The organism is Bacillus atrophaeus, from assembly GCF_039519175.1.
Lineage (GTDB): Bacteria > Bacillota > Bacilli > Bacillales > Bacillaceae > Bacillus > Bacillus atrophaeus.
On sequence record NZ_CP154443.1, the window covers coordinates 3452342 to 3510012 of the forward strand.

At 38.4% G+C, this 57671-nt stretch carries 41 protein-coding genes and 11 pseudogenes (2 of these 52 running past the window's edge); 14 read left to right on the forward strand and 38 right to left on the reverse strand.

Annotation, left to right across the window (positions count from 1 at the left end; translation table 11 throughout):
- The 6 genes and pseudogenes from AAHT65_RS17155 to AAHT65_RS17180 form a co-directional block, all read right to left on the reverse strand.
- Nucleotides 1–6094: the 5' portion of a non-ribosomal peptide synthase/polyketide synthase gene (locus tag AAHT65_RS17155; RefSeq protein WP_343310563.1), read on the reverse strand. The gene continues 9998 nt to the left of window position 1, outside the view; 6094 of the gene's 16092 nt are visible here — the first part of the coding sequence; the start codon lies at nt 6092–6094; its stop codon lies off the left edge, out of view.
- Between the two features lie 50 nt (nt 6095–6144).
- Nucleotides 6145–18081 carry an amino acid adenylation domain-containing protein gene (locus tag AAHT65_RS17160; RefSeq protein WP_343310564.1) on the reverse strand — a complete coding sequence of 3979 codons (11937 nt, stop codon included), beginning with the start codon at nt 18079–18081 and terminating at the stop codon, nt 6145–6147.
- Between the two features lie 20 nt (nt 18082–18101).
- Nucleotides 18102–19304: an ACP S-malonyltransferase gene (gene fabD, locus AAHT65_RS17165; RefSeq protein WP_343310565.1), complete on the reverse strand. Its 1203-nt coding sequence runs from the start codon at nt 19302–19304 to the stop codon at nt 18102–18104.
- Nucleotides 19305–19819: 515 nt separating this feature from the next.
- Nucleotides 19820–20452 carry a type 1 glutamine amidotransferase family protein gene (locus AAHT65_RS17170; RefSeq protein WP_343310566.1) on the reverse strand — a complete coding sequence of 211 codons (633 nt, stop codon included), beginning with the start codon at nt 20450–20452 and terminating at the stop codon, nt 19820–19822.
- Nucleotides 20453–20546: 94 nt separating this feature from the next.
- Nucleotides 20547–20901, reverse strand: a pseudogene (locus AAHT65_RS17175) (hypothetical protein); the annotation flags it as partial.
- A gap of 244 nt (nt 20902–21145) precedes the next feature.
- Entirely contained in the window at nt 21146–21862 is a 717-nt protein-coding gene (locus AAHT65_RS17180) for a 3-ketoacyl-ACP reductase (protein ID WP_003325840.1), read from the reverse strand.
- A gap of 158 nt (nt 21863–22020) precedes the next feature.
- Here AAHT65_RS17180 and AAHT65_RS17185 point away from each other — a divergent pair, with 158 nt between their 5' ends.
- Together AAHT65_RS17185 and AAHT65_RS17190 are read left to right on the forward strand one after the other, a co-directional pair.
- Nucleotides 22021–22326, forward strand: a complete 306-nt coding sequence (locus AAHT65_RS17185; protein ID WP_343310567.1) for a hypothetical protein — start codon at nt 22021–22023, stop codon at nt 22324–22326.
- Nucleotides 22327–22578: 252 nt separating this feature from the next.
- A complete protein-coding gene (locus AAHT65_RS17190; protein ID WP_343310568.1) occupies nt 22579–23085 on the forward strand; it encodes a DinB family protein in 507 nt (168 codons plus the stop codon).
- Nucleotides 23086–23388: 303 nt separating this feature from the next.
- Here the strand turns inward: AAHT65_RS17190 and AAHT65_RS17195 are convergent, their stop codons facing one another.
- The 9 genes and pseudogenes from AAHT65_RS17195 to AAHT65_RS17235 form a co-directional block, all read right to left on the reverse strand.
- Nucleotides 23389–24627, reverse strand: coding sequence for an RbtT/DalT/CsbX family MFS transporter (locus AAHT65_RS17195; RefSeq protein ID WP_063637799.1), 1239 nt, complete (start codon nt 24625–24627; stop codon nt 23389–23391).
- A gap of 101 nt (nt 24628–24728) precedes the next feature.
- A complete protein-coding gene (locus tag AAHT65_RS17200) occupies nt 24729–26249 on the reverse strand; it encodes an FGGY-family carbohydrate kinase (protein WP_343310569.1) in 1521 nt (506 codons plus the stop codon).
- A 580-nt stretch (nt 26250–26829) separates the two neighbouring features.
- The gene (locus AAHT65_RS17205) at nt 26830–27387 is read right to left on the reverse strand and encodes a hypothetical protein (protein ID WP_343310570.1); all 558 of its coding nucleotides are present in this window, start codon (nt 27385–27387) and stop codon (nt 26830–26832) included.
- 55 nt (nt 27388–27442) lie between these two features.
- Nucleotides 27443–28549, reverse strand: a complete 1107-nt coding sequence (locus AAHT65_RS17210; RefSeq protein ID WP_343310571.1) for a DUF5677 domain-containing protein — start codon at nt 28547–28549, stop codon at nt 27443–27445.
- 86 nt (nt 28550–28635) lie between these two features.
- Nucleotides 28636–28800, reverse strand: coding sequence for a hypothetical protein (locus AAHT65_RS17215; protein ID WP_268384236.1), 165 nt, complete (start codon nt 28798–28800; stop codon nt 28636–28638).
- A 71-nt stretch (nt 28801–28871) separates the two neighbouring features.
- Nucleotides 28872–29432, reverse strand: coding sequence for a hypothetical protein (locus AAHT65_RS17220; protein ID WP_343310572.1), 561 nt, complete (start codon nt 29430–29432; stop codon nt 28872–28874).
- A 414-nt stretch (nt 29433–29846) separates the two neighbouring features.
- Complete coding sequence (locus AAHT65_RS17225; protein WP_343310573.1) at nt 29847–29978, reverse strand: hypothetical protein; 132 nt, start codon at nt 29976–29978, stop codon at nt 29847–29849.
- An 11-nt stretch (nt 29979–29989) separates the two neighbouring features.
- Nucleotides 29990–30205, reverse strand: coding sequence for a hypothetical protein (locus AAHT65_RS17230; RefSeq protein ID WP_268384239.1), 216 nt, complete (start codon nt 30203–30205; stop codon nt 29990–29992).
- A 3-nt stretch (nt 30206–30208) separates the two neighbouring features.
- Nucleotides 30209–30459: pseudogene (locus AAHT65_RS17235) on the reverse strand (hypothetical protein).
- Between the two features lie 70 nt (nt 30460–30529).
- On the opposite strand from AAHT65_RS17235, the pseudogene AAHT65_RS17240 reads away from it, so the two are divergent.
- The 3 genes and pseudogenes from AAHT65_RS17240 (at nt 30530) to AAHT65_RS17250 (ending at nt 32614) form a co-directional block, all read left to right on the forward strand.
- Nucleotides 30530–30704 (forward strand): annotated as a pseudogene (locus AAHT65_RS17240) (hypothetical protein).
- A gap of 279 nt (nt 30705–30983) precedes the next feature.
- Nucleotides 30984–31967: a fatty acid desaturase family protein gene (locus AAHT65_RS17245; protein WP_343310574.1), complete on the forward strand. Its 984-nt coding sequence runs from the start codon at nt 30984–30986 to the stop codon at nt 31965–31967.
- 29 nt (nt 31968–31996) lie between these two features.
- Nucleotides 31997–32614, forward strand: a complete 618-nt coding sequence (locus tag AAHT65_RS17250; RefSeq protein ID WP_088117334.1) for a LysE/ArgO family amino acid transporter — start codon at nt 31997–31999, stop codon at nt 32612–32614.
- A gap of 86 nt (nt 32615–32700) precedes the next feature.
- Here AAHT65_RS17250 and AAHT65_RS17255 read toward each other — a convergent pair whose 3' ends face one another.
- The 3 genes from AAHT65_RS17255 to AAHT65_RS17265 all read right to left on the reverse strand — a co-directional run bounded on the left by AAHT65_RS17255 (nt 32701) and on the right by AAHT65_RS17265 (nt 35955).
- Complete coding sequence (locus tag AAHT65_RS17255) at nt 32701–34395, reverse strand: hypothetical protein (RefSeq protein WP_343310575.1); 1695 nt, start codon at nt 34393–34395, stop codon at nt 32701–32703.
- A 198-nt stretch (nt 34396–34593) separates the two neighbouring features.
- Nucleotides 34594–34992 (reverse strand): hypothetical protein, encoded by a 399-nt coding sequence (locus AAHT65_RS17260; protein WP_343310576.1) that lies wholly within the window; start codon nt 34990–34992, stop codon nt 34594–34596.
- A gap of 96 nt (nt 34993–35088) precedes the next feature.
- Nucleotides 35089–35955, reverse strand: coding sequence for a PhzF family phenazine biosynthesis protein (locus tag AAHT65_RS17265; protein WP_343310577.1), 867 nt, complete (start codon nt 35953–35955; stop codon nt 35089–35091).
- A gap of 154 nt (nt 35956–36109) precedes the next feature.
- On the opposite strand from AAHT65_RS17265, the pseudogene AAHT65_RS17270 reads away from it, so the two are divergent.
- A pseudogene (locus tag AAHT65_RS17270) lies at nt 36110–36784 on the forward strand (ATP-dependent DNA ligase); the annotation flags it as partial.
- Nucleotides 36785–36948: 164 nt separating this feature from the next.
- Here AAHT65_RS17270 and AAHT65_RS17275 read toward each other — a convergent pair.
- Complete coding sequence (locus AAHT65_RS17275; protein WP_155729083.1) at nt 36949–37125, reverse strand: hypothetical protein; 177 nt, start codon at nt 37123–37125, stop codon at nt 36949–36951.
- A gap of 780 nt (nt 37126–37905) precedes the next feature.
- On the opposite strand from AAHT65_RS17275, the gene AAHT65_RS17280 reads away from it, so the two are divergent.
- Complete coding sequence (locus AAHT65_RS17280) at nt 37906–38181, forward strand: LCI fold-containing protein (protein ID WP_268536936.1); 276 nt, start codon at nt 37906–37908, stop codon at nt 38179–38181.
- A gap of 450 nt (nt 38182–38631) precedes the next feature.
- Here the strand turns inward: AAHT65_RS17280 and AAHT65_RS17285 are convergent, their stop codons facing one another.
- The gene (locus AAHT65_RS17285; protein ID WP_343310578.1) at nt 38632–39087 is read right to left on the reverse strand and encodes a hypothetical protein; all 456 of its coding nucleotides are present in this window, start codon (nt 39085–39087) and stop codon (nt 38632–38634) included.
- A 121-nt stretch (nt 39088–39208) separates the two neighbouring features.
- Between AAHT65_RS17285 and AAHT65_RS17290 the strand changes: the two are divergent.
- The 4 genes and pseudogenes from AAHT65_RS17290 (at nt 39209) to AAHT65_RS17305 (ending at nt 41119) form a co-directional block, all read left to right on the forward strand.
- A pseudogene (locus AAHT65_RS17290) lies at nt 39209–39567 on the forward strand (YoqO family protein).
- 854 nt (nt 39568–40421) lie between these two features.
- The gene (locus AAHT65_RS17295; RefSeq protein WP_088117338.1) at nt 40422–40625 is read left to right on the forward strand and encodes a phage holin; all 204 of its coding nucleotides are present in this window, start codon (nt 40422–40424) and stop codon (nt 40623–40625) included.
- A 54-nt stretch (nt 40626–40679) separates the two neighbouring features.
- Nucleotides 40680–40967 carry a hypothetical protein gene (locus tag AAHT65_RS17300; RefSeq protein WP_061571661.1) on the forward strand — a complete coding sequence of 96 codons (288 nt, stop codon included), beginning with the start codon at nt 40680–40682 and terminating at the stop codon, nt 40965–40967.
- Complete coding sequence (locus AAHT65_RS17305) at nt 40964–41119, forward strand: hypothetical protein (RefSeq protein WP_343310579.1); 156 nt, start codon at nt 40964–40966, stop codon at nt 41117–41119. Before AAHT65_RS17300 ends, AAHT65_RS17305 begins: the two co-directional genes overlap by 4 nt.
- A 347-nt stretch (nt 41120–41466) precedes the next feature.
- Here AAHT65_RS17305 and AAHT65_RS17310 read toward each other — a convergent pair whose 3' ends face one another.
- The 10 genes and pseudogenes from AAHT65_RS17310 to AAHT65_RS17350 all read right to left on the reverse strand — a co-directional run bounded on the left by AAHT65_RS17310 (nt 41467) and on the right by AAHT65_RS17350 (nt 49501).
- A complete protein-coding gene (locus AAHT65_RS17310; RefSeq protein WP_343310580.1) occupies nt 41467–42228 on the reverse strand; it encodes an adenylate cyclase in 762 nt (253 codons plus the stop codon).
- A 213-nt stretch (nt 42229–42441) separates the two neighbouring features.
- On the reverse strand, nt 42442–42747 hold the full coding sequence (locus AAHT65_RS21705; protein ID WP_425524831.1) for a winged helix-turn-helix domain-containing protein: 306 nt from the start codon (nt 42745–42747) through the stop codon (nt 42442–42444).
- Nucleotides 42748–42783: 36 nt separating this feature from the next.
- Nucleotides 42784–44033 (reverse strand): annotated as a pseudogene (locus AAHT65_RS17315) (DNA polymerase thumb domain-containing protein).
- Nucleotides 44026–44358, reverse strand: coding sequence for a YolD-like family protein (locus AAHT65_RS17320; RefSeq protein ID WP_343310581.1), 333 nt, complete (start codon nt 44356–44358; stop codon nt 44026–44028). Before AAHT65_RS17320 ends, AAHT65_RS17315 begins: the two are co-directional and overlap by 8 nt.
- A gap of 249 nt (nt 44359–44607) precedes the next feature.
- On the reverse strand, nt 44608–44784 hold the full coding sequence (locus AAHT65_RS17325; RefSeq protein ID WP_268495235.1) for a hypothetical protein: 177 nt from the start codon (nt 44782–44784) through the stop codon (nt 44608–44610).
- Nucleotides 44785–44860: 76 nt separating this feature from the next.
- Nucleotides 44861–45592 (reverse strand): hypothetical protein, encoded by a 732-nt coding sequence (locus AAHT65_RS17330; RefSeq protein WP_343310582.1) that lies wholly within the window; start codon nt 45590–45592, stop codon nt 44861–44863.
- A gap of 726 nt (nt 45593–46318) precedes the next feature.
- A complete protein-coding gene (locus AAHT65_RS17335; RefSeq protein WP_258235357.1) occupies nt 46319–46453 on the reverse strand; it encodes a hypothetical protein in 135 nt (44 codons plus the stop codon).
- Nucleotides 46453–47565, reverse strand: coding sequence for a RapH N-terminal domain-containing protein (locus AAHT65_RS17340; RefSeq protein ID WP_088117343.1), 1113 nt, complete (start codon nt 47563–47565; stop codon nt 46453–46455). The genes AAHT65_RS17335 and AAHT65_RS17340 overlap by 1 nt, the downstream gene beginning before the upstream one ends.
- 605 nt (nt 47566–48170) lie before the next feature.
- Nucleotides 48171–49034: an aminoglycoside phosphotransferase family protein gene (locus AAHT65_RS17345; protein WP_343310583.1), complete on the reverse strand. Its 864-nt coding sequence runs from the start codon at nt 49032–49034 to the stop codon at nt 48171–48173.
- Between the two features lie 287 nt (nt 49035–49321).
- A complete protein-coding gene (locus tag AAHT65_RS17350; RefSeq protein ID WP_343310584.1) occupies nt 49322–49501 on the reverse strand; it encodes a hypothetical protein in 180 nt (59 codons plus the stop codon).
- Nucleotides 49502–49756: 255 nt separating this feature from the next.
- Between AAHT65_RS17350 and AAHT65_RS17355 the strand changes: the two genes are divergently transcribed.
- Nucleotides 49757–49840, forward strand: a complete 84-nt coding sequence (locus AAHT65_RS17355) for a putative holin-like toxin (RefSeq protein ID WP_082786706.1) — start codon at nt 49757–49759, stop codon at nt 49838–49840.
- A gap of 288 nt (nt 49841–50128) precedes the next feature.
- Here the strand turns inward: AAHT65_RS17355 and AAHT65_RS17360 are convergent, their stop codons facing one another.
- Nucleotides 50129–50662 carry a GNAT family protein gene (locus tag AAHT65_RS17360; protein ID WP_343310585.1) on the reverse strand — a complete coding sequence of 178 codons (534 nt, stop codon included), beginning with the start codon at nt 50660–50662 and terminating at the stop codon, nt 50129–50131.
- Between the two features lie 35 nt (nt 50663–50697).
- Nucleotides 50698–50826: pseudogene (locus tag AAHT65_RS17365) on the reverse strand (SMI1/KNR4 family protein); the annotation flags it as partial.
- Between the two features lie 268 nt (nt 50827–51094).
- Between AAHT65_RS17365 and AAHT65_RS17370 the strand changes: the two are divergent.
- Nucleotides 51095–51703 carry a tail fiber domain-containing protein gene (locus AAHT65_RS17370; protein ID WP_343310586.1) on the forward strand — a complete coding sequence of 203 codons (609 nt, stop codon included), beginning with the start codon at nt 51095–51097 and terminating at the stop codon, nt 51701–51703.
- Nucleotides 51704–51772: 69 nt separating this feature from the next.
- Here the strand turns inward: AAHT65_RS17370 and AAHT65_RS17375 are convergent.
- The 6 genes and pseudogenes from AAHT65_RS17375 to AAHT65_RS17400 form a co-directional block, all read right to left on the reverse strand.
- Nucleotides 51773–52071, reverse strand: a pseudogene (locus AAHT65_RS17375) (SMI1/KNR4 family protein); the annotation flags it as partial.
- A 37-nt stretch (nt 52072–52108) separates the two neighbouring features.
- Nucleotides 52109–52567, reverse strand: a complete 459-nt coding sequence (locus AAHT65_RS17380; RefSeq protein ID WP_277713477.1) for an SMI1/KNR4 family protein — start codon at nt 52565–52567, stop codon at nt 52109–52111.
- 14 nt (nt 52568–52581) lie between these two features.
- Nucleotides 52582–54381 carry a ribonuclease YeeF family protein gene (locus AAHT65_RS17385; protein ID WP_343310587.1) on the reverse strand — a complete coding sequence of 600 codons (1800 nt, stop codon included), beginning with the start codon at nt 54379–54381 and terminating at the stop codon, nt 52582–52584.
- Between the two features lie 183 nt (nt 54382–54564).
- A pseudogene (locus tag AAHT65_RS17390) lies at nt 54565–54720 on the reverse strand (hypothetical protein); the annotation flags it as partial.
- A pseudogene (locus AAHT65_RS17395) lies at nt 54716–54799 on the reverse strand (phage holin family protein); the annotation flags it as partial. The pseudogenes AAHT65_RS17395 and AAHT65_RS17390, both read right to left, overlap by 5 nt.
- Before the next feature lie 1187 nt (nt 54800–55986).
- Nucleotides 55987–57288: a Kelch repeat-containing protein gene (locus tag AAHT65_RS17400; protein WP_343310588.1), complete on the reverse strand. Its 1302-nt coding sequence runs from the start codon at nt 57286–57288 to the stop codon at nt 55987–55989.
- A gap of 253 nt (nt 57289–57541) precedes the next feature.
- Between AAHT65_RS17400 and AAHT65_RS17405 the strand changes: the two are divergent.
- Nucleotides 57542–57671: pseudogene (locus tag AAHT65_RS17405) on the forward strand (T7SS effector LXG polymorphic toxin) (its annotated part continues 182 nt past the right edge of the window); the annotation flags it as partial.

Genomic DNA, 57671 nt, shown 5'->3' on the forward strand with positions numbered 1-57671 from the left:
CAATCATTTTTCGGATAGCTGTTTTATTGTCGATATTCATTGCTTTCAAAACCTGCAAATGGGCCGGGGTCAATTTAATGATATCTACCCTCGGGTCCTGCACAATCGATGCAAGTAAAACTGTTTTGTCCTCTCCGTCGTAGACGATGATCGTATTACCTGTGACCAACGGTGTGAAAATGGAAGTCACCGTTAGATCAAAAGAGATCGACGAGTACAACGGGAAGTTGGTTTTCTCGCCTTTTACATAAACCTCTCTCGCCCACCAAATATAATTGGTCAAGCCCCGGTGCTCGATTAATACGCCTTTGGGCTTGCCCGTCGAACCTGACGTATAAATCACATACGCCAAATGGTTCGCATCACTGAGCGGTTCAAGGTTAGAGGCATCTTCGTGATAGGAACTTTCCTCATCCAATAAAACCGTGACGCCTTTATGGGTGAGCTGCTCCCGGACATCACGCTGCATCAAGACGATCCCGGCTTTGGAGTCTTCCAGCATGTACTGGATGCGGTCTTGCGGATATTCCGGATCTATAGGGACGTAGGCTCCGCCGGCTTTTAGAATGGCAAGTATCCCTACCACCGATTCGATACTGTTTCTGCTGATGATAGCTACGGGGTGATCCGCCTGCACGCCCTTCGCTCTTATCGTTCGCGCCAGTTGGTTTGCCCGCTCGTTGAGCTGCCGGTACGTGAGCTGCTCGTCCTTATCGATAACGGCTGCTTGATCGGGCGTTCGCTGCGATTGCTCTTCAAACAATTGATAAACCGCCGTCTGCGGATATGGCGCAGCCGTGTCGTTAAGCGTCTGAAGAAGATGTCTTTTTTCGCCTTCCGTTAACAATTCCACTTGTTCCACCTGGATATCCGCATCTGCAACGACTTGATGCAAGATTTGTACGAAATGTTCCCGAATCCGCTCCATGCTTGCCCGGTCATACACCTTGGCGTTGTATTCAAAATAGATGTTCATCGCTTCACCCGGTATAACGGTTACATTAAAATCGTAGTTGGTTTGTTCCTCCATTTGCACGTTGGAGATTGCGATAAATGATCCGTCATCCTGACCTATGCTTTCCATATACTGACCAACAGGGTAATTTTCAAATATCATTAAATGTGTAATTAAATTTTGCCTTTGGGTTGTACGTGCTTGAATATCGTACAACGGATAAGTCTCATACTTTTGAGAGGCTACGGCCCTTTCCTGCGCCTGTTTCATGAGCTCGGCAAAAGTAGTTCCATCTTCACATTGAATTCGCACAGGAATGGTATTAATGAATAAGCCAATCATGGTTTCCACGTTTGGTATCCCCGCCGGTCTGCCGGATACGACACTTCCAAAAACAACGTCTCCGCTCCGATTGTATTTCTGCAGCAAAACCCCCCATGCCGTTTGCAGCAGCGTGTTCAGTGTGACATGGCGCTTGCTGGCCGTCTGCTTCATTTTCAATGTGAGATCAGCGCCTATTTCACATGTCACTTTCTCCGGTATGTAACGTTCATCTTCCGCCAGGTGATTGTCCTTAGGGAGGACGGTTTGTTCTTCATACCCCTCCAGATATTGATCCCAATAACGCTTGGCCTCTTCCGCATCTTGCCGATCGAGCCATTCAATATATTGACTATACGGAGTAATCGTCGCTTGTTCAGGCTGCTTTTGCTGAAGCAAAGCAAAGTAATGGTCGAATATTTCTTTTGTAATAAGCGGCAGGCACCAACCGTCCATCAAAATATGGTGAAAACTCCATATAAAACGATAGGTCTTTTCATCCGTACGAAGAATAAATAACCTCATTAACGCGTCTTTCGCTAAGTCGAATCCCCGAATCTTATCTTCTATGGCATATGCCTGAATCATCTCTTCTTTCTGCGCTTCAGTCATCTCGCGTAAATCGATGAATTGAAATCCGATCTTTTTGGTTTTAAATATGATTTGCAGCGGCTGGTCTTTCCATCCTCTGTAAAAATTCGTGCGGAAAATATCGTGTCTTTGCGATAAGCCATCTAAGCTGTTTGAAAATGAATCGATATCCAAATCTCCATGCAGATCAAACGTCGTTTGCTGAAAATAAGCGCCTGAATTTGGGTCAAACAAGCTGTGAAACAGCATGCCCTTCTGCATCGGCGTTAATGGATATATATTTTCTGCTTCGCCTAATTCACGCGTTTGCTCCAAAAGCTGTTCTAGTTCGTCTATCGTGATATCCTTTAACAGGATGTCGCTTGGCGTCAATGATGTCAGCTGTTGGCTTACGCAATGCGCAATGACTTCTTGCAGACTTTCTTTCAAACTTTGGGCAAATTGCGCCATGGTCGATCTTTCGTATTGCTTATTGCTGTAGCTGAGTGTCAGCGATAATTTCCCCTCTGCAATCATGCCATTCAAATCAAGCACGGACGTTCTCACTTGGTTTTCATTCATCGATAACCCTGTGGAATAAGGCGATACCTGAAAAGCATGATGCTGCAGGTCCTGGTCGAACTGGCCTAAGTAATTAAACGAAATTTCGGGATTCAGCTGCAGGCTGTCAGCTTCCGGACGTCCGGATAAATATTTGATAACACTATAATTCATTCCTTTATCGGGGATCTGGCGCAGACCTTCTTTTACGGTCTTGATGCGCTGCGACAGCTCTTTTCCTGCTTCCATCTTTAGTACGACAGGATACTGGCTTGTAAACCATCCTACCGTGCGAGTGATATCCGCATCCGGAATAACCGGTTCTCTTCCATGACCCTCCAAGTTCACGACAACTTCTTCCATGCCTGTCCACCTGTGAACAGCCAGTCCTAACGAAGTCAGCAGCAGGTCGTTGATGTCCGTGTTATAGGCTCGATTCGCTTGTTTTAATAATTGCTCCGTTTCTTCTTTTGTCCATTGAATCGTCATTTCGTCGCTGTCTTTCAATAACGAACCTTCGCTGATGTTATCCTTAGGCAATGGCTGCAGCTCCAGGCTTGAAAGCTCGGTCCAATAGGCAAGCTCCTGCTCCATCTCGGTTTCCAGCGCATACTTGGATAATTGCTCCGCCCAGAATGGAAATGGGTCTGTTTTTTGCGGAAGCCGGACCGTTTGTCCACGCATCGCCTGCTCATAGCCGCTGGCAATATCCTCAAGTAAAATTCGCCAGGATATTCCATCGATAACCAAGTGATGAATCGCAATAAGCAAATGATCTCCGTCCGGACATTGGAACAAACCAAGCTTCATCAAAGGCCCTTGGCTTAATTCCATGCTGCTTTGAATCCGGCTCGCTTTATTGGCAGCAGCTTGGGCCGGATCGGCATCCCCTTTACAATTCATCACTTCCAGATGGTACAATTCACTTTCTTCTGTTCCCGCAATTCGAGCAACGTATCCGTTAGGTGTTTCTTCAAAAATCATCCGCAACGCATCGTGGTGCACAGCGACGCGTTCCATCGCCTGGCGAAGAGGTGCCTCTTTAAATCCTTGCGCCGAAAATAACATAACGGCCTGATTATAATGGTGCGCATGCGGCATCATTTGTTCAAAGAACCAATGTTGAATCGGGGTCAGACTAGTCCTTCCCTTCACTTCCCCTTGATCGGCCATTCTGCTTACCGGCTCTACAAAAGTACTTAGCTCAGCAATCGTGGGATATTTAAACAAATGCTTCATGTCAACCTTGTAACCGGCTTGATACAATCTGGAAGAAACCTGAATTGATTTAATCGAATCTCCGCCAAAATCAAAGAAATTATCCAAAATTCCTATACGATCAGCGCCTAATACCTCTTGCCAAATGGACACCAGCAGTTCTTCTATTGAGTTTCGCGGGGCTATGTATTCGTTTTCCGACCGCGTTTTTTCTTCGGTAACAGGCAAAGCTTTCAGATCAATCTTTCCATTGGGAGTGAGCGGTATGCATTCCAAATGGATAAAGTAAGAGGGAATCATATAATCCGGCAGTTCACGGGACAACATGGCTCTGAACTGCGCGGCGGTCAAAGAAGGCTCTCCGACATAATAGGCATACAATTGTTTAGCTCCGTCTTCGCCCTCCCGCGCAACGACTGCCGCCTCACGAACCTCTTCCAGGTTGAACATGGCCGACTCCACCTCGCCAAGCTCGATACGGTATCCGCGAATTTTTACTTGATGGTCGATTCGTCCCAAATATTCGATCCTTCCATCTGGCAGCCACCTGGCGAGATCGCCCGTTTTATACATCTTTTGACCAGGGAGAAGCAAATGTTGCACAAACTTTTCTTTCGTCAATTCAGGCCGATTAAGGTAGCCGCGGGCCACTCCCGCTCCTCCGACATACAGCTCGCCCGGTACGCCAATCGGCTGTATTTGATGGTGCGCTCCTAAAATATAGGCTTGGTGATTGGCCACCGGCTTGCCAATCGTGATCTGTTCATCGGCAGAATGAACAGGCTGAAACGTAGATACCACGCTATTTTCGGTCGGACCATATTCATTATTGAGCCGAATCTGAGGCTGCAGGGAAAACAGCCTTTCTACGGTATCGGGTTCAAGTTGTTCTCCGCCTACTACGACATGTTGAACATGAAGAAAGTCCTCTGCGTTCATCTGTTCGATCATAGCTTTTAACAGACGGGGAGAAGTCGAGAAATGGGTAATCCTTTCCTGCCTCAGGACGTTTTGAATCGCGAAAAGATCTTTGTTGTCTTCATTAGGCAAAAGATACAAAGTTGCACCCGAGATAAGCGGGCCGAAGAAGTTTAAAATGAACGCATCGAAAACATAGGGGTACAAAACAAGTACGCGATCCTCTTCGGAATGCTTAAAAAACGCCTTCTTCCACTGGAGCGAGTTCACAATCCCGCCATGTTCAGCCATCACTCCTTTCGGCTTACCCGTTGTGCCCGAGGTATAGATGACATAGGCCAAATGATTGTGTTCTGCTATTGGCGATAACAATGAGCAATCAGCGTGGTAAGATGTTTCATCATTCAGATCAATCGTCGGGCCGTCAAAGACGAGGCTGTTTTTGAAATGCCGCTGAACAACAAGTACGTCTGCATTCGCATCATGCAGCAAATATTGAAGCCGCTCTTTTGGATATTCAGGATCCAGAGGCACATAAGCGCCTCCCGCCTTCCAAATGGCAATCATGGACACAATCATTTCCAACGAACGCTCAGCCATAATGGCGACCAATGTATCTGCTTGAACCCCACAGTTTCGTAACGTTCTTGCCAAACGATTGGCTTTTTCATTCAATTCCCTGTACGTCAGATGGCTGTTTTCGAACTTGACGGCTGGATGATCAGGCGTTCTTTCAGCTTGCTCTTCAAATAATTGATATGCAGTTCGGCTTCCAGAATAATCTGCGTTGGTGTCATTAAAATCAAACAACATTTGATGCTTTTCCGCTTCGGGTATGACTTCTGCCGTATGGATTGCAGCTTGGGGCTGGAACAAGATCACGGAAAACAGATAATCGAGATGAGACACGATTTGGTCCATATAGCGCTCATCATAAAGCTTGCCGTTATAAAAAAGCTTCAAATGAATCCCGTTGTTCTCCAAATCAAAGTGAAACAACGTATCGGTTGCAACGTCTTCCTTAAATAGCAAGGAATGAATTTCATTGAGCGAAACGACGGTATGAATCAACGGAATGCGCTCATCGTCGTATTGCACGGTTAAATGCTGGACCATTTTTCGAAACGGCAGGTTTTGATTTTTCAGCGAATCATTAACCGCTTCTTTTAGTTGCTCGAACACGGTTTTAAACGTACTCTGGGAGCTAAGCGTATTTTTCAATAGGACAATGGTATTGACAGCCGAGCTGCTTTTTTGCTTTAATACCGTTGGAATGCCCAGAATCACGTTCGTTCGGTCCGTATATTTATACAACAAGCATTCAATGCCTGCCATTAATATCAAATAGGCTGCCATTTCGGAATGATTAGCCATTGTCATTATTCTTTGAGATACTTCTGGAGATAAGGAACGATAGATGCATTTTTCCTGATAGCCGGTACGGGCCAATGACGCTTTTTCCGCTGCTTTAAAGGAAGGGAATACGCTTAGGCCATCCTCTTCATCAAACAGGTTATCCCAGTACGTTTCTTGATTTTTAAATACCGACATTGGAGCACCTCATTTTGTATAGTTTAAAGAAAATAAATGTCTGCTTTTCCCTAAAAGTTCAATTGAATAGAATCGATCATGTTCTCTTCTTCCACGCCGCTGCCGCCCAATTCGATATGTTCGATTTGAACGCTTGGTTGTTCTATAATCGCGGATAAGATACGTAAATAGTCGTTTGATAAAGCTTCGATTCTGCTTTTCTTAAATAGTTTCTTCGAGTATTCGAACAGACCGTGATATTTGTCTTGATCCGCTTGAATCGACAAGGTCAGGTCAAATTTGGCAACCGGATGCTGAAGCGTATACGGCGTGAATCGAAGGGAATCGAGTTTCAATTCAGCTTGATCGAGATTTTGCAGCACAAACATCGTATCGAACAAAGGGTTACGGCTTGAATCTTTTGGAAGATGTAAATGCTGGATCAATTCTTCCAATGGATAGTCTTGATTTTGATAGGCATCAAGCATGTTTTCCTTTACTTCATTTAAGTACGCATCGAATGTTTTACGGCCTGCCGGGTGATTGCGAATGACTAACGTATTGACGAACATTCCCACAACAGGCTCTACATCTATATGAGTTCGGCCGGTGATTGGCGTCCCTATGACAATATCCTCTTGTCCGCTGTATTTGGATAAAAGAATCGTATAGGCCGCCAATAAAATCATATAAAGAGTTGCTCCTGTGGTTTCTTCCATTTGGCTTAAGCGCTGTTTCAATTGTTCCGGTATAAGAAATTCAAATGATTCGCCTTCGTAATTGCGTATGGAAGGTCTTTCGTAATCCGCAGGCATATCCAGTGCAGGAATGTCATCATGAAACCGATTCAGCCAATACGCTTCCTGGTTCTTGATGTTTCGTCTTTGAACTTCTGTTTGCTGCCAAACCGCATAATCCTTATATTGAATGGAAAGCGGTTCCGGTTCGTTCCCCTCATAGAGTTGACTTAAATCTTTCATCAGAATATTCATGGACACGCCATCGGAAATGATATGATGCATATCAACCAGCAGCACATGCTTTAGAGGTTCAAGTTCAATCAGTCCGACTCGCATCAACGGCGGCTTGGTTAAATCAAACGCTTTGATGAAATCAAGCACACGATCTTCCACTTCTTCCTCTCTCGCTTGAATTCGTTCTATTGTAAATTCGACGCTCAGATGAATACGCTGTGCCGGTTCGCCTTCATATAGGTCAAAGCTGGTCCGCAAAGCTTCATGACGTTCGATTAATTTTTGGAAAGCGGCGTTTAATCGGACCAGATCGATGTCCCCTTCTACACTCATGGCACCCGTCATATTGTAAGTCAGCTCGCCGCCCTCAGCATGGCTTAACAGATACATCCGTTTCTGAGCTGAAGAAACTGGATAATAGGGCATTTCCTTTGCAGCAGGAATCGATGCATATCGATTTTTTTCCGTGCGTAACGCCATGTCAGCCAACTGTTCAATGGTTGGAAACTTAAATATGTCTTTTAGAGACAGATTCACATCCAGCTCTTTGTGAATTCTGGCGGCTAAGGCCGCCGCTCGAATGGAATTTCCTCCAAGATCAAAGAAATTATGCTTGATCCCTGCATGGCTGATCCCGAGCACCTCTTGCCATAAGGCTGTCAGCTTGGATTCAATCTCATTGCCCGCCGGGACATATTCGGCTGTCTGCTGCAAACTTGCCTCTGGCGCGGGCAATGCTTTACGATTTATTTTCCCGTTGGACGTTAACGGCATATGCTCCAGCTGGACAAAATAGGACGGAACCATGTAATCCGGCAGCTCCAGTGACAATTGTTCTCTAAGCTGCGAACCTGGTACAGGTTTGCCGCTCACATAGTAAGCACACAATTGTTTTAAGCCGTCCTCTTCTTCTCTGGCTAAAACTGCGGCCTCTTGAACCGCCTCCACATTATGCATCGCTGCTTCGATCTCACCAAGTTCGATTCGATGTCCTCTGATTTTGACTTGTTCATCGATTCGGCCCAAATAGACAAGATTTCCATCCCGCAATCGCTTAGCCAAGTCCCCTGATTTGTACATCTTCGTTCCCGGGGTATACGGGTTATCAACGAACTTCTCTGCCGTTAAATCTGGGCGATTCAAATAACCTCTGGCCACACCTGCTCCGCTGATATAAATTTCACCGGGTACCCCGATCGGCACCAGGTTCCTGCTGGTATCCGCCACATAAATGTTCGTATTGGCGGCCGCAGTGCCTATTGGTACAAATTCTCGCCTATCCTGTTTAGCGTCGTAACGATAAATCATACATCCGACGACTGTTTCCGTCGGTCCGTATTCATTAAATATGTCCAGCCGGCCTTTAAACTGCTCGCTGATACTGTGGGCCAGGCGGGTGCTTAAATTTTCTCCGCCCACAATCATTTTTCGAATTGTCGTTTTATCGGCTATATTCATTTCTTTGAGTACATGCAAATGCGCCGGGGTCAATTTGATCATGTCTATTCTTGGGTCCTGCATAATCGTTGAAAGCACCGCGCTTTTGTCTTCTCCATCGTAGACAATGACGGTATTTCCCGTGACCAACGGTGTAAAAATCGACGTCACTGTTAAATCGAAAGAGACGGACGAGTACAATGGGAAATTGGTTTTCTCGCCCTTCACATAAACCTCTTTTGCCCACCAAATATAATTGGCTAACCCTCGGTGCTCAATGAGTACGCCTTTCGGATTCCCCGTGGAGCCCGACGTATAGATCATGTAAGCCAAATCATGCGTATCGCTGATCGGTTCAAGATTCGAGCGATCCCCATGATAAGAACTTTCCTCATCCAACAGCACAACGTCACCATCATACGTTAATTGTTTATACAGTTGGTGCTGTGTCAAAACAATTTCCGCCTCTGAATCTTTCAGCATATATTGTATCCGATCCTCCGGATACTCCGGATCAATGGGCACGTATGCGTTGCCGGATTTTAGAACAGCCAAAATTCCAACAATCAGCTCGATACGATGCGGGCAGATAATGGCAACGAACCGATCCGCTTTTACGCCCTTCGTTCTTAACGTTCGCGCCAATTGATTTGCCCGTTCATTGAGCTGCCTGTACGTGTACCGCTCATTGCCAAATATAACGGCTTCATGATCAGGCCGCTGTTCTGCTTGCTTTTCAAACCATTGGCATACCGTTTCATCGTTCGGATACGGCGCCTCAGTATCATTAAACTCCATCAGCAAATGATGCCGTTCGATGTCAGATAGCATAGGAACGGAAGACAAAGATATCTCCGGATCTTTGACAAGGCTGTCCAAAATGTGGGTATAGTGTCTTGTTATCTGTTCAATAGTTTCCTGTTCAAACTGCCCTGGATTAAAATCGAAATGCATCTCTAACTGCTCTCCGTCATCCTCAATCGTTAGCATCAAATCATATAAAGAGACTCCGGGATTTCGTTCTTTCACCCTATACGTACATCCGTTTTTCTGGATCTCATGAAAATCAATATTTTGAAACACAAACATCGTGTTAAACAGCGACTTTCCAGTTGTTTCCCGCTGTACATTTAATTTCTCCACCAGCCGGTCAAACGGATAATCCTGATTCTCAAATGCATCAAGCGTATGCCGCTTGACTTCTTCCAAGTAATCCGCAAATCTTTTATTGGCGTGCGGCTTGGTCCGAATCCCGATGGTTTGAATGAAAATTCCGATCATGCTTTCGATATCCGGATGATTTCTTCCGGAAGCAGGCGTGCCTACGACGATATCTTCTTGGCCCGTATATTTGTGAAGCAACACTTTGTAAGCAGCCAGAAGCACCGTATACAGAGTCGTTCCCGCCTTTTGCGCCATATCTTGAAGCGAACGGGTTACATTTGGCTGCAAGGAGCACGTCACGCGCTGTCCCTCAGAAGACCATTCCATCGCTCTTGAACCGTCTGTCGGCAGTTGAAGGATGGGGATTTCTTCTTTGAATTGCTCCAGCCAGTATTTCTCCTGCTGCTCCATGGTCTCTCCAATTAACCACTGGTTTTGCCATTCTGCGAAATCTTTATATTCAAATTCAATTTCCGGCAATGGCTCATGATGATATAGAGCGAATAGCTCGTTCGTAAGTATGCTGATGGAATAACCGTCCGAAATGATATGATGCATATCGATGAGCAGTTCCGCCTGCTCGTTGTCGATCTTGATCAACTCCGCGCGAACCAAAGGAGCTTGTTCCAAACAGAAAGGTTTTACAAACTGATCTGCATAGGCATCAAATTCTTTCCGATCCATCGCACGGACATGAACGTTAAAATCAAGCTCACTTGCAATTTTCTGTACAATTTCGCCATCTATAATGTCAAAAGAAGTGCGAAAAGCTTCATGCCGCTGCATGACTTGTTGAAGGGATGCGATCAAGGCTTGCTCATCGTATTGCCCTATAATCGATATTTGGCCAAACATATTTTGCGACAGTTGATTCGGTTCCATTTGATGCAGGAAATATACTCTTTGCTGCGATGGCGATGTCCGGTAATAGGCTTTCTTCTCAACAGCCTTCATCGGGAGGTGCATGACTTTCTTTTCACTCCCGATCAAACTCGCCAGCTCCTTAACAGTCTGATGATTGAAAAATTGCCCTATGGAAACTTTTTGATGAAATGTTTTCTGAACTTTGGAAAGCATAAGCGTCGCTTGCAGCGAGTTTCCCCCCAGAGCCAGGAAGTGATCTAATCTGCCCACCCGCTCAAGGCTGAAAAGGTCCTCCCAGATCTGTGCCAGCTGCCGCTCCGTTTCATTTGCCGGCTCTTCGTAGACGGCAGCAAGATTTGCCGTTTTGCTTAATGTTGAAGAGACTCGCTGCTGGTGACTGGCATACAGCTCTTGTAAAGCTTGCTGTTCTTCATCGGAAAACATCATCAAGGCGTCAAGAGGAACTGAATCCCCATCAACCATTTTTCGCAGCAATTTCGCAAAGCCTGCTCCCCACTTTTCCATGATCTCCGGACTGATGACGTTCGTATTAAAATCGAAATCAAGAACATATTCTTGATCCACGTCCGTTACGTTAAGAAATAAATCGTATGAAATGCATTTCATAGGATACGCAATGGGCTCAGCCTCCGCCTTTCCGAAATGCAGCTTTCGAAAAGGTCTGTCCAAATTAAAAATAATACGCATATCCGGCACTTGATCGTGCGGAAGCTGTCTGGCCACCAGTGTCATCGGAACAGCTTGATGCCGCATGACTTGATTCACGGTTTCCTTCATACAGTCGAGGTAACCGGATAAGGTGTTTTCTGCAGAAGCCGTATTCTTCACCGGAACCATATTGACACAATTCCCAATTAGCACATGGTGTTTCATATGTGCTTGACCTGCTGTTGGAATCCCGATCACAAGGCCGGACTGCTTGGTAAGCTGGTGCAGAAAAAGATGAAATGCACCCAGCATGGTCACAAATACGCTATTTTTCATGCGAATGCTTAATGACTTTAAAGCCTCGCTTAAAGGTCGCCCCAGTCTAACCGTACACCTATCACCCTCATACCCGTGCGGATAACGGGAAGAGGCCGCGCTGGGCAAGAATGCCTGCGGTATTGGTTCAGAGAAGTGCTCCCGCCAATAACGGACTCCTTCTTCATAATGGCCGCTGTCGATCTGCGCTTGCTGCCAATCTAAATATTGGTGAAACGGAGTAACCTCATCCGACGGAAGCAGTTTTCCTTGTATAATGGCGGCGTAAGTGCTCTCCAGCTCTTGTACAAAAACAGCGATCGACCAACCATCGGCAATGATATGATGGAATGTTAGCACAATCAGATGTTCGTCTTGGTTCGATTTAAGCACATGAACCCTAAACAAGGGCTTCTGTTCGTGAAAATGAAACGGACGCTTGGCATCTTCCGTCAGCCATTTTTGAATTTCCGCCTCATGATCCGGGTGATCGGTAAAATCGATGACAGGAATTTCTACATTCATCCGTGCTTGCACTTGCTGTACTTCGTCATCGGCATGAATGACCGTGCGTAAAGCGTCATGGCGGTTGACAATATGCTGCACCGCTTGTTCTAACAGCGTATGCTGCACTGCCCCTTTCACTTTTAGCATAATGGATTGGTTCAGAGCCGCAGAAGCTTCATTCCCATAATGGGATACCATGACCAATTGTTGTTGTTCAGGAGAAAGCTCGTACGTCTCGTGTTCTTTATGGCCTCCGTCATCAGGGGAATTCGGCCCTTCCGGAATAAATCCGCCCCGGCGAAGATCTTTCACCGTTTCTTGAACGGCTTGAATGATATAAGCAATATCATCCGAGGTATGAGCCGTAGACAAGAAGCAGTTGCGGCCTTCCCAAACATAGACACCTTTATAATTGAGATGGTAAAAGAACAAATCATTATCAACCGATGAGACAAACCGGAATAAGGAACCGAATTGAACCATACGAATAGGCACTTTCGATTGTTCAAAATAGTGATTCAATTGATCGACCAAGTAGGTCGTCTTTTGATTTAATCGCTCATACAGATTTTCTCCCTCGGATTGTAGATGAAGAAGCACGGCTAATGACATTCTCATGGTAAGCGGGTGAGTATTGAAGGTGCCGGCCACAAACGTGCGTTTCTCCTCGTTCGTTGGATAGGAATCGTCTCCATACTGCCAGACTCCGCCGTCGATCGTATTCATGAACTCAGCTTTTCCGGCAACAATTCCTAACGGCTGCCCGCCGCCGATGATTTTCCCGTAGGTCACCAGATCGGCTTGAATGTCGAACCATTCCTGCGCGCCGCCGAGACCGATCCGAAATCCCGTAATAATTTCATCCATAATGAGGGCTGTCCCGGATTGTTGCGTGATCGCCCGCAGTTCTTTCAAAAATAATTTCGGCTGCAAGTCCGGTCTTCGGCTTTGCACCGGTTCTACCAGTACGGCTGCCAATTCATTTCCCAGACTGCGAATCACGTCCAGCGAATCCGGATTGTTGTAATGCAAAATAATCAAATCATTCATAAAGTTTTGCGGTATGCCCGGAGCCAGCGGATTTGCAGGCGCAGCCCCGCCCTTCGTATTGGCTACCCCTAATACGCCGTCAAACGTACCGTGATAAGAGCCCGAGAACACCACAACTTTCTTTCTTCCTGTTGCCGCCCTCGCCAAACGAAGGGCAACCATGACTGCCTCTGTTCCGGAATTATAGAAAGCGACCCTTTCTACCCCAGTGCATGCGCGGATTCGATCTGCAACTTCTCCGGCGACATTCGACATCGGACCAAGCGGCGGCAATGCCGATTGGGTTGAATCATGGATGACTTGCGTAATAAAGGATGGATGATGTCCAAAAAGGTTTACCCCGAAGCCCATGGTGATATCGATATATTCGTTTCCATCAATATCCCACATCCGGGAACCGTCCGAACGTTCGGCAATAATCGGGTATACCATTTCCTTCCAATACGAACGGAAACTGGACAAGTTGCGGTTATTTGCATGAGCAAATCGGGTTTCGTCCGTATATTGCTTGGAACCTTTCGTTTTGTCTACGTATTGCTCGATAAAAGTTTCTAAATATTGTCTTTGCTGTGCAGTATAGTGTCCCTGTTCATGCAAGTGCTGCGGCTGGAAAGGAACATAAGGCTTCGCTTCTTGAGTCAATTTCTTTTCTGCAGTCACAGATGGAGTCCCCTGCTTGGAAGAAGGGATCGATTTTTCTTGCGCTTTCACGTATTCTTCCGCTGCGGAATGATGGCTGCTGTTTCTCAACAAATTAAAGCTATTCAATTGAGCTTGTAAGGTGTCCTGGATTAATTGATTCTGAGAAGCAATAATTTTTTCCAGCATATGCCCTTGATGATCTTCTCTATGATCCGATTCGGGCTGTGCTTCTGAAATGACAAGCTTTTCTTGCGCCGGAACACTCTCTTGGACCGGAGCGGACGCAGACGATGGAGCGGTCTCTGCCAAGTAATCTACGACACTTTGAATGTTGTTCATCGTATCAAAAAAGCGTTCCATCGGGATGTCCACATCAAATTCATCTGCAATGGCTTTTTTGACCTGGGTCAGCATGATGGAATCCATTCCGAACCCGATAAAATGGGCATCCAGATCGATTTCATCCGCTCTGATTCCCGAAGCATTACTAATCACAGTCTTCAAGAAGGATTCAATATGCGTCTTCGTATGATTGATATCCAATGCTGCTTCTCCTCTCTCTTTACCTTCCTTAGAGCGCAAATGGTCAGCTTCAGCCCAGCATCGATTCCGTTCAAACGGATACAAGGGCAATGGAGTTTTTTGTACAACTTCATTGGAATATACCGCACGCCAATCAATCACGGCTCTTTGCACAAATAATTCGGCGGCACGATTCAGCCATGTGATTCGTTCATCCTTCGTACGGGTACGCTCCTCGACCAGACGAGCAGCTTGTTTATTCAGCTTTTCTTTATCGGCAGGCAGCATTTCCTTCATATTCTTGTAACCAAAGTATACCTGGGGAAGATTTCTATCGCCTTGAATCAAGCAGGTCAGCTTATCTATTAATTCTTGCTTACTGGTTACAATCATGGCTATACAATGATCCAAATGAGCCCTGCCTGTACTTGCTGTATAGCAAATTGACTTCAATGAAGCTTGGCTGTCATCCGAAATATATTGCCGATACCGCTGGGCAAGTTCATAGAGTGACGTTTCAGTATGGGCGGATAAAACAAATAGGTGCGGCTCATTTTCAGCCTCCGGTATAAACTCACCTTCACGAGTATATTCTTCCAGTACCACATGCGCATTCGTTCCGCTAAAACCGAACGAGCTGATTCCGCATCGCAGCGGTCGGTCACCAGGCGTGAAGTCCATAACTTCTTGATTTACGTAAAATGGTGAAGATTGAAAACGAATTAACGGATTCGGTTTATTAAAGTGCGCTAATGGCGGGATTTTTTTGTGATTCAGCATGAGGACAGATTTTATCAATCCAGCGATGCCTGCCGCTTCAAACAAATGTCCGATGTTCGATTTAACGGAGCCAATCGCACAAAATTGTTTCTTTGCCGTATACTTCTCAAACGCTTTACAAAGACCGTTAAATTCAACCGGATCGCCAAGCTTGGTTCCAGTGCCATGCGCTTCGATAAAAGACAGTGTTTCAGGAGCAATGCCCGCGTCTTTCCAGGCCATCTCAATGACCTCGGTCTGAGCTGCCGGATTCGGTGCGGTGATTCCAGCGGTTGTCCCGTCTTGATTCATCGCGCTCCCCTTTATTACGCCATAAATATGATCTCCGTCGCGAACCGCATCCTGTAAAGGTTTCAACAGGATTGCCGCCACGCCTTCGCCAGAGCCTGTGCCGTCCGACTCTTCGCTGAACGTTTTGGTAAATCCGTCTGAAGACTCCATATCGAGTCCGATACGCACCGGCAACAGCGATGTTCGAACACCCCCGGCGATCGCCATTTCACAATCGCCTGTAAGCAAAGATTTACATGCCATATGAACGGCAACAAGCGATGATGAGCAAGCCGTATCCACGGTGACCGCCGGCCCTTTTAAATTTAAAAAGTAAGCGATTCGACTCGCTAACACGGAGGGAAGATTCCCTACAATATATTGATGAAGTTCCTCCGGATAATTCGCAGAGAGGAGACGTTCGTAATCGTAGCCCACCTTCGAGTACCCTGCATATACCCCGACCTGACTCCCGCTAATGGTGTCGCCGGCATAGCCTGCATCTTCAATCGCATGCCATGCGGATTGCAAAAACAGCCTTTGATTGGGGTCCATGAACTGTGCGGTTTTAGGAGCTAAACCAAAGAACGAATAATCAAATCGATCGACTTCATCTAAATAACCGCCCTTAACAAACTGACTTTCATTGAATTCGCTTTGAATGGATCGTAAATAATCCTTCGCATCTTTGACTCTTGGTTCAGGAAATTGTCGAATGCCGTGCTCTCCTCTTTCCAGCAGGTGCCAAAAATCACTTTTATCCGATGCTCCCGGAACATTGAGCGACATCCCGATAATGGCGATGTCTTTCGACGAAACACGGCTTAGCTTAGTATCGGCTTGCTTAATTTCAGCATGGCTTTCAGCCAGAAATGCCGCTAAATCTGCAATAGAAGGATATGTAAATAAATCAGCAACCGCAAGCTCGCGCCCAAACCTTTGTTCTATGCGTTCGGCAATTTGAGATAACTGTAATGAAGTTGCGCCCATATCAAAATAACTATCGTTTAGGTGAATCTTTTTCCCAGCAAGCTCTTCGGAAAAGATAGACAGCAATTCCGTTTCTATCTCATGGATGGGAGTCTGACCCGGTTCCTTCTGATGGCTCTCCAGAAATTCCTTGATTGTGGCAGACTCTATCGAAAATTCCCCTGTCTCATACTGCTTAGCGAGTTCATATCGCTTAACCTTTCCGCTTGTCGTTTTTGGCAGCTTTCGGATCGGAAGGACTTCTTTTATGCTCCAGCCGCCTCGTTGGTACAAATGCTTTTTAATGTCTTTGACAAGCGGTGCGAATTTTTCAGGGGATTTTTTGAAAACAACAAAGAGCACGATTTCTCCGCTTCGCGTCTCTTGATCATATACACCGCAGGCTGCAACTCTTCCTAAATCAATCTCTTCCATTTCAATCGCGACCCGTTCAATATCATGAGGATACACATTTTTTCCGTTCACAAAAATAATGTCTTTTTCTCTTCCGGTTACGACTAAGTTACCTTCTCTGATGAAACCAAGGTCACCCGTTTTTATCCAGCCGTCAGGAGTCAGCGCTCTGTCCGTACTCTCGGGGTTGTTATAATACCCTCGGGTCACATTTTCCCCCTTGATCTGGATATGACCGATGATTCCGTCTTCTAATCTTTCGTTTGCTTCATCGCTGATTCGAAGCTGACAGTAGTCAATGGGCTGTCCCACTTCGACGAAAGAAGCGCAGTTTTGATCATCTTTGCTGACTTCCACGGCTCTTTCACCGAGATTTAAATGATCGCGATGCAAATAAACAGGAACAAATTCTTCACCCGTTTTAGAGAACGATGCGCCAACCGAAGCTTCCGCTAAACCGTAAACATTCAAAATGGCGGATCTTTTCATATTGAACGTTGCGCATCTTTTCAAAAATTCGTCACACAGCTCTGGCAATATAGGTTCCGCACCGTTTGCGATGACCCTGATATGGGATAAATCCCAGTCTAAACGTTGTTCATTTTTCAAAAATTTAAGGAAATAGTTGTATCCGAAATTAGGAGAGGATAGGATGCTGGCTTTATGTTCGTGAGCTTTTTTCATCCAAAGAATAGGTCTGCGGATAAATAATTCTGTCGGCATGAGATTTTGATTGATTCCGGACAAGATGGGAACTAGGTGGCAGGCAATGAGCCCCATATCATGGGTTAAAGGCATCCAAGATAAAAAAGCATCTTTCAAGTCAATAGACAGGGCATTCCGAATGGCACACGTGTTATGTATTAAGTTATGATGGGTTAACATGACTCCTTTCGGGTCCCCTGTCGATCCGGAAGAAAATTGAATGAAGGCCAGTTCATCTGCATCAGATTCATATAATGAAGCGGGATGATCGTAGGTTCGATCTTGAATAATGTCAGATTTCTCGTTTAATTGATGATGGAAATCTTGTAAATCATGTTCTGCAGCGTATTTTTTTATTTTTTCCAATACCTTTTCAGAGGCAATCAGAAACGGATTGTTTAATATATTCCAAATGCGCCATACCTTTAGCTTATGGTCATCATCTTCTCCGATACTGACCGGTACCGGGATCATTCCTCCTAATAAACAAGCCCAAAAAGCGACGACAAATGATTTGTTTTCTTGGATTTGAAACACAATTTCTTGCTTTGGCTGAATGCCGATATGTTGTAAGTAACCGAGAAATCCTTGCGCCTCATCAAACAATTGGCGATAAGATACAAACGTCTCGTTTTTATCGGACTCGATAAAACGGATTCCGTGATCCGTTGTATTGCTTCTTTCCCGAATGACATCGACTAAAGTATGAAATTGATTGGTAAACATAGGTTTCCTCCAAAGCAGCTTTATTTTAAAATCCGCAATTGTTCCATAGCCGGAATTTGTTTAGCCTCAAAAATGAATTGACATAAATGGATCGAATGATCGAGCTCTTCTTCTGAAAGTTCGTGTTCGTTTCTTTCCATTCTCTCTTTGAGCAGTTGTAACTGCGCAAATAATGGCGTCGCCAGATTGGAATAGGCCAATGCATCTTTGTTATAATTTCGCGCAATGATGGATTGAATCATCATTTTATGCAGCTGCTTCTTGCGTAAATGGACAACATTTTTATGTCTTTCCGCCGAATTGGAAAGGTAATGAACGTCAGATGTTTGACCTAAAGAATAAGCTGCAATATGATTTGTTATTTTTTTCAACAGACTGACCAAGACGTTCTTGGGACCCATTTCGATGACTTCCGTGACCCCATGTAAAAGCAAGTAATGAATTGATTCTGCCCATCTTACCGGGCTCGTCATGTGCTGTTGCAAATGTTCCCCGACCGAATTTCCATTGCGGTACGGCCTCGCTGTGACATTCGAAATGATGGGCCATGCAGCATCCTGGAAGGTATACTGATGTAATGCAGCCTGGAATTGTTCGGATGCTGATTGCATCATCGAACTATGAAAAGGAGCGCTGACGTTCAAATAAGTGTGCTTAGCCCCCCGTTCCTCCGCTATCTTGATGACACGTTCCACAGCTTTCCGATGTCCGGAGATCACATGCTGCTGATCTGAATTCATGCAAGCTACGCCTGCCGGAAAGTCTTCCGTCGACATTTCTGAACATATGTCTTGCAATGTTTGGAGATCGATCTGAGTTACTGCGGCCATCGTTCCCAGCTGCTGGGGATCTGCATTTTGCATGAGAACTCCCCGCTGCCTTACAAGCTTAATGGCATCTTGAAAAGAAAGAGCGCCGGCACAGACAAGAGCTGAATATTCTCCTAAGCTATGACCTGCCAGAAAGTGCGGTTTAACTCCTATTTCTTGTATATACACTTGAAAAGCAATGACACTGACCGTTAAAATGGCGGGCTGCGCATTCATCGTCTTAGTCAATTCTTTTATATCTCCGTCAAAACACAGCTTTTTTACATCCATGGAGATGGCATCGCTCGCCTCTTCAAATAATCTCTTCGCGAGCACAAAATCATTCCAAAAACTTTTACCCATCCCTACAAATTGAGAACCTTGTCCAGGAAATAAAAAGGCAAGACTGTTCATTAGCTCCCTCCAATCCCATCGCAAAAATATCCATAATAATACAAAATATTACTTTATATAACACCATATCATAATTATAGCAACCCTGTATAGAAGACTTTTGGAGGAGTTATATTCGTTTTTGCAAGCGACTAGATACCATCTATCCATAAAATAAAATATAGTGCCAAAACCGAAAAATCAGTCTTCTGCCATGTTAATCGTATTTCACTTTCCGCTAAAAACGATAGGCCTGATGGGGGTACGGCAAATGCGAATTTACAACGTTAAGAAAATTTTCAACATTAAAAAGCCTAATTTCTCAATTTGATGCTGAAAAATTAGGCTCCGTTGTTCAATAAGATTAAAAAATGATTTAGTTACCAGTTCTATTTATAACAACTTCAGGATTGCTTTGTAAGTTTTTTTCTTGCATAAACATTCTTAAGCTATATACAAAAAACACACTTTGAACACCGTCTAAAGCATGGTAATTATTTAAACTAATATAAAACTGCTAAGTTGATTTTTTTAGCTCAGCTATTTATTGAATTCATTAACTGGAAGAAGTATTCAGGTTGATGAGTCTTATTTAGGTTATACCATGAATGCAATGTATCTGGTGCAAATACATCTAATTTTTTCAGTACTTCCATCGCAAATTCCAGAGGAGCTACTCCTGAGGCAGTAACCAAATTCTCACCAGATACCGCAGGTCCCGTCTCATAAAATGTTTCTCCTTTATAATGAGGACAGACCATTTTAATATACTCTAAGTTATTGCTAGTATGCTTTCTAGAGTCTAGGTACCCCATATTCGCCAGTCCCTCTGTTGCACCGCAAATTGCAGCTACAATAGTGCCAAGCTCTAAAGCTTCGCCAACTTTTTTCAAGATAGGCTGATGAATATCTTCTCCCCAAGTATTCCCTCCAGGTAAAATTAAAAGATCTTTACTCTCAAGATTACACTCATCAAGGGGAATGTCTGGTTTTATATTCAACCCTCCCATCGTAGTAATCATTTCTTTATTAGCTCCTACTGTAACTACTTTTAAAGGTGCTGCATCTTTTTTGAAATATCTTCCCGAATTTAGTTCAGCAATTAAATATCCATATTCCCAGTCTGACATTGTATGAAATACATAAAGATAAACTTTTTTTGTTTGCATCCAATAACACTCCAATCACAATTGATATAGCCTATTATAATATAACTTTCCTGACAGCTAATGTCAGGGAAGTAATCATACTTGATGACTTTATTCATTCCGACAGAACTTCAATAAGTCTCTTCTTAAGGCTTATTGGCTCAGTAACTTGAATACTTTTACAGTACGATAAAAGTAAATAAGGTACATAAGTATGTATCATATTTTTTTCAAGAAGCGCCTGCTCCAACTCCTTTAAGAAAGATTCCATAGAGAGGGAACTTAATTGACTTATTACTTCAAGGCTGATTAAATGTTGGTTTATCTTTGTTTTCCTGCTCTTGATTTGAATATTTGCTTAGCTTTGAAATAGCCCTATTTAGTGCTTCATCTCCATAATATCCGGCTTCTTCTGCAAAAATAGCAACGTGAAATAAGTATTTAGAATCACTGTTTTCATTCTCATAAAATCGGTTTCTGGTAACTTATCCATCCGGTCCAAAAAGCGTTGTGTCAATATTTGCATTCATTTTCCCATGATAGTAAACGGCGCTCTCTGCTTTACTGGCATTGTCAGATTCTATCGAAATGGCTTCTGATGACGGCCAGCCGCTAGAAGCAATTCCAAGTCCGTTTATGTTTGGCGTAAAACATCTTCCGGTTCGGATTCAATTCAAATAAAAAAGCCCGTCAATAGACGGGCCTTCATGTATTTTACGGATTTGTCGACCATAAACCTGCAGTTTTAATAAAAATACGGGGATTCAATTTCAATTGAGCCACCATATATTCTGCCAAGTCTTCAGGCTGCATAACCTTTTCGGGATTGCCGTCCGTTAAATTCAAATCAATGGACATGTCACTCGCAACTGTGCTTGGCGTTAAAGCACTTACTCTGATATTATGTTTTCTCACTTCTTGCATGAGAGATTCCGTCAGTCCGAGAACTGCAAACTTAGAAGCGCTGTACGCACTTGTGGCAGGCGCTCCTTTTTGGCCGGCAGTAGAGGAAATATTAATAATATCCCCTGTTTTTCGTTCAATCATTTCAGGAAGAACAGCACGTGTCACATGATATACTCCCATCAGGTTCACTTGAATGATGTTTTCCCATTCATCAGGCGTCAGCTCTAAAAAGCCTCCGAATTTACTGATTCCGGCATTATTAATGAGGATATCAATAGAACCGAGTTCTTTTTTAATAGATGCCACCGCTTGCTCAGCCTCTGCTGCCTCTTTTACATCAGCAGTCGCATAAAAAGCCTTCACTCCAAGGGCTTTTACCTCTTCAGCAACCTTTTCCACATTGCCGGCAGTACGTCCGATCAACCCGATGTTAACTCCTTCTTTGGCAAGGGCAAGCGCTGTTGCGCGTCCGATTCCTCTGCCTCCGCCTGTGATAAGAGCCGTTTTGTTTTGTAAACTTTGCAATTGAAGCACCCTTTCTTTGTTTACATATGTACGATACCACATTATAAGCAGAACCTCAGCAATTCGCAAATAATGTGCCCACGGCTCTTCATATGGATTATTACCTTTCATTCAAGGGTAATAATAAAAATAATATAGTTGAAGAAAGGAGTGATGTGATGCTTATCGTATATGCAAGTATTGCACTTTTACTGATTTCCGTTATTTTTTTAGGGATTTCTGTTATGAATAGCAAGAAGAAAATGGATCCGATATTGGAGCATATCACCGTGATGATCGGCTCTATGCAAAAAGATGTAGAAGAATTGAAAACCAAAACGCAAAAGCTTTCTCATCACCAAGCTTTGATTCAGATTGATTTTCAGTACAAAAAAACGACATTTCAAAAAACGGCAGCTGAAATAAAAGAAGTTCCTCGTTCTGTAAATGAACTAAAAAATGCAAAAAAATCAAATACACTGTAATACAAAAAGCTATCCCATTGTTAGGTACACAATTTGACAATGAGATAGCTTTTTCTGACAGATCAGAACTGCTCAAAGACAGTGATCGCTAAACGACATTTCTTGACACACGAACCATTTACCTTCGGAAAGTGACACGTTTTTTTCAAATCAAGGGCAACCTGCCGTTTTTATTAAAACCCTTCCCAAGGAACATAAGTTCGTATATAATTATGTATAAGTGATATTAAACATGAAAAGGAGGAATTTTAAATGGCACATCTCGAATTACAGTTATTCGAATACAACAGATGGGCAAATCAACAAATTTTCAATCGGCTAAAAGAGCTTCCAAAGGATGTTTATCGTAAAAAAATTCAAAGTGTGTTTCCGTCTATAGCTCATGTTTTGGCTCATGTTTATCTTTCTGATCTTGGCTGGATAGAAGTATTTTCTGGTAAAAGTCTGAACCAATCACTGATGTTAGCTGAACAACTAAAAGAACAAACTCAGTTAAAAGAAATAGAAGAAATGGAAACGATGTTTTTTGAATTATCAGAACGATATAAATCGTTCCTTCATCAAGACGAACATATAGATAAACCTCTTGTTATTGAGAATCCTTCTGGCGACTTGAAAACTAGTGTGTCCGAACTAGTGCCCCATGTTGTGAATCACGGAACATATCACCGCGGTAATATTGCAGCTATGTTAAGACAAATTGGCTACGCTTCTGCCCCGACAGATTATGGTGTTTATTTATATTTAAAAACAAAGTGAGAGTAACTGAGGACCCCGTAACAAAACTTACATACCATCTCAGTCATAAAATAACTTATTTTTATGACAACAGCAAAATGATACGGGCTGCCGTACGCCTGTCAGCAGTTTCACTTTCCTTCAGTCCTATGTTTCAGAACGAGCTGAGAACCTCTCAAAGCATGTTCTTCTCATCCTGCTGGGCAAACTCCCAGCGGGATTTCGTCGCAAATCAGACATCTTTTAAGAGAGCAGACTCATCATTTTATTTCTTTACGTCCAAATAAAAAGATGCCCCCGTTAAAAGGGGCATCTTAACTCAAACTAAGACGCGTACTCCGGAGCCGCTTTTATAGCTTTTTCCTCAGGCACTTGAATGAATTTTGTCATAACAGCGCTAGCGAAATAGAGCGCAGCGAAGATCCATACAACTCCCTCCGCGCCGACAAGCCCGATAAACATCCAAGCCAGTGCCGGGCCGACAAACGCTGATAAGCCTGCAGCCAAATTCAAAACAGACATGGCAGCTCCCTTGTCTTTTCCAGCTACCGTCGGAACAATAGCGCCAATCGGCACATAGCCGGCGAGCAGTCCGCCCCAGATAAAGCCTACAATGCTGACGATAAGCAAGTTTCCGCTGAAGAGAACAGGTGTATAGTACAAAAGCACAGTGAAAATCCCGCAGCCGACTCCGCCGAACCAAATGACGGTATTTTTCCAGCCGAATTTATCACCGATTATTCCAAAAATAAGATTAAATAAAATATTGCCAAGAAAAATTGTTCCCCAAATTTGCAGCCAAACATTTGTTGATATGCCATGCTGGGCCATATGCATAGGTAGAAAAACCGGAAATCCGTAAGTGCCTATGCTGTTAATGATGCGGATGACTCCCCCTGTCAAAACACGAGGGTTTTTCACTAAAATCGTAACGCCTTTTAACAGCTCGTTTGCTGTATCTTCTTTGCTTACTTTTTTCTTTTCAAAGCGGTCACGGTTCATGACTAAGGCGAAAAACGCACCTAGGCATACCCAGAAAATAGAGCTCCAAAGCGTGTTAATGTAGCCAAACGCCTTAATGGCATAGCTTGAATACCAAGCTCCAAAGACAAACATCCCGCAACAATAGGCAATCCAGAACCAGCCGACCGCCGTGCTGAGTTTCTTTTGAGGCGTGCGGTAGATGACCCATGTCAGGAAAGAATAAGCAAACAGCGGGTATCCTAACCCTTTAATAACGTATGTGATATACATGACAGGCAGGTTTAATTGCTCGAATCCAAAGGCGATAAACCCGGCAGTTCCGATGATATAAAATAATAAGCCCATAAACATTGTACGTTTCGCGCCAAAGGCTTCAAGGCATACACCTGAAAACCATGAAGCGATGGCGAGCGAAATGCCGTACACCGTAAAAATAGATGCAGACTGCTGCACAGTGAGCCCGTTTTCAATCAAAAAAGGACTGAGCCAGCCCTGTTCAAGACCGTCTCCCATCATAAAGATAAGCACACCTAAAAATCCCCAGCCAAGCTGCTTTGGTATTCCGATTTTTTGTAACAAATCTGTTTCCTCCCATAGATGCTTAAGTAATGGATCGAATTAACTTATTAAAGTAAAGAAATGTATATAACCTTAAGGACGGCTGAACCTGTCTTTGGGCTTTATACCAGCACTCCTTTTTCAGAAGAGATGGAAAAATCAGAAAAAAAGTGCTGTGTTTTCTTCCATTCTTCATATAGATCAGTTTCTTCTTGAAAGTCAGTCGGCTCAATCACCTTGACCATATTTGAGAATGAATCTTTTATGCCGAGAGCTTGATTGCAAATGACTGCGGCTCCAACAACGGAGGCCTGACTGAAACCTTCTTTGACATATACTTTTTTCTGAAGCAGATTAGCAATATATTGGGTCAGGGCATCGCTTTGAAATCCTCCGCCGCACGCCCATACATAATCTCGGCTTGTGGCGCTTACCTCTGTTAAAATGTCGTAATTCCACTTAATCGAATACGCAATTTCTTTTAAAGCCGCCCGAACAAAATGCGCTCTTCTTAATTGAGATGAAAGCGGTGCATCAAATATAAAACCGCCTTTAGTAAGCGCGTTTTTCTCTGTCGATAAATATGATCCGAGAGCTGATACACAAACTCTGTCTTCCTGAGAAAGCAAAGAGATTTCTTTTTCAATGACGTCATATCCTTCATTAGGATAGAAAATGGTTTTTAATTTTTGATAATTCAGTCCGGTGATTCCGGGATTCGTTTCAACAAGCCACTGCCCCTTATCCGTATGACAATTCAGCCAGACCTGCTTTTGCCCGTCTTCTTGAATGTCTTGGATGATTTTGATAATAGGAGTCGTTGTGCCTGATACAATGACGATATCTTCCGGCACGGCGTCCGTGCTCTTAACAGCCAGTTGTGTATCACCGCCCCCAGCAATGACAGGCACACTTCCCGAAAGCCCCCATTCATTTGCAAGCTGTGCATCAACCTCTCCAATTGCTGTGCCTGCTCTCACCAGCCTCGGCAAGATGGATGGTGAAAAGCCGAATATGCCGCACAGCTCTTCTGACCATATATTTTGATTTACATCAAAGAGAAGCGTTTCCGTTGCTTGCGACGGCTCGTATGTCAAGATCCCGGTCAGCTTATACGTTATCCAATCGCTGATGCTCGTAAATTGACTGACTTGTTTCCACAAAGAAGGTTGCCTTTGTTTTAACCCATAAAGCTTCAGTGCTGAAAAGAGCGCTGTCGGAAGCCGTCCGGTGCGGCGGTAAACCTCTTCTTTCAGCTCAATCTCTTCTTCCCACTCCCGTCCCCGATTGTCAATGTTAGGAAGCCCGAGGAATGATGTTCCTTTTTTATCAATCAGAACAATTCCCTGCCTTTGGCTGGTTGAAGTGATGCCAATAATGTCTATAGCTTTGCTATGAGCAAGAGCCCGCTTCGCTAAGCCTGACACTTGTTCCCATAATACCTGCGGAGAAAAATAACGGCTGTCCGGGTAAAGAGGCTCTGTTATATATTCAATATCCTCACGCTCAATTCGATGAACCTTACCTGAGACCCCGACAATCGCAACTCTTGCATTTCCTGTTCCGATATCAAATACGAGATATCCTTTTTGTCCATCCTCTTTAACCCTTGTTTTATAAAGGTTTCCTTTGTTTTTACCCAAATTCTCTCAACCTCCACTTAAATAAAAAGTAACGAAAAAGTAACAAACTATTTAACACTCAATAACACATACATATACTATTCTTACGTGTTTACTCAGCTTAATCTTGGACAGATAATACCACCATTAGATTGTTTATTCAATAGTTCCTCTAATTTTAATTTTAATTATTTTCAGTTTTCTTGAGTAACATTGATTCTGTTACCTTTTTAATTAAGACAGGACTTTAACTCCCCCGTTCTAACACCTGACATCGCAAAATGCGACTCTAGCAGGTGAATTTATTATAACTTGATTAGTGTTTGGGAGAATGTCAAAATGATATTTCGCTATGAAGTCCCGTTTCGTTACTCCATTGATAAACTTGCAAATTACGAGTCCATACTTGACTGAACAATTCGTGCACTCTATTTCCTTGAGAGACTTTTTAACCTCACGTAGCTCCCGAACCAACTGTCATTTCATCTACAGTTTTTAATTCCCCTGTTGATGGAATTTGGTAGTGTTTAGCCTATGCTATAATTTCACTTTCTTTTAAAATTCTTATTTTATTCAAAAGGCATCTGAAATTGAAAGATGCCTAATCGTCATTATCACTAATGTTGCAAACAACTCGTCCAGACTTAGCTTGTTGATTATAGTCCACTTCAAATCCATTCTTTTTATAAAAATAGATCAACCTATCATGGTGATCAAAATCAACAGGCGAAATCCAACCAGAAATTTTTAATTCGATTTCTTCAGCAATTTTTTTTAGCGTATTTACTGCAAGCGTTCCATGCCCTCTAGATACTTCATTTGAAAAAATGTCAACAATATAAATTTTATCCTCATCAACCTCGGTTAAAATTTTAACTAAAAATGAGTCATTTGTGATTGGATAATCTAAGTAATATACTTTTACATCAAGCCCCTTAATAATTCCATGCCGGAAAGAATAAAAAACAATTACATCTTTTTCATCCTTGTCCTTCGTAATTGCTTTAATTGTATTCCCATCATTTAATATAGTAATTATATTCTCAAGTGCATTTGTTTTCTGAAAAAGACACTCTTCCAAAGTAGCTTGGATATTTGTTAATTCTTGAATGCGATTATTTAATAATTGGTTCTCTGTTTTAAGTTTTTTTGAAAACAAACAAGGTCTCTCCTCTTTTTCTTATCAAATAAAACAATTATTTTATTTTTAACCTTTAAAAATTTTCATTTTCTTCTCTTGTTAGTTGTACTTGTATCTCATTAAGAGTTGAAATACAGTCATCTACCATTTTTTGCAATGTTGTTGCTATGACTAGACTATCAAGGTTAGGTTCTAATAAAACAAGACTTGTAGTAATCTGACTTAGTGATATACCTGTAAGTTGTCCAGGTAAAGATAAACCATAGTTTGATCCTCCAAAAAGATAAAAGGATTGTTGATTCACAGTAGATACCATAGAAAGACTTTGAAATATTCCTTTTGGGCTAGCGTGAATTTGATAATTGGCTTGCTTATAGTAGGGAGTTAATCGGCCTATCCCAACAAGTTTTTCAAAATCTGAAAAATATAGAGGTCTGTTATTTATATTAGAAAACAAAGGTCTAGCCCAATTATTTGGTTTTTCAAATTCTTTACCGTATTTCTTTAAAATACTTTCTTTTTTTGCTTTATATTCTTTTTCTTCTTCTTGTGTAATTGGATTTAAATTAAGAACATTAGTTGCTTTTTTATATGTATAGATTTCTTTAATTCTTTCTATTTCACTATAATCAAGAAATCTACTTACCAAATCATGAGTAAATTCTATATCCTTAAATTTATAGGATAAGGCTTTGAAAATAACATTTAATTCATGTAGACTTCTCCACCTAGCCATAGCACCATCTGAATAACCTGATTTTAACAAAACCAAAACTTCTTTACCGGCTTGTATACTTTTGGAATGCAATTTAAAAAGAACACTTAAAATCAGTTTGCTTTTTTCATCAACATGCTCTTTTTCATGATGCCTATCAAGCAAATCTATTGATATTTCTTCACAGACCTTTATAATACCTTGTAATATTAAAAATCCTTCATACCAACGTTGATGTAAACGTGATTTAAATTCATTTGCAATATCTTCTTCTTCAGAATACATTCTAGCCATATCGGCTTTTAAACTTTCATATACATGTTTAGAAATACTTGATGGAGCCTCTTTAGTAAGATCAATAATTCTTTTGTTTAGTTTTTCTTTATCTAATTCCTTTCCTTTTTCATCCTCTTCTTTTAAAATTTTCATTATTGCTTCATCGAGCATTTTTTGATAAGTATCCATATTTTTTCACCCCGAAATCAAAAGTTTCTTGGTATTGTAAATTACCTTACCCATTAGGTATGCTTTAAATAAAAGGATTCTTTTATCTAAAAAGCCTTGAATACCGAATTAAAGAAAAACACCAAAATAATGATTGCTAGTACAATAACAACCTCAAAAGTATGTGAACTTGCATCTTCTTTTTCTCGTTCAGTCTTCTCCCGCATTTGTTCTCTGTATTTTCTTTGTATTTCATCCTTTTTCTTATCCATCTTACTCGATCCCTTTCAAAGGTAAAGCCAAGCAACTGTGAATTTTGATTATTTGTGACTAATTTAATTAATTATTTAATGGCGCCGTTATTTTTTAAATTACTCATGAGCTGGGGATTATCATTTTCAACTTCATAAAAGAACACTTCATCAACGTGATTTTCAATATCCCAATTTTTTATACTCCATTCATTCCTTGTAATTAATATTATTTTATTTGATTCCATATTTTTAACATCATCCAAAAAGTTGACATACCTTTTTGAGTTATCTAGTACAGTTTGAACAGGATAAAATAAAGTGAAAGTACCTTCATTGCCTGTTGGGTTTGATTTTGTATTGCTCACGTAACTATTTATTCTGACATCCATTCTCCCTAATTTATAGGTAGTTGTAGATTTAACAACTCTAGGTAAAAATTCTTGTTCAAAATCAAAAGCTTCATTTATAAAAGATGATATATCGGACATAGAATTGGTTCTTATAATGCCCTTTTTAAATACTTTATTCAAACAAGATAGTACTACCTTTACCTTTGCATTGTGATCGTATCCTCTAACTAATAATATTCTCTTCGTTTTATCCTCCAAAAAATTCAACACTTTTTCAATCGCTTTTTCCATATCACTCATGATGATGTCCCCCAAAAAATAAAATGATTATTTTATTACTATTATACTACAATTTTCCATGGTCACGCTAAACAAAAAGCAGCCTATTTAGAACTGCTCCTTAGTTTTTCTTCTTTTAACTTTTTGTTTAGTTTGAAGCCAATTAAGACATTGACAATAGCTGCTGGAAGATATAAAACCCCTGCGCCTATTATTCCTAATGCAGTACTTAAGCTCACAATAAATGTCTGCATTTCTGTGTTTCTTGACTTAAAGCAAAGTAATACTAGGAGTCCAGCTAATACCCCCATAAGCCGTGCAATACCTGGAATAAAGAAATCTGTTAGGACTCCAAATAATTGCCCTATAATTGATAGCGTAATCCCCAAAAAGCTGGACAATAAAACAAAATTTTTAATGACTTGTCACCCCTTTTCAAAGCCGCTTCCATTCAACATATTCAAACCGTTTCTGATACAAGTCTTCAATTATAGTAGCCCATTCAATCCATCCTTCAGCAACAATACTTTTCTTTTCCCCGTCCTCAATCCACTCAACCCAATACACCTGAACACCCCTTACCGTTTCACTACTTGAATTTCCCTTACTTCACATTGCACATTACATTTCGTTTTAAGCTCACTTGCTACCTCAATGACCTCTAACATTGTTTGCATTTTAGAAGCTCCATAAAGGTCATTAGAGGTTAAATAACCGCTCTCATCTAACTTAAATGATTTGAAGTATTCGTTGTTTTCAAATTGCAGCACATAAAAATAATCAAGCAAAGGCATAAATCAACCTCTTCTAAATAATTTTGTAATTCTCAATGCTAATGGCAGCAAACCAATTAACATAAAAAAGGCAATAACATTAAGCTTATTTTTGAAGAACAGACTGGCCAAATTCCTTTCCATGCCTGCTGCTGTTTCTTTATCCATGAGTTCTTTAAACTCTTCATCATAGTACCTGATCAACAAAAATAAACTTAATGCCGGTCAATAATCCAACTCCAAGCCAGATAATTAAAATAAGCTAAACCAATCATTGTTTCCCTCCCTATATCGAACGAAATTTGCTATTCTTGAATATGTTGAATAAATTATGTAGGTGATCTTGTGGAAGAGAAATGCGAAACAAATGGGTATGACAATCGTTAATGATTACAAAGAATATCCTGATGTAAAATACGGCCGCTGTGACAATTGTGATTACACTTTGTTCAAAAGCTCTGTGATGAGTGACATATTCTTACGCGAGTGTCGGCGATGTGGAATAAAAAAGAGCATTTAGAATAATGCTCTGTATATGTTTGTTTAAATCATTCCATTAGGAAATAACTGTTGTACATAGTTTTTAATTATCAAAACACATCAAAAAAGGGATCGTGTACAAATTATCAACAATAGGCAAAAAATTTAAAATAAATTCATTATTATCAATATATTGACAATTTGTTTTAACTATATATACTATCTATTAGACACCCTTACAAATATCAATTAATCACACAGAAGAAAGGAGAAAAACCCTAATATTAACCATAAAAGAATATCAAAGGGAGGAATGAATATGACTTCTTATACGCATAATCATAAGATCAAAAAAGCCAAATTTTCTCTAGAGTTAAAGTCAAGGCTCAGGGAACTGCACATAAGAAATAATTGGTACAACTTTTTTTCTCTTGGATATGATTGGTCTTTAATTATAGCAAGTATTTTCATAACAAAGCTATTCCCTTCTTGGTGGATGTATATTTTAAGTATCATAATTATTGGTAGTAGAATGAGAGCTTTTGATAATTTAATGCATGAAGCTAGTCATGCTTTATTATTCAAAAATCGTTTTTTAAATAAATGGATGGCATGCTTTTTTGCAGCTTTTCCAGTTTTCACTTCTTATACAGCCTATTGTAATTCCCATTATCAACATCATCGGCATTTATGGGATATCAATAAAGATCCGGATACTAAAAGATATGCTTTAATTGGGCTCGACAAACCTCAAAGTAGTATTAAAAAATTTATCATAAAACATATTTTAAAACCACTTACACTAACTCACGTTCCTAAATATATTTATGGAACAATTAGAGTCAATATTTTTTCAAAAGAAGAGCCTTATTCTGAAAGAATTATAAAGTTTACTTTTTGGTTATCAATTGTTATATGTAGTATTGTTTTTGGCTTTTGGAAGGAATTAATTCTTTTTTGGTTTGTCCCACTACTTACTACGTTTCAAATAATAAGATATTGGGCAGAGATGGCTGAACATTCAGGATTAAAAAATGAGAACGAACTACATGCAAGCAGAAATACATTTGGCAACCCTGTGCAAATATTCTTTTTACACCCACATCATGATAATTACCATTTGATACATCATTTGTTTCCAGCCATTCCTCACTATAACTTAAAAAAAGCACATGTAATATTAATGGAAGATCCAGAATATAAAGAAGCACACCATTGCACAGGATTTTTCAAATCTTTTTTACCAGGGTTTTATAGCGTAATTGAAGATATATGTGGCCACTATTTAATAAACAGAAAGTAAATAAATGAGAGAATAGGAGCGTAAATATTTTGCTAGCAGCGTTACTAAATGGAATTATATTAGCTTTTGGTTTAATCCTTCCCCTTGGTGCTCAAAATGTTTTTGTTTTTAACCAAGGGGTATCCCAATTAAAATTCAGAAACGCATTGCCCGTAATCATTACAGCATCTCTTTGCGATACATTCCTAATATTATTTGCAGTTTTAGGTGTATCTTTAATTGTTTTGACCATACCAATTTTAAAAACAATAATATTCAGTGTAGGATTGATTTTTTTAATTTACATGGGCTGGTCTATTTGGAAAAGTGATTCAGCAAACTTAAGCAAAAAAGAATCAGCAATGCCAATGAAAAAACAAATTATGTTTGCTCTTTCAGTGTCCTTATTAAACCCTCACGCAATTATTGATACAGTTGGTGTTATTGGAACCAACTCATTGAGTTATTCGGGCTCAGAAAAAATAGCATTCACTGCAGCCTGTATAATTGTTTCTTGGATTTGGTTTTTTAGTCTTGCTATACTTGGACGTATAATAGGCAATATTGATTCTGATGGGAAATTTTTAAGAATTATAAATAAGGTATCTGCAGTAATCATTTGGGCAGTAGCAGTTTACATAACAATTCAGTTAGTTCAATCATTTTAAATAACAAAACTATATTTCTCTTTTAAGACTCTATCCCCTTCTTTTAGAAGGGGATAGAGTCTTAAAATCGTAGTTTTATTCAGTTACTAATTACTTTCAAATAAAATTTTAATTCTGTGTTGCAACATTCGATCTTGGTAATTACCCGCTTCATTTTTAACAGTATGTACAAAGTTATCAAAATACCCCTCAATTCCCCAATGCTTATCGATGTTAAATATGAGTAATTTACTTAAAATACACCAATCCCAGTGTTCTTGGGTTATTTTACCCTTAGGCAAAGGGAAAAAGAAATGGTTATCCTCTATCTTGCGCTTTAAATTTTTTCTTACCTCCTCGTGATTTATAGAAATAATTGAGTCCATGAGATTTTTTAAATAGTTATTAGAACCGAACATTTTACTTGTAAAACAATCATTTATTTTATCTGCTAATTTATTATAATATTCGCAAACTATTTCATGATTAATCGATTGGATTATATCTTTAACCTCTTGGCTTTGTAGGGTATACTGTGATAAAGAAATATCATTTTCAAAAATGTTATTTTCTATGTCTACATGTTTTGCAATATTAGGCTTAATCTTCCGAAGTAACTCTTCTTTGTCTAGGTCAATATCAATAGACAAAATTTCTGACCATGTCACTCCATTAGTAATTGCTTGAATTATATTTCCAATTGTTTCTTCACCAGTGAGTTCCTCAAAAAACTTTTTTGATTCTTCAATCACATTAACAATCTCTTCTTCTGATGAAAGGTGATTTATGGGTTGGTAATTAAAATTATTAATAAAATCTATCTCATTTATGATGTTTACCGTGTTATATTCCCCAGTCTCATACCAACGTTTAATGTGGAATAATACACTTCTACTCATGGCATTATCCAATGAGTTCTTCATTATATAGGCACACATATAATCTACTTTTGCACTTTCATTTTCTGAAAACTTTCTGATTTTCTCATCCACTAGGATCATTTCACCGTTATGTTCAACATTAAATACAATTGTAGCAAAACACATTCGAAAAACATCTTCTTTAGTAAACTTGTCACTAAACACCTCATAGCCCAATGTATTTATTACTTCTAAAATTAATAGTTTAATCTTCTGGAATGTTCTTAAATTTTTAAAAGACAAAAATCCCGTAAGATTGTTAAGGGTTTTCCATACTTCCTCACCGAGAATTTCCGCAGGAGCATTGTCTGAGTATCTTTCAATTAAATACGTTCGATCAATTGCTTTTTCTTTGTAATCAGAGAATATTCTTTTATTTTCAGTGTCAAAATATTTTGTTGCTGCAATTAGAACAGTTTTAATTCCTCTAATTTTCGACAGGCTGTCCATTAAACCGAATATTTCTTTAATTCCAAGTGCTTCATGTTTTCTTTCTAAATCATCAAAAATAATGATATATGTGTCCTTTTGACTTAACTCTTTTTCCATAGCATTATAAATATCGCCAAGTAAAGGAATGGATAGAGAAAATCCGTAAATAGAAAAGTCTATTTTATTTAATTTTTCTGCTACATCCCTATACCCTTTTTTAATTTTGCCACCGATATCATCATTTGCTATTAGCTTAAAGTAGATTTCTTGGATTATGGTTTTGATATCTTTTTGTCCAAATAGGGATATGTAACAGCTTTTATCATATTCTTTTGTAAAATCTTCGGCATACTTTGTTTTACCAATTCCCCACTCACCATCTATTAGCACTCTTTCATAGGAAGATTGACCAAACTGCTCTAAAACACCTGCTATTTCATTCGCTTTCATTTTTCTCCCACCCCAGTTATTTAAGAATTATTTTTTTAATTAAGAAGTCAGATAAAAGAATTTTATTTAATTTACACTCTCACGATACTTATCTAAACTCCATTTAAGCTAAGAATTCATACCATGCAGATGGTGAGAGTTAAATTTTCGTGTATGAAGCACCAAACCTTCTTTTTCACCAACTCAAAATTCAACAATTTAAGAAATATAAATTCTTTCTTTCCCCACTATCCTTTTAACGTGTTCTTTTAATACGAATAATTTTGATGATTCTAAGCAATTAACTTGATCATCCATAATATAAGCTTCGGACAACCATTCAGGCACATATCCTAAATGTTGTTTGCCCAAAACTAATCTTTTTAAAGCTAAATTAATTTTCATCTGAACCCAATAGAGATTGGAATAAGTTCCAAGGTACTTATTGAAACTATATTTTTCACCCTCATGCTCAATAACTTCAGTATATTGGTTTACATAACAATCTTCTTTTCCAGTGTGAGGAGTGTTTCGCACCCATATAGTTTGGTTCTCAACTTTCAAAAAAGAGATATTCTTTTTATGATTCTTTCGCATAACCAGTGCACCTTTTTTCAATAGTTGCTCATCATACTCCTCCAGAAAAACAAAGCATCCTTTCCACTTTCATTATAAAATATTAATCTAAAAAAAGCCCAAATTTGGACTTTCTTGTTAATACCATTCTCCTTTTGCGATTAAAAATACTTTACCACCTACAAGGATTTGAATGGAATTTTGGGAATTTTCAGCTTGTATATTTAAAATAGATGGTCTTCCCATTTGGAATCCTTGTTCAACTCTGTACGCTATATTTTTACTTTCAAAAAAGTTATGTGCGATAAGGTATCCAGCAAGATTTCCGTTTGCACTTCCAGTCGCAGGATCTTCAGGGAATCCTGTGTCATCTAAAAATACTCTTACATTTAAATCATTTTCTTTTAGTTTGGTTTCAGGAGAAAAGACAAGGATATTTGCTTTTATAACGTTATCAATGAAATTTTGATAATTATTATGATTGATCTTGCAACGATTTACAGCATCCAATGAACAAAGAGGAACAATTACTGCTGGTAATCCAGTTGATACAATTTGAATTGGAAAACGGGAATCAATATCTTCATTTGATATCTGTAATATTTCGGTGAAAATATCTTGATCAGGAATAATCGTTCCTAATTCGGGTGGGTTTTGCTTCATTATTAATTGTTCACCTTCAATGTTTACAGGTATTTGTCCTACTTTAAGGTTTAGAGTTATTTGTTTACTTTCATTATTTTCTAAAACTTTCTGAATGATAAATGCTGTTCCTAATGTTGGATGACCAGCAAAAGGAACCTCAACATCAGGAGTAAATATTCGAACATCGTATCCTCCGTTGTCTTGTTTGCCAGATAAAATAAATGTTGTTTCATTAAAGTTGATCTCTCTTGCAATCTTTTGCATTTCTTCAGTAGATATTGTTCTCGAGGGAATAAGTACAGCTAATTGGTTACCTTGATATTTTTCTTCTGTGAATACATCAACAATATAAAAATCCATAAATATTACAACTCCTAATTTTAAATTTTAGAATATTTTATCATTACTTATTCAACTAACGGGTGCGTTTTTTAAGAGGGTCCTTACATATTAGACATATATAATATGTAAGGACCCTTATTTTATCTATATTATTTTAAATTTAGTCTTGATAAATAACGAAGTAACAAGCAAGTTTCCTGAGGTTTTGGACTTAGATATACCAGATGGAACAGTACTCGATGGTGAAGTCATTGTATCTGCACTAGGCGGTGTTCCTGACTTTGAAGCTGTAATGGAACGTTTCATGTCTAGTAAATCAGCTCACAAGATTGTTTATTGTGTTTTTGATGTTATCTACAAAGACGGTCAGTCAATCGCAGCTAAGCCGCTTTCAGAGCGTAAGACAGTTCTAAATTCACTTGAACTAAATCATCCTAACGTTTTTGTTATCGAAGGAATTCAAGGTAACGGACTAGCTTACTTTGACTTGGCTAAAGAAAAGAACTTAGAGGGAATCGTACTCAAGAAAGCTGACTACCCTTATGAAATCAATAAACGGTCACACAATTGGCTGAAAGTGATCAATTATGATTACACTGAAGTTCTCATAACCGGCTATACCAAAAAGGATATAAAATTCCTTCTGTGTTATCCTGATGGAACTGCAGCTGGATTTATGGAATTCATGCCACATACAGAACGTAGTAAGTTTCATTCTATGAAACAAGTAAAGTCTGAATCTGATGATTACGTATTTATTGAGCCTATATTATGTAAGGTTAAACACAGATTTAAGACTAAGCACGGTAAACTCCGCATTCCTTCCTTCGAATCCTGGAGAGTCTAATCTCTCCGTTACATAACTCCTTAGTGCCAAGCCATTAAATATAAATTGAATATTTAGTACATGATTCAATTAGTTTATGTGAATCCCTCGAAAAAGAACTACATCAGGCAGATGATACAACTAAAAAAGTCTCCTCCTGATGAAGTTCATTGATTGAAAATGAACTAATAGCAATGGAATCCCGTGTCAGTCCAATTCCCTAATCCTTGATAAATATATTCACGTCTTTCAGGATCAAAATAAATAACATAAGGTTGAGTTATAACTTTACCTGCACTGCAAAACATATAATATCCATCAGGCTTTATATAATCATCAGCGTAACCTTTATTTTGATACATTAATATTACTCCCCTTTAAACTTTCTCAATCCCAACATATGGATATAAGCATGTACTTGATACTTGTTCTTTTTAATTAATTTAATTCCACCTAGAATTAAGCGCTAAAGGGTTTAAATAAAATAAATATTTTATTTAACCCTAATCATTTCATTCTTACCTTTAGTTCAAGTGTACTAATTGCTTCGTGAACTTCTTCATAAGATCCAAAAAACACTAAAGCCATTTTCCGTTTCACAACATCATATCTATGTAAATTTGGTTAAATCTCCATTGACAGGGCATCTATCTTTTTCTACTGCCCACAGTTCCTTTGTTTGATTATTTCTGTTTAATTTGAAAGTCCGTAGCTGAAGTTTGAACAAATTTTCATTTTCATCATACTCTCGGAGCTTATCATTTACAGTAGCGAGTTTATTTAATCATTACATCATCCTCTTCTTCTGTTAATCCGTAATCGGCAAGCCTGATTAAATAATCTTCTCCGTTCTTGTTTGGTCAATTCTTTTCCCCCTTTAATTCCACATCGATAACTACCTCATCTGAAACTGTTTGTGATTCCCTTTCATTAAAGCCATACAGCAATTTTCCACCATTTCCGAAACCTTTCGCCTCTATCCTTCTTGCAGTCCTCAGCCACTGTTTTGATGAAAGAAGTTAGATTAAATGAATTTAAAAAAACACACAAAACCCATATATATGGTAATTAATTCACTATTTTGCACAACTCAGATACCTTATAATGTAATTGTAAGTAAATAAAGGAAATGAGGGATATTTATGAGTTACGGAAAAATTTTAACAGGTATTGCATTATCTGTAGGTTTACTTGTTTCAGGTTCTCCAGCATTTGCTGCAAATACAAGCTCAAATGCAGAGAAAATCAATGTTGCGAGTGATGATTTTAAAGCTCAAGTGTACACATGGGATATAACTAATACTACTGGTATTTTTGACAACACATTTGAGAAAGATGGAATCCAATGGTATTTGAAAGGAATTACAAAAAATTCAGATGGAACTTGGACTGCTCATTATGAAGGCAGACGGATATAAAATAAAATTGGGGGCTTTTAGCTCCCTTTTTTAACTCAGAGAATTTCTTTGTTGAACTTATCCTGATGTATGATTATTGTCCCTAATTCTCTCTAAATAAACTAACCTTTTGTTGTGTCCTAACAATCCACATATTCGTAATAATGATCGCAATCATATCTTTTCCAGACGATGTCGCTAAGGCTGTCTACGATTTCATTCATGACTGTCTTTTCAATAGTTGATGGACGATGAAAAACAAAGGAAATTCTTGTAACTGTGAACTGCCTTAGAACTGGAACCTTAATTTTTTTATTTCAACTTTTATCCCATTATCAAGCAACTTTTTTCGAATCTTTTTTCCTTTGATTAGATTAGTTAATGAATTGGGATTAATGAAGATATCTTGATCTTCAACGCTTTGGATAACAGACACAAATCACTCCTCCTTATTTATTTTCTAATTAAAAACTATCTTTTATTTAGACTTAATGGCATGAAGTCTTCTTTATAAAACTCTTCCCATTCAGCAATTAAGTTTCTATAATAGTTTTGGTTGTCATCGTTTGGCATGGATTTAATATTGTCAAAACCATTAATATCAACATCTAGCTCTGCTGTCACTAGTCCCTGGTAAAACTTCTTGTAATTATTTCTAACTGTTTTGAAAAATTCAATATCAAAGAAGTCCTCATATTCAGTTGCTCCACTCCAAAAATCATAGGATGACTCAACACGATAATTAAAAGCAACGAAGACCAGCTCATCTTTTACTTCTTTTGATATTTGCTCCATTAATTGATTTAGTCCTTCACTGGCATCAAAATCTACAGTTTCTAATCGGAAGTCAATCCAGTTCACAGTTTCATCTTTTAACCTTCCTTCTCCATCTGAATTTACTTCAATTAATACATATCCGTCAGCCATAATTTCCTCCTAATTTGTTTAAAATCACGATTTTAAGTTAACTTTAAAGTGCATCATCTTGAAGAAATCCCCTTTAATTGGTAAACTCATACCTAACTTTACATGCGAGTGGGTGATGTCCTTGAATAAAACAATCGGAATTACTGGATTAATCATCAGCATAGTTGTGCAATCATTTTCAGCCAATGAATCGCTATCCCACAAGCTGCTACCGCTTTGTTATTTGCATCAATAATGGTTTATAATTTTGAACATGCTAAGGACTATTCTAAAAAGTCACTTGCAATTTTAGGAGTTTCCTTTATTGTTCTTATGCTAGGAATTTATCAGCTCCTCTCTTTTACCAGTGATTACTTTGAAAAGCTTAATGTGAATTTTGGATTTATCCTCTTATTTGAAATAGCATTGATTATTGCATTGGTAACGATTGCTGTAAACGTAATGAAGTACATTGCGAATCGGTTAAGGAAATCGGCCTAATGGTTAAGAGTCATAGCTCTTTGCCTTTTTTATGTTAAACGCTTCTTTCTGTGAGGCCTGTTATGTATGAAATCAAATGATATCAACTTTCCCTAATTCCTTCTCTTCTGTTACGCTGAGAGTAATAACAATCATTTAGCCATATTTTGATCCCTCATTGATCTCGACTGATTAATCCTTATATGCAATAAAAGTACTGAGATCACATCATTGATTTGATTGCTGTATAAATTTCGTCTAAAATTAAAGTTTCCATATGTTAAAAAAACGATGGATGCTCTATCTTCATTATTAAAGATAAGATTGAATATATGTAGTACTTCACTCAGAACATTTTTTTATTAAGGATAAAATAAGAGTTCGTTTTAAGTTTTCCTGTTATGATAACGATCAAAAACAGAGTTATCTGTCTCAATTCAAGCCAGAAGTTATTGTGCTTTTTTAAAAATTATTCTTGATTTTCACTTTTATATATGCAATCTTAAAACATTCGATCATAACCATTATATGTAACTGAAATGCAGGTATAAGAGCTATTATATAGAGATTTCACTACCAATATATAGGGGGTCTATTAACATCCAAATATTCAAAAACAAGAACAAACGTGCCCATAGCACCTCTATTTCCACACCCTATCCAAATTTTCTTTTTCATAATTTTTCCTCAAAATCACCCTATTTAACATCGTAATCGCTATCGTAAAAGCCTATAATATCAATGTTTTTCCCTCTTCAAATCTCTTCTTATTCATCAATATTTGCTTAAAATGCCCCCTTTCCCCTACTCCCGCTTATGTTTTACGATCATTTGCCCCCTATTCACTATTTAAAGTATCAAAACCCTTATGTTTACTGACTTTTTTAGTTCTTTATAAATTTTTACGATACGCATGTTATACGTGTACTATATACGACTTGACCGTATTTGGTGACAATTTGACAGAGAAATTTAATGCACTTCTAACGTTTTTGACTGCTATGGGAATTGTAGTTGATCCAACTACTACAGGCATTTCTGACAGTCATCAAGCAATGGAATATACAGAACCTAAATAATTCGGGGAGTTCACCTCCCCTTTTTTCGATTTTGAACATGAAAGGAATGGTTACGTGAGTGTACAAATAGGATCAGGTTATATCGGCAGCTCAAACCTCGAAAAATCAACACCAAATCAAGAGGTAATCCCCTCCCCACCACCTACTTGGACAATGAAATATTCTCTTTACAAATTCAGTTTTTCAAATGATCAAGAGTGCCATGTATCAATCAATGGTATCAATCCTATTTATTTAAGAGCTGGGCAAGGATTTCAAATGGATGCTCAAGATTCACCTATCACTAGCTTTAAGATATCTGAAGCAGGGATAACATATAACTTTTTGGGGGCGCATAAATGAGTTTCTTTAATCCAATGGTAAATGTCTCGATAGTAACTGGTAAGTCTGCTTATGATATTGCAGTTGATAACGGATTTTCTGGAACTGAAGAAGAATGGTTGGCTTCGTTAAAAGGTGAAAAAAAGGCGATAAAGGTAGTACCGGAGCAATAGGTGCTAAAGGAGACAAAGGCGATACTGGTGCAACTGGATCCAAAGGTGCCACAGGTGCTGCCGGGAAAGATGGAAAAGATGGTTTATCTGCATACGAATTAGCTGTTCAACAAGGTTTCACTGGAACATTAGATGAATGGCTGGCTTCACTGAAAGCAACAGTTAATTAATTATATACCCTTCTCTGAATTGAGGAGGGTATTAACTCTTATATCAGTAATATCTGACTTTCACATGGTTGCCTATTATTCTGTGCTGGGTATGTTCGTCCTCCATATAGCGTAGCTTTCATTTAATTTGGAGTAAAAAATAGTCAGCAAATGGCTTATAATGTCTGAGAAAATACATCATTGGTGTAAAGACTTCATCCCCTCATCAATCCACTTATCGAAATCCGATATCACTATGTCAGAATGATAATAGGTTCCAAGCAATGGACAACTACCAATAATCCATCGATTTGTTACATTGTTATCCACCCGCTTTTGAACTTCTATATAACCCGAATAAAAATCATTTGACATTACAATGGGGTTTACACTATTTTTATTTCCTAAATCTGATAACTTCGATGCTTTTGCGACAGATGCTCCTATCCAGACTAAGTTGCTTATGCCAAAAGATTTTCTTCCAGCCTTTACAGCTAAAGTTACAGAAGCGTCGAGACCAATGCCTGCCTTAATTCTAGGTAGATCTCTCTCAGATAATAAATCATTTAACATGCGCATATAAGTATTTATATAAAAGGCTCTTTCAGCTAGATAGTATAGCTCCTCTCGTGTTGGAGCAGAGTATATAGCATATACACAATCTCCTCGTATACCTATCTCTTTCAGATTATCTCCGGTTTCTTTCCGCAGTATTTCTATAATTTCAGAAGTAAAGCTTCGAATTACCTTGGCTACATCTAAATCATTCTTACTAATAAACAACGTAGTTGAGTCTCTAAGATCAACAAAGATTGCTGCAGCCCAAGCTTTGTAGCCATTTGTATAAGTGAAGTTTTCATCTCTAGGGAACTTACTTACTTTAATTATCACACTTTTTTCATCCAGTATCTCTTCAACTTTGCTCTTTCTCTCTATGTAATCATATTTTCTTAACCTCATTGACTACCCCCCATATAAGCCCAGAAGAATCCAATTAATTATACAGTCACAGTGTTTGCAATATATAGACAAAAAATAGACATAACCCTTGTGCTTAGAAGCCTGAAGGGTTAGGCTCCTAGCATCACACCTGAGTAAGAGTCACAGTAAACGCACCCCTGGAAAATTCTAACATATTATGGAATCACATTTAAGATGTTGAACGCTTCAATCTCAACTTTTATTTATTTGTTTCATGTAATCGAATCCAGATTTAGTGATTCTCCATTTTATCTTTTCCTTGCCTTGAATCTGTAATTTTTCCCCATCGACCAACTGTTTTTTAGTCAGATATAACCTTACCGCTCGAATATAGCATTCGTATCTTTTTTCTGCTTTTGAGTTTACCAATATTGCTCTTTGTTCTGGTGTTAAACTTAATCTTTCTGCAACTTCATGATAGACATCATTAATGAAAGACCCATTCCTTCTATATAAGGTTTTGAGCAATTCCATTTGAAAATCTGAGAATGTCTGCAATCAACTAAAATATGGAATTAACCATGTGCTTATTTATTATGATTTGTGTCCACCAGTAAGCCCAGCTCTGTGAAGCGCAGTTCCTGCAGGTGTATAAGAAACTGCTCTCAGAATAGCTTTTGATCCGTATTTGATTCTAATTCCATCCATAACGAATCCAAGCTTTCTTCTCTTTTCATTGTCTTTTTCAAACAGGCTTAACTGCTGATTAACATCCTCCTCAATATTGGATAAAGTAACTGAAATGCTTCTCACTGTTCTGCCTGTATAGAACTTATCAAACAGCATCAAGCAATATCGATAAATATCCATGGTGATATTTGTAGAGCCGTCAATTGTTTTTGCTTGTGAAAACCCCCGCCAAACTCGTCTTTGCTGTAACCGATTCCTAAGCTGATGGTACGCCCTACTTTATTATGCGTCCGCGCTCTTCTTGCGACTTCCTCACATATCTCCAAAAGAACAGCTTTAATCTCTTCTCTCTTTGTATAATCTCTCAGTAAAATCTGACTCTTACCAAAACTAATCTGACCTTGCATCAAAGGAGCACCAATTTCTGATAAATCGATTCCATGTGCATGATAAAAAAGCTGATTGCCCATAATTCCGAATTTCTTTTCAAGTAGCTCTAAAGGGAATTTAGCCAATTGGCCAACAGTAGATATTCCCATTCGATTTAGATTCCTCTCCATCCTCCCTCCTATTCCCCACATTTCAGATAACGGATGAACCTTCCACAGCTTATTTGGAACGTCTTCATATCTCCATCGTGCAATCCCATTCTTCGTTTTCTTGCTCTCTAGATCAAGAGCTAACTTACTTAGCAACATATTGTCACCAATACCTACTGTGCACATAAGACCGAACTCTCTCCACATGCTGCTTTGTATTGCTTTCGCCATTTCTTCAGGATTTTCTTTTCCTGCATCTAAAAAAGATTCATCAATTGAATACGTGTGAACACATTTTTCGGGAACAAATCTGTAAAACAGCTTTGTAATCTCAGTTGAAACTCTGATGAAAAGCTTCATTTGCGGATTTACAATATGTATTCTTGGATCTTCAGGTATCTCAAATAGTCTCGACCCTGTTTTTATTCCAAAATCTTTTTTAAGCGCAGGAGATGCAGCTAAAACTACACTTCCCTGTCTCTCCGTATTTCCTACTACAGCCAAGTAGCATGTCATTGGATTTAATCCCATAGTTACGGCTGATACTGAAGCATAAAACGACTTCATATCAACACAGAGAATATTTTTACGTGGAAATTGTGAGTAATCAATCATTGTACGCAACTCCTATGATGTCATTCATGGTGATGTAAATTTTAAGGTCGTTCTGATCTTTCACATGTAGCTTTTTTTGTTCGTAGTTAAGGTACTGAACTCTTCCGGTCATTTCATTAACATACCCATCTTCATAAAGTTGAAATTTTAACTCTTTATTCAGTGCCATTGCTTCAGAGACGAGAATATCCATCTCCTCAATTTGTTGATTATCTAATGATGGCTTTTCAATTTTTGATACATCAAGTAAGTCTTGTTTAAGCTGTGTTAAATGTTCTGGGAGCATCATTGATGTCCATTTGATTGTCCCTCGATCTCTAAGCAATTTGAATCACTCCTTTATTGATCTAATATCAACAGAACAAACGTTCTTTATTCAATATAAATCAGAACAATCGTTCGATGTAAATGTTGGAAAGTAACAATCAAAGACTAAATTTACAAGTGATTAACAAGTGTGTGGAAGTTATTATCAAAAAAAGAACCTGATTTAATCAAGTTCTTTTTGCATATCTTAACGCGATAATCTTTAATAATTGCATAGTTATGATACTCATTAAAATCTGTTAGTTTATCATTGATGTTTTGAATCTTTATTTTTTATTTCTTTTAATATTTCTCTAAGCAAATGCTGAGATTCTTCGTTTTGTTTACGATTAATTTTATTCTCCTTTATCAAGCTAAACATATAATATAAAAATAGAACTATAGCAGCTAATATGAACAAATTAGGAATTAAAACGCTTAACATGTTATTCTGTAACCTCCCTTTTTAAAAAAAGATGCCCATAAAACTTTATGAACATCTTTTTAAATTATTCCTTAAATTAGTTTGTCCAACTCCATTGAATGTCTCCACTATGCTTTTTAGTTCCATTTGCACGAATCTTTGTATCTAAGTGTACAGTTGCTTTTTGCCACCTGTTAACCACTCTTAATTCGAAGTGCCCTTCAATATTTCTAAAATAATCATACTTATTGGTTTCGTAATGTGCCTCTACGGATTTGTTTACATAAGACCACCCGCCAGAGTAAATCTTATGTCCTTCTTTAGGTGCTATTGATAAAATTTTAACCCAATTGTAAGTCCAATCGTTGTATGTCCAAAATTCAAATTGCTTTTTGCCATAAACATTTTTCCCCACCATGGCATATCTAAACCAGTTACTACCAGTTTTTTGAGGTTGAAAATCCGCATCGCCTTTATTTTCCTCAAATGTAACAGGAATCAAGGAAGAAACGTATGCTAACTGATCGTCTTCATTTAGTGTCTTAACATAACTTTCAACAATACTGCTTGCTTCTTTTGACTCCATTTTAATTTTCTTTGTTTTAAGTTTATTCTGGATATTTTGTTCGATTTTTTTCGATGGTTCCTTAGTAAACTCTATTATCTTTTGTTTCTCGTCATCGTTAAATGTATCCCATGAATCAGGTTGAGCAACGAATTGCTTAGTGAGTTCTTTAGCTGAATTTAACGATGCTGCATGCGCAGTTGTCATATTAAAACCTGCAAGAGATACAATCGCTAACACTAATGATAGAATCAGCTTTTTCATATAGACACACTCCTTATATATCTTCTATTTTTTGTTGTAAAACCCTTTTCATTTTGTTTCAAATTTCTTCCTAAATGTTTAAGACAACAAAGCAACCTATTGATTAATTTATCCTATTCTTCAAAGGAATTAATAATTTACCTCCTCCTCTCAATAGCAATTAGACCAAAAGCCATTGCAACATTCTGAGTTAGAAGACTCTTAAGAACATACCACCTCCTAACGCAACCCTACCACACTCTTATCTTTCATTAAATACCTTAATTTCCAAATGATAGTATATGACTAAATTACAAAAAGACAGAAAAACCGCGATGATTTACGGAACCTTCTGTTTCGCAAAAATTGACCAAACGTCATGTTTTTTGGATAAACAGCTTTTTATACTCCTGATTATTCGCCATAACCATGTAATAAGAAGCTATCTGTAAACAACGGCTAAAGTCCTGAATTCTACTCAAAATCACGGAAAATCGTTTGTTTTTTTAAAAATTTCTTTTCCTAGACACAAAAAAATGAAGCCATCCAAGCCTCATTTTGTGTTCTCATTCTATATTCATTCGCTTAGGAATAGCTTCCTTGTCCAGCTTTACCTTTAACATGTATTCCTATAACTGTTGTTTATTTCTTAAGACTAATTGTATCAAATTATTTTTCAAAATAAATAAAGGCTGTCGAGATTTACTCAACAGCATGAACCATTTTTTACTAACTCCACTTTTATACTTAGATCCCTACCGGAAGCTCTGCGACCTGCATATCGCCAGATGCTGCTGTACTGCTGTTAGCGTGTGTAGCAAGACTTAAAGATAATCCAAAGAATGTTACCGCTAAGACTGAGCCAAGGATAAACTTCTTCATCAAATTCCCTCCAGTTTCCTCATTTTCTCTTTGACTTCGATTGCTTTATAAGCAAATTCCAAAGCCTCTCTGTAATGTTCACCCTTCTCATAATGCCTTGAGATGATCAAGGAAAGGTCGTTTACTCCATCTAAGTCGCCTTTCTCTTCTAAGTATTGTACTTTTTCCCTGCATTTGTCAATGCTTTCATCTACCCCTTTGCAATATAGTTCATAAATAATATTTATTTTGGTTTCGTATATTTTATTCGATCTAAACTTAAGTTCTTCTTGCCCTTTTTTAAGATAATACATGGCGTTATCCTTGTCGCCTATTTTAAACCTTTCTCGTACGATCATATAAATGGAGTTAATGTAGTAAGCTGATTCACGCCATTCATTGCATCTAACAGCTTTCTTAATTGCATTTATACATTCTTGAGATTTATCAAAATTGGAATAAAGAATACTGATGTTGTGATATTGCATTGCTTCATAAAACTCATCTTTAAGTTCCTTGGCAGTCTTAATTGTGGTAAGAAAGTATTCCTCTGATTCTTTGAATTTTCCTAAATGCATATAATTCGTAGCTTTAATGACATAAGAGGTTGCAAGGTGTCGTTTGTAATCTTCATGCTGACTGTATATATTGATTGCCTCATTGACATAACCAAGCGAGACTGCACTTTGATGGAGAGTCACATACAGCGAAGCAGTTTTCATGTAAAACTCTGCTGCTTCAATATCGCTATCAATTTTAGAAAGCTTCTTCTCAGCAATCTTAAGTAAACTGATAGCTCGCTCATAGTTCTTCACATAAGACATATACTCGGCTTCGTAGAGGTAAAAATAGTAATCGATCAAGTAATCTATGTTATAACCTTGTATCTCACGCTTCTTCACCTTCCAGTCATTTGGAGGTAGACCCTTACCTTTGTTTTTAAAAAGCATCATTTGGTATCTAGATTCTAAAAGCTGATAATATATGATAACCTTATCGTCTTCCTCCATGTGCTTCAAGGAATCCTTGGCTTTCTTAAGAAGTTGCTCTGCTAAATCTATCTCACATTTCTTAATTGCTACATGAAGTTCATTCAAAGTATTAGCGACTACCTCGTGTGCGATCGTACCCATTTATATCCCCTCTTTTCTGAAATGTTTCGAATTATTAAACAATATAACAGACATTTGAAATATTTGGAATAATATAAAAAGTGTTTTTCGGTAAATTTTCGTCATGCCGCAATAGGCTTTTTGAAAATGGCATGCTAGAAAAGTCCCTATTTCTTTTAATCAGTCCGCCTACTTATTGTTTTATTGTCATGATATAAATAAAACGGACTCCGAATGGGGGAATCCACTTTGGAAATATTACAAATAAATTGTTTAGGATTTGAAATAAAAAAGAACCTGCATTTGAACTTTTCACACACCAAGAGGGTCTTGGTGAAGTGAATCAGTCAACTCCTTATCCTCCCTGCAGTCCGGTACGGACTGATGCCATACGGGGCTTTCCCACCTTTGTAAGAGATCGCCCGTATTTAAAAACCTATAAAGCTTTTACAGCACATGTTGTAATAATCTTCTGCTAGTCTTTGTTGGATTAAATCATTTAACAACAAATGTTTTATTAAAACTGTTACAAAATCAAAAGATGCTCCCCCTAAGTAAGGAAAGGAACATCAGAAAAATGCGGTTATGGACTTTTTCGTTACTCCATTAAAGCGCCCGTTTGTGGCTTATAGTAACATTTTTTTTAGGATTGAAAAATTCTTCTCAAGAAATGAAGCGTTCTTTTCAATTCCACGACGTTTACACCAGCCAATACTATTAAAAGCATCTGTAAATTGATAAAAAGGCAACACAACTTCTAAATCAATTAATGGTCTTATGGTGTTGTAGCCTTCTTGATAGGACTGATACAGGGTCAAATCGAAGCATAAAAAATCACGATACAGTTTTGTAAAATCGATTTCCGTTGAACCAAATCGTACACTTTCAAAATCTATCATGCCTGAAACTTTATCTTCGTCAACAATTATATTCGCTGGACGAAAATCCATATGTATAAAGCCCGGGCCATCTGAAGGAGGAAGCTGTAGTTTCATATTTTCGAACTTTTCAATGGCTTGTTTGTATAAACTTTCATCCAAAACTTCCTTTACATCCTCGGCAAAACTATAAAATTGACGTTCCACAAAATTAGACCAGTCCGGAAATTCATTTTGTATGCCGGTTAACTGTGACGTAATAGGCGGATGAATTTGATGCATAGAGGCATGAAGGACACCAACCTGAAAAGCTACTGTTGGCAAAGCCTTATATGTTAGCGGTTGCCCTTTTAATTCTGATAATAAAAACGCACCAGGACACTCCTCATCACCAGACCAATAATCCAACATTTTAGGGATGGAAACTCTATTTTTTAAGATTTCATAGGCTTCCAACTCTCGATGACACTTCAATTTTGTGTAAGGTATCTTTAAAAAGATATTTTCCCCGTTAAGCAATTGGCATCTATAAACTGTTGAACTATGGGAATCTTCAACCTCATTAATTGATAACACATTCAATTTGAATTGTTGAATGACTCGATTTAACATCCAACTCCCCCATTTTCTTTAAAGTACTATGCCGCAAACTGGCCCTTAATTAGTATCTTTAGGCAACAATTTTGTTGTATATGGCACTGAGAAGGGTGAGATCCCCCTCTGTTAACTCCCAATCCCTTTATTGTCGTTGGGTTAACCGTATTAACAAGAGTTAACGCAAAGCAACCTAAAAATAAAAAGGCTCAAATCGCAAAAAACCTCGCCGTCGCAAGCGTAAGTTAATAATAACGAAAATGAGCCGGAAATACATTTTTTCATTTTGAAAAGATTTTACTCCATCATGATTTTTTTGCCTCCTTTTCTTCTTGTGCAGCTGCAATCTCCAATCGCCTTTCTTCCATTGATCGATTCAGCTGTTGAGTTAGTATTCGATCACTTTTTTCTACAACATCATTCAATTTGGCTTCAAATGCTTTGAACATAGCTTCTCGTTCCTTTTCGATTGCCTGTTCGATCATGGATTGTAATTCCTCCTTTGATATCGCAATTTGAACGCCCTTTTGTTGGTGAACGTCTAGCGTTTGTTCTAGTTCTTTATTGTTGATATACTTGGACGCAATCTTCGTGCATGCGTTTACCATTGGTACTCAACAAGTTCTTTTCACGTTGGCAATTTATTTCGTTTTTGTAACGACAGGTTCGTTTGTCTGTTGTATAATTATTCCTGTACTCAAGGGAGCCTTGCTCATCCCCTTCGAAAGGGGGTGAGGCTTATGTCAACATTTCAAGCATTAATGCTGATGCTTGCTTTTGGGTCGTTTATAATCGCCCTGTTGACGTATATAAATAAAAAATAGACCTCCCTTGAGACTGGAATCCTGAAGGGTTAGGTCTACACAGATTGAACATCGAGCAAGCCCTTTGATGGGCAGCTTTTTGTACAGAGCCGGGGTGCTACCAACACCCTGGTCTTTTTATTTTATGCATTCCTTGTGAAAGAAATGCGCTGTAACCAATCATATATCTTACAGTTTTGATTATAACACATTAAGTGAAACCATTGAAATATTTTGCAAATACTTTTGCTTTATGGATAAAACCATTATTTTATTGGAACGCAGTACTTTATCGGTGTACAAGTGATATTATCCATGATTCAGTTCAAATTCTTCTCTAGTCATCCCAAAGCAAATACCATCATAATAAGTTCCTTTGGTGAAAATGATATTTCTTAGTTGTCCCTCTTTCATAAAACCTAATTTTTCATGCAATCGCATGGATGGATTATTAAAAGAATAAACAGTTGTATTTACTTTTTGATAAGCAAGTTCCAAAAAGAAGAAGCGAAGAACCATCAAGATCATTTCTTTGGCATATCCTTTACCCCTATATGGCTCAAATACAGCCAAATAATAATCGAAGGTACCATTTTTCCTGTCACAATCAAAGGTTTCAATCATACCGACGATATTATTATCTCTATCAACTGCAATAAAACGGAATTCATCTTTTTCTAATTGTTCTTCTACCCATTCTCTCATTTTATAAGCTGAACGAGGAAAATGGAGCGAGTCCATATTTCGTAGAATTTCATCATCTAATGATTCAAATATAACGATATCTTCAGGTTGAATTGCTCGCAGTGTAAGATTTTCCCCTGTCCAATAAGTAACTGCCATTTTAACTTTTCCTCCAGTTATCTCCATACTTTTGCTTAACTGTTTAGTAAATCATCATCTAATTCAATGAAAAGAATACCATCATCCTCTTCATCTGAATCCTCTTCAATTGATAAGCTTTGAATAAAGTCTTCAAATGAATCAGCAATCAAAAAGGTGTCTTTTACTCCATTGTTAAATGTCTTGGGGAGAGAATCGGAATGAAGAAAGCACTGCCACAGATAAAGGTTCGAATTAAACAAACCTTCAGCAGAAGCGTTGAAAGATATAGCTGATTGCATGATAAAAATAGCGACTCGTTGAGTCATTTTGTTGAAATTAATGTATTTAATTTTTGACTTTTTGTTCTTCAAATACAATTTTCAAAATATATTGGCAACGAAATCAATTTTTGAATGGTTAAAATAACAATTTAAAAGAGGAGGAATTCAAATGGCAGGCCCCCCTGAATACCTTGAGTCTAATCAGTCACTTGTTCCAGCTTTAACTGTCTATAATCATGCAGCGGGAACAGCACGTCTTATCGAAGGCTACGGTGCTGGAGTCAACAACCTCACCTTCCTGGTTTACAGTGATGGTTCAATTTGGTCAAAACATAACTACGAGACAGCAGGTGGCATAATTGCAAGAGGTGCCGCCGAAATTAAAGGTAATCTCTGGGTGGGACGTGACGCCATGGTGACAGGTCGCGTCTTTGCACTCGAGTTCAAGGTCAGATGTGACAAAAACGCAAAGGAGAATTTCTCTAGCGTCAACTCGATTGAGATTCTTGATAAATTAGCAAGCATGCCAATCCAATCTTGGAACTTCAAGGAGGAATCGACCAATGAGCGTCACATTGGCCCGACTGCTCAAGATTTCCAAGCCGCCTTCGGATTAAATGGAGATAATGATACTCGAATTTCAAGCATCGATTTACACGGTGTAGCATTGGCTGCTATTCAAGGTTTAAACAAAAAACTTAAGGTTGAAAATGATGAGTTATATGCGAAATTAGCTAGCCTCGAGGAACGCCTTTCCGCCCTTGAGTCCAAGAGATAAACTGAATGAAGGATTAATCAAAAGGACCAAAAAAAGAGTCCTTTTTCTTTTGATGAAAAATCAACATGTTAAACCATAAAAACCCTCTAACACTGTGTCTCGTCGTTTTCCTCCATCCAAGGGTCTTTCTCTAAAGGTTTATAGCAAACGTCATATTCAACTTCATCTGTTGTTTTTTTACTTTCTAAATCACAGCCGCCATATTCCTTCAAAAAGTCCTTATAATCACAAGGTAATTGTTTGCCTATATTCATTTCAATTTCTTTGAGTTTTTCGTTTGTATTAATGCTGGGATCTGTTTTTACATTAATTGAAAACTCTTTCAACTTTTGTTTGATATTATTGAAGCTCTCATTATACTCCCCCATTTGTATGGAAAACGAGTTAAAGACCTTCTTTACAGTTTTAATCGTCCCAGTCTTCATCGTCGATCCAGTCGTCTTTCGATTCTTCAAGTTCCTCTATTAAAAACTCTAGGAATGTGCTACCAACTTGTTTACCATATCCCTCTTGGTTATCCCAAAGAATAACAGGGCATTCACCATTTTTCATCTTGTTAGTGTCAAGACAATAAGAAAATTCATCTACATATTCGATCACTACAAGACCATAGGAAAGGTTATAATACTTTTTATATTCATTGGTCTGTTCGACAACTTCAGCACCGTGAGAGTCATATCCGAGTATCATAGTACCGTATGCTCCCCCTGAACCATACTCAGTTAAAAACCATTTATAGCTGTCTGGAAGGGTTACAGTAAGAGCCTCTTCTATTTCCCTAATCTGTTCTTCAGTGACTCCTCCAGTGAGAATTGAATTTTCTTTATTTTCATCAAAAAAAGTTTTTATTTTCGAATAATCCATTAAACTTTCACCTCTTATTCTTGGTTCTCAAATTGCTGAGCTCTCCATCTCCAATATCTTCTTCTGAAGCTTTTATATTGTTTATCAAGTACTGGATCATTTCTAAAACTCTGGCCATTCCCTTTTAATCCATGTAAAACATCACTGTACTTATTATGCCAGCTTTCAGGTATCTCGAGCATAGTACCAGGCTCTTCTTGAATTAAGTGATGTAAATTTATTTGTGTACCATCTTTGGCAAATGGCGCATTTCCATTTTTCATAAGCTGAAGATTTGTGAGACCTTTTCGATTTTTTTGATTGATATCAATATCTTTCATTGTATATACTCTTCGACTTACATCTCTAATTTCACCTTTAGCTTTTACTTTACCACCTATTTCATAGGCTTCATATTTTTCTTTATTTAACCAAGGAACATTTATTTTCTCTCCAGTAAATGGCTTTCTGCTCTCATCTAATTTCTTCGCACTAGTCAAAAGTTCATTCTTAAGGTTTTGGCTATCAACCACATTGTATGGTACGTTATCTGCTAGAGCAAGCTTATACTTAGGGTTATACGGAAGTAAATCTGGAATATTAACGTCCTTAATTTTCTTTCCTGCTTGCCCCGCCTTGTTTATTACCTTGCCCGCTGCATCTGCTTTGTTTATGGCTCCTGCACCTTTGGTTCCAACAATTGCTGTCGCCACTGAACCAACGGCATAGGTCACCCATCTTGACCTAGAGTAAGCATCCCCATTCACCATGTCTTTTTGATATGACTCTTCTATTGCTGCTGAGACTGCATCGTATGTTTTGACTGGATGAATAACTGCATTACCCAGTGCTGATAATGTTTCTCCGGGGTCGGTGATGAAGTCCCATATGCCGGTTACAGTGTCTTTTCCAACATCATATAAACCAACTCCTACACCTTTTACGATATCCCAGGTGATTTCTCCTGCTCCTTCTAGCTGCTTTGCTTGTTCAATTTGCACAGCAAGCTGCAATTGAGTTGGCTCCAGATTCTCGTAGCCTACTTTCTTGGCAATCTCTAAATACTCATCCGGATCAGATACACCATCATTAAGTTTCTTTTTCAATTCTTTAATTTCACGTTCTTTTGCTTCTTCTTTTTTCACACTTAAATAAGCTTCAGAATGCTTCTCGATATCGCCTTTTTTCTTATGTATGTCACTTTCTCTGTACGCTTTGGCGTTATAGTGAATCGGAGTAGCATTTTTCCCTTTGCCTGTTGATCCCTGCAGCTTTTTAAAGTCTTGCTGAATGAATTGTTCGTTTGGCTCAGTCTCGGCGTACTCTGTTTTCAATGATTCATCAAGATTGCTAAGCGTATCAACAGTTTTTTCACGTTTGTCTTCTGCGGAAGAAAGCTTATCTTTGAAGTCTTCTGTTGAGAATATTTCAAGGGGGAGTATGTCATTAATGTCGTTTAATATGTCCTTCATCGCTTTTTTCTGTTCAGACATAATGGATTTTGATTTGTTGTATGCATTCACTAACTCATGTTCTAAAAATGACTCTTCTATGTATGCATCTGACATCTTAGCATCTTCAAGTTTTGCAGAAACGCTGCTTAAGAATGCTATCTTCATATCAATTAGATCAATCCATTGGTCTGTAACACCGACATGATCATGATAAAATGCTTTGATGTTGTCTGCACCCTTACCTGAAAACTCGCTGTCATCTAGGTCAGCTGCAGCTTTAAATGCTTTTCTGAGCTTAACCATTTGTGACCTAAGTTCCTTATACTCTTTAGCTCTTTTATCCGCTTCAGAGAGTAAAGATTCAGCTTCAAAAACCTTCATATCATTCTCCTTTCCATTTAGAATACATGTAAATTTTAACACAGATAGTTTTCGCAATTAAATGAAAAGTGATAAAATCCTATTATAGTCCACATAGTTCTTTAGATTTAAACAAGACTTGTCTCAACAAGTTCCAATACAAAATTAAATACCCCATCGTCAAGGATGGGGTACGAATAAAACCTAATTAATATTTTTAAAACTATTGATAATTGTTTGAAGTTCTTCCGCCAATTGAGATAAAGATACTACCGCAGATGAAATCTTCTCCATCGAAGCCAGTTGTTCCTGCGTGGGATTAGCTATGGATTCAGTGCTTGACGACTTCTCTTTTGTCCCAACGTTTCACACCTCCAAACAGGCAAACTCTCGCTAAATCTAACGTTTCAAAATTAATCAACACAGTCGTTTCCTCCATTTCTTGTTATCACCTCCTAGAGGCAAAAATAAAAACGCCTATTAAGCGTTTATCCTTCTTTATTCAGCCCCAACAGGTTCGCAGTTTCCCCAGAGAAGAGGGGGTCGCTGGGAGTCGGGTAATCCATTCCTGCTACTTCTTTTTATTGTCTATCGTAATCCATCGGGATATCAACATACATTTTTATGTCATCGGGCGTATAGCATTTAAAAAGACATTTAACTCTCCCCTTTCAGATCATTAATTGCCTGCTGCAATTGCGCTATATAACCTCATTACGATAATTGCTTAATTTTAATTGAGAGGAAGCCAAGTATAGTAAGACCGATCAATGAAACAAGATATTACTATTCTCCCGATATGGACGCCTCAGGCTAGCTGCTATCCAGGCTCAGAATGTTCCTCTCGTTTGGCTTCATTCCTCAGCACATTTGTTTCCGTATCCGAATTCATCTTGATAAGGGAAAGACGCTTCTTCCATATATTTTGATAATTTTTATTTGTCTTATTTCAAGGATTAAATCTCCACAGTTATGAAGTAATTTTTTATTGATTTTTTGTGGGTGATACAAGATTTATACAAAATTATTAGAATTCAAACAAATACAAAAATCCCCTGACACCAATAGGCCCAGGGATTGAAAGATTAATATTGAGACATATACTGTTCGCGCTCCCAAGGGTGGACTTGCGTGCGGAACATGATTCTTTAGATAAGATAGATAATCTATAGCAATGAAACCCCTTATTTATCAGGTGTTTTAGTGTATTCATTCGTTTAAATTTGTAATACAGTGTGTATGATTAGTTATATTTTTGGTCAAATTTTGGTCTTGATTTTGGTCATAAACTTAGCGACCTGATATAAGTGTTTTAGAAATCATCTTAACTATGGATTACAATCTACTCAATATCTCAATATCATAGTACGTGTTAAACATTGAATTCTTCGAATAAATAATCATCAAATATATTATGTTTGTGGGTGTTAAATACAATTGAAAGCTTAAAATTTAAATGTTTTATCACATTTTCAACTAATAATTATTCAAATGGGCAAAATATGGGCAAGATTATTTTTCTAATCCTGCCCATTCGTTTTTATGATGGCTACTATTAATTAGTTCAAGAATGGTTTGGGTATCCTTCCTTTTTAAAGCGAGGTCTTAAATTATTGATTTTGATTTTTATTTAGTATACTCATTCACTTCAAAAGTAAGTATATTCTTAAAAATAACGTGATCTTTTCTGTTTTTAAATGGTCCAATATTGTTATCATGCTTGTCAATTTCATACCTATCTGGACCTGTACCTGCCGCTTTTTGATCATACCAATTAATGAAATCATTAACCTCTTCCATTGATAAATCGAACTCTTTTTCAAGACCAGTTGACATTGTTACGACTAAAATTGCTCTGTTGCCGTCCTGTTCTTCTGTTGGTTCTTCTGGTGTAGTTGGGGTTTCACCGCCTCCAGATGAATCTTCAGAATTTTGTTCCACAGAATACATCTCAACAAAATGATATAATCCATACTGCTGATTAGAAATGGCTCCCGTGTTTGATTGTCCACCAATAATATACAGATTGTTTCCTACCGTAGCTGCTCCAGCTGCTAATCTAGCATATTTGAAAGCTTTAAAATCCGATATTGAGTTATCCTTAGGGTTATACACCTGGACTTTTGAACTTGGTCTGTCATCTGCAGTTTGGCCACCCATAATAAAAATTTTCCCATTCAAGACAGTCGATGTTTGGAATTGAGCACCGGTAATTAAATCCTGTTTCTTTAACCATGTATCTTCATTAGGGTCATATTCATAGATAGTATTGTTTTTTTTATGTTTTGATACAATACTTGTGTCACCACCACCTATTAAATAGATTTTCCCATCTATTGTTTGTGATGTTGCTCCTGCTGAAGGTACTGGTATATTTTTTTTCTTTGTCCACGTGTCAGTCTCTGTATCGTAGCAATAATTCGTAGATAAACTTTCATAACTTCCACCCATTACATAGATTTTTTTATCTACTACAGAAGCAGTAGAAAATACTATTTTTTTTTCAACAGGTATTTCTGATCCTTTATCCCAAGAATCATTTTGGGTGTCATATATTAAAACAGTTTTTCTATAAGAGGAAGCTGTATCCCAAGAAACACCGCCAATAACATATATTTTCTTCCCAACTACAGCTACTGAAGTCGAAGATACGGCTATAGGCATACTCTTTTTTTGTATCCATGTATTATTATTTGGATCATACATATAATTTGTGTCCGTAGTTTTTCCTTTATAGGTACCACCTAATACATATATTTTTCCATCCACTACAGCAGTGGCAGCAGAGGTTCGATCTTGAGGCAAACTTGCTTGCAGTGTCCATTCTTTGTTTGCTTCAGTTGATGTTTGTCCAGCATGTACCGGTATATAACCCGCTATCAGTGAAAAACCAAAAATTAATAAAAACAAGATAATATTTTTTTTCAAAATTAGCCCTCCTAAATATTTTACATCATTTATATCGTCACTTTTTTTGTGTTATTAATATTAGATGCTTATCTTTCAGGAGAAAACCAATTCCGTCGGAACCTTTATACAGCATGTCTATCTCAATTAAGGATAGTAAAAGTAGCACAGATCAAATTGATTATTTTTCGCTTTTAAATCACTCTGTATCTTATTTCTTTATTTTCCCATGGTAATATCTTGTTGAAGGAAGTTTTCAAGAAAGGGTATGATCATGAAAGTATTTGAAGCTAAAACCTTGCTCTCCGAAACTGATAACCGTGCAAAAGAATACAAAGAATTAAGAAATCAGATGGTCAATCTTAAGAAGGCATTTAAAGCCGTAGCTGATTAAGATGACAGTG

Coding starts and splice junctions, on each gene's coding strand:
- AAHT65_RS17275 (WP_155729083.1), bottom strand. CDS start 37,125: ATGTATCAAAATAAAGGTTACGCTGATGATTATATAAAGCCTGATGGA.
- AAHT65_RS17310 (WP_343310580.1), bottom strand. CDS start 42,228: ATGAGGTTAAGAAAATATGATTACATAGAGAGAAAGAGCAAAGTTGAA.
- AAHT65_RS17215 (WP_268384236.1), bottom strand. CDS start 28,800: ATGGATAAGAAAAAGGATGAAATACAAAGAAAATACAGAGAACAAATG.
- AAHT65_RS17170 (WP_343310566.1), bottom strand. CDS start 20,452: ATGCAAACAAAAAAAGTTTATCTTTATGTATTTCATACAATGTCAGAC.
- AAHT65_RS17330 (WP_343310582.1), bottom strand. CDS start 45,592: ATGAAAAAGCTGATTCTATCATTAGTGTTAGCGATTGTATCTCTTGCA.
- AAHT65_RS17245 (WP_343310574.1), top strand. CDS start 30,984: ATGACTTCTTATACGCATAATCATAAGATCAAAAAAGCCAAATTTTCT.
- AAHT65_RS17305 (WP_343310579.1), top strand. CDS start 40,964: ATGAGTTTCTTTAATCCAATGGTAAATGTCTCGATAGTAACTGGTAAG.
- AAHT65_RS17355 (WP_082786706.1), top strand. CDS start 49,757: ATGTCAACATTTCAAGCATTAATGCTGATGCTTGCTTTTGGGTCGTTT.
- AAHT65_RS17345 (WP_343310583.1), bottom strand. CDS start 49,034: ATGTTAAATCGAGTCATTCAACAATTCAAATTGAATGTGTTATCAATT.
- AAHT65_RS17220 (WP_343310572.1), bottom strand. CDS start 29,432: ATGAGTGATATGGAAAAAGCGATTGAAAAAGTGTTGAATTTTTTGGAG.
- AAHT65_RS17370 (WP_343310586.1), top strand. CDS start 51,095: ATGGCAGGCCCCCCTGAATACCTTGAGTCTAATCAGTCACTTGTTCCA.
- AAHT65_RS17210 (WP_343310571.1), bottom strand. CDS start 28,549: ATGGATACTTATCAAAAAATGCTCGATGAAGCAATAATGAAAATTTTA.
- AAHT65_RS17255 (WP_343310575.1), bottom strand. CDS start 34,395: ATGAAAGCGAATGAAATAGCAGGTGTTTTAGAGCAGTTTGGTCAATCT.
- AAHT65_RS17285 (WP_343310578.1), bottom strand. CDS start 39,087: ATGGCTGACGGATATGTATTAATTGAAGTAAATTCAGATGGAGAAGGA.
- AAHT65_RS17185 (WP_343310567.1), top strand. CDS start 22,021: ATGCTTATCGTATATGCAAGTATTGCACTTTTACTGATTTCCGTTATT.
- AAHT65_RS17190 (WP_343310568.1), top strand. CDS start 22,579: ATGGCACATCTCGAATTACAGTTATTCGAATACAACAGATGGGCAAAT.
- AAHT65_RS17335 (WP_258235357.1), bottom strand. CDS start 46,453: ATGAAGAAGTTTATCCTTGGCTCAGTCTTAGCGGTAACATTCTTTGGA.
- AAHT65_RS17350 (WP_343310584.1), bottom strand. CDS start 49,501: ATGATCGAACAGGCAATCGAAAAGGAACGAGAAGCTATGTTCAAAGCA.
- AAHT65_RS17325 (WP_268495235.1), bottom strand. CDS start 44,784: ATGTTAAGCGTTTTAATTCCTAATTTGTTCATATTAGCTGCTATAGTT.
- AAHT65_RS17280 (WP_268536936.1), top strand. CDS start 37,906: ATGAGTTACGGAAAAATTTTAACAGGTATTGCATTATCTGTAGGTTTA.
- AAHT65_RS17380 (WP_277713477.1), bottom strand. CDS start 52,567: ATGGATTATTCGAAAATAAAAACTTTTTTTGATGAAAATAAAGAAAAT.
- AAHT65_RS17385 (WP_343310587.1), bottom strand. CDS start 54,381: ATGAAGGTTTTTGAAGCTGAATCTTTACTCTCTGAAGCGGATAAAAGA.
- AAHT65_RS17360 (WP_343310585.1), bottom strand. CDS start 50,662: ATGGCAGTTACTTATTGGACAGGGGAAAATCTTACACTGCGAGCAATT.
- AAHT65_RS17265 (WP_343310577.1), bottom strand. CDS start 35,955: ATGGATTTTTATATTGTTGATGTATTCACAGAAGAAAAATATCAAGGT.
- AAHT65_RS17160 (WP_343310564.1), bottom strand. CDS start 18,081: ATGTTTACCAATCAATTTCATACTTTAGTCGATGTCATTCGGGAAAGA.
- AAHT65_RS17230 (WP_268384239.1), bottom strand. CDS start 30,205: ATGCCTTTGCTTGATTATTTTTATGTGCTGCAATTTGAAAACAACGAA.
- fabD (WP_343310565.1), bottom strand. CDS start 19,304: ATGAACAGTCTTGCCTTTTTATTTCCTGGACAAGGTTCTCAATTTGTA.
- AAHT65_RS17340 (WP_088117343.1), bottom strand. CDS start 47,565: ATGGGTACGATCGCACACGAGGTAGTCGCTAATACTTTGAATGAACTT.